The organism is Bartonella vaga (assembly GCF_037070895.1).
Taxonomy (GTDB): Bacteria; Pseudomonadota; Alphaproteobacteria; order Rhizobiales; family Rhizobiaceae; genus Bartonella.
Map to the genome: position 1 here is coordinate 1 of NZ_JAYMZK010000002.1, position 57671 is coordinate 57671.

Annotated in this window: 59 protein-coding genes and 1 pseudogene (1 of these 60 running past the window's edge); 38 read left to right on the top strand and 22 right to left on the bottom strand. The window is 36.8% G+C overall.

The features are described 5' to 3' along the window. The first annotated feature begins 495 nt into the window (after positions 1-495). Positions 496-1851: an L-cystine transporter gene (locus WCP76_RS01915; RefSeq protein WP_336294014.1), complete on the top strand. Its 1356-nt coding sequence runs from the start codon at positions 496-498 to the stop codon at positions 1849-1851. Between the two features lie 12 nt (positions 1852-1863). Here the strand turns inward: WCP76_RS01915 and WCP76_RS01920 are convergent, their stop codons facing one another. Beyond that, on the bottom strand, positions 1864-2742 hold the full coding sequence (locus WCP76_RS01920; protein WP_336294015.1) for a methyltransferase domain-containing protein: 879 nt from the start codon (positions 2740-2742) through the stop codon (positions 1864-1866). A gap of 295 nt (positions 2743-3037) precedes the next feature. Between WCP76_RS01920 and WCP76_RS01925 the strand changes: the two genes are divergently transcribed. From WCP76_RS01925 to virB11, 15 genes are all read left to right on the top strand, one after another. Then, positions 3038-3178, top strand: a complete 141-nt coding sequence (locus WCP76_RS01925; protein ID WP_336294016.1) for a hypothetical protein — start codon at positions 3038-3040, stop codon at positions 3176-3178. A gap of 614 nt (positions 3179-3792) precedes the next feature. Further along, entirely contained in the window at positions 3793-4098 is a 306-nt protein-coding gene (locus tag WCP76_RS01930) for a hypothetical protein (RefSeq protein WP_336294017.1), read from the top strand. 37 nt (positions 4099-4135) lie between these two features. Further along, positions 4136-4429, top strand: coding sequence for a hypothetical protein (locus tag WCP76_RS01935; protein ID WP_336294018.1), 294 nt, complete (start codon positions 4136-4138; stop codon positions 4427-4429). Positions 4430-4463: 34 nt separating this feature from the next. Next, positions 4464-4604 (top strand): hypothetical protein, encoded by a 141-nt coding sequence (locus WCP76_RS01940; RefSeq protein WP_336294019.1) that lies wholly within the window; start codon positions 4464-4466, stop codon positions 4602-4604. 154 nt (positions 4605-4758) lie between these two features. Next, complete coding sequence (locus WCP76_RS01945; RefSeq protein WP_336294020.1) at positions 4759-5106, top strand: TrbC/VirB2 family protein; 348 nt, start codon at positions 4759-4761, stop codon at positions 5104-5106. A 27-nt stretch (positions 5107-5133) separates the two neighbouring features. Beyond that, a complete protein-coding gene (locus tag WCP76_RS01950) occupies positions 5134-5457 on the top strand; it encodes a VirB3 family type IV secretion system protein (protein ID WP_336294021.1) in 324 nt (107 codons plus the stop codon). After that, complete coding sequence (locus tag WCP76_RS01955) at positions 5457-7814, top strand: VirB4 family type IV secretion/conjugal transfer ATPase (protein ID WP_336294022.1); 2358 nt, start codon at positions 5457-5459, stop codon at positions 7812-7814. The genes WCP76_RS01950 and WCP76_RS01955 overlap by 1 nt, the downstream gene beginning before the upstream one ends. Continuing rightward, positions 7814-8542: a TrbJ/VirB5 family protein gene (locus WCP76_RS01960; protein ID WP_336294023.1), complete on the top strand. Its 729-nt coding sequence runs from the start codon at positions 7814-7816 to the stop codon at positions 8540-8542. The genes WCP76_RS01955 and WCP76_RS01960 overlap by 1 nt, the downstream gene beginning before the upstream one ends. A gap of 27 nt (positions 8543-8569) precedes the next feature. Continuing rightward, entirely contained in the window at positions 8570-9037 is a 468-nt protein-coding gene (locus WCP76_RS01965) for an EexN family lipoprotein (RefSeq protein ID WP_336294024.1), read from the top strand. A gap of 10 nt (positions 9038-9047) precedes the next feature. After that, positions 9048-9995 carry a TrbL/VirB6 family protein gene (locus WCP76_RS01970; protein WP_336294025.1) on the top strand — a complete coding sequence of 316 codons (948 nt, stop codon included), beginning with the start codon at positions 9048-9050 and terminating at the stop codon, positions 9993-9995. A gap of 30 nt (positions 9996-10025) precedes the next feature. After that, the gene (locus tag WCP76_RS01975; RefSeq protein WP_336294179.1) at positions 10026-10319 is read left to right on the top strand and encodes a type IV secretion protein VblB7; all 294 of its coding nucleotides are present in this window, start codon (positions 10026-10028) and stop codon (positions 10317-10319) included. Beyond that, a complete protein-coding gene (locus WCP76_RS01980) occupies positions 10316-10987 on the top strand; it encodes a VirB8 family type IV secretion system protein (protein WP_336294026.1) in 672 nt (223 codons plus the stop codon). The genes WCP76_RS01975 and WCP76_RS01980 overlap by 4 nt, the downstream gene beginning before the upstream one ends. 2 nt (positions 10988-10989) lie before the next feature. Then, a complete protein-coding gene (gene virB9 / locus WCP76_RS01985) occupies positions 10990-11847 on the top strand; it encodes a P-type conjugative transfer protein VirB9 (protein WP_336294027.1) in 858 nt (285 codons plus the stop codon). A gap of 24 nt (positions 11848-11871) precedes the next feature. Further along, positions 11872-13011, top strand: coding sequence for a type IV secretion system protein VirB10 (virB10, locus tag WCP76_RS01990; protein WP_336294028.1), 1140 nt, complete (start codon positions 11872-11874; stop codon positions 13009-13011). Positions 13012-13029: 18 nt separating this feature from the next. Continuing rightward, the gene (gene virB11, locus WCP76_RS01995) at positions 13030-14082 is read left to right on the top strand and encodes a P-type DNA transfer ATPase VirB11 (protein WP_336294029.1); all 1053 of its coding nucleotides are present in this window, start codon (positions 13030-13032) and stop codon (positions 14080-14082) included. 13 nt (positions 14083-14095) lie between these two features. Here the strand turns inward: virB11 and WCP76_RS02000 are convergent, their stop codons facing one another. The 5 genes from WCP76_RS02000 to repC form a co-directional block, all read right to left on the bottom strand. Beyond that, positions 14096-14365 carry a type II toxin-antitoxin system YafQ family toxin gene (locus WCP76_RS02000; RefSeq protein WP_442894701.1) on the bottom strand — a complete coding sequence of 90 codons (270 nt, stop codon included), beginning with the start codon at positions 14363-14365 and terminating at the stop codon, positions 14096-14098. Between the two features lie 2 nt (positions 14366-14367). After that, complete coding sequence (locus tag WCP76_RS02005; RefSeq protein WP_336294031.1) at positions 14368-14640, bottom strand: type II toxin-antitoxin system RelB/DinJ family antitoxin; 273 nt, start codon at positions 14638-14640, stop codon at positions 14368-14370. 73 nt (positions 14641-14713) lie between these two features. Further along, entirely contained in the window at positions 14714-15613 is a 900-nt protein-coding gene (locus WCP76_RS02010) for a hypothetical protein (RefSeq protein ID WP_336294032.1), read from the bottom strand. Further along, entirely contained in the window at positions 15510-17168 is a 1659-nt protein-coding gene (locus WCP76_RS02015; protein WP_336294033.1) for an AAA family ATPase, read from the bottom strand. The genes WCP76_RS02010 and WCP76_RS02015 overlap by 104 nt, the downstream gene beginning before the upstream one ends. Before the next feature lie 235 nt (positions 17169-17403). Then, positions 17404-17640 (bottom strand): replication initiation protein RepC, encoded by a 237-nt coding sequence (gene repC / locus WCP76_RS02020; RefSeq protein WP_336294034.1) that lies wholly within the window; start codon positions 17638-17640, stop codon positions 17404-17406. A 193-nt stretch (positions 17641-17833) separates the two neighbouring features. On the opposite strand from repC, the gene WCP76_RS02025 reads away from it, so the two are divergent. Beyond that, a complete protein-coding gene (locus tag WCP76_RS02025; RefSeq protein WP_442894702.1) occupies positions 17834-18553 on the top strand; it encodes a ComF family protein in 720 nt (239 codons plus the stop codon). A gap of 48 nt (positions 18554-18601) precedes the next feature. Then, positions 18602-18859, top strand: coding sequence for a glutaredoxin 3 (gene grxC, locus WCP76_RS02030; protein ID WP_336294035.1), 258 nt, complete (start codon positions 18602-18604; stop codon positions 18857-18859). A gap of 17 nt (positions 18860-18876) precedes the next feature. Here the strand turns inward: grxC and ubiG are convergent, their stop codons facing one another. Continuing rightward, positions 18877-19623, bottom strand: coding sequence for a bifunctional 2-polyprenyl-6-hydroxyphenol methylase/3-demethylubiquinol 3-O-methyltransferase UbiG (ubiG, locus tag WCP76_RS02035; RefSeq protein ID WP_336294036.1), 747 nt, complete (start codon positions 19621-19623; stop codon positions 18877-18879). Between the two features lie 193 nt (positions 19624-19816). On the opposite strand from ubiG, the gene WCP76_RS02040 reads away from it, so the two are divergent. Next, positions 19817-21073: an aspartate kinase gene (locus WCP76_RS02040; RefSeq protein WP_336294037.1), complete on the top strand. Its 1257-nt coding sequence runs from the start codon at positions 19817-19819 to the stop codon at positions 21071-21073. 712 nt (positions 21074-21785) lie between these two features. On the opposite strand, the gene nhaA is transcribed toward WCP76_RS02040, so the two are convergent. Next, the gene (nhaA, locus tag WCP76_RS02045; protein ID WP_336294038.1) at positions 21786-23138 is read right to left on the bottom strand and encodes a Na+/H+ antiporter NhaA; all 1353 of its coding nucleotides are present in this window, start codon (positions 23136-23138) and stop codon (positions 21786-21788) included. A 158-nt stretch (positions 23139-23296) separates the two neighbouring features. Next, positions 23297-24979, bottom strand: a complete 1683-nt coding sequence (locus tag WCP76_RS02050; protein WP_336294180.1) for an aq_1923 C-terminal domain — start codon at positions 24977-24979, stop codon at positions 23297-23299. 381 nt (positions 24980-25360) lie between these two features. Here WCP76_RS02050 and WCP76_RS02055 point away from each other — a divergent pair, with 381 nt between their 5' ends. The 8 genes from WCP76_RS02055 to WCP76_RS02090 all read left to right on the top strand — a co-directional run bounded on the left by WCP76_RS02055 (position 25361) and on the right by WCP76_RS02090 (position 33021). After that, positions 25361-27133, top strand: a complete 1773-nt coding sequence (locus tag WCP76_RS02055) for an SLC13 family permease (RefSeq protein ID WP_336294039.1) — start codon at positions 25361-25363, stop codon at positions 27131-27133. A 506-nt stretch (positions 27134-27639) separates the two neighbouring features. Further along, on the top strand, positions 27640-28311 hold the full coding sequence (locus tag WCP76_RS02060; protein WP_336294040.1) for a tetratricopeptide repeat protein: 672 nt from the start codon (positions 27640-27642) through the stop codon (positions 28309-28311). A 4-nt stretch (positions 28312-28315) separates the two neighbouring features. Then, positions 28316-29740 carry a ribosome biogenesis GTPase Der gene (gene der, locus WCP76_RS02065; RefSeq protein ID WP_336294041.1) on the top strand — a complete coding sequence of 475 codons (1425 nt, stop codon included), beginning with the start codon at positions 28316-28318 and terminating at the stop codon, positions 29738-29740. A 597-nt stretch (positions 29741-30337) separates the two neighbouring features. Beyond that, on the top strand, positions 30338-30757 hold the full coding sequence (locus tag WCP76_RS02070) for an AtpZ/AtpI family protein (RefSeq protein ID WP_336294042.1): 420 nt from the start codon (positions 30338-30340) through the stop codon (positions 30755-30757). A 7-nt stretch (positions 30758-30764) separates the two neighbouring features. Beyond that, positions 30765-31523 carry a F0F1 ATP synthase subunit A gene (locus tag WCP76_RS02075; RefSeq protein ID WP_336294043.1) on the top strand — a complete coding sequence of 253 codons (759 nt, stop codon included), beginning with the start codon at positions 30765-30767 and terminating at the stop codon, positions 31521-31523. Between the two features lie 54 nt (positions 31524-31577). Continuing rightward, positions 31578-31808 (top strand): F0F1 ATP synthase subunit C, encoded by a 231-nt coding sequence (locus tag WCP76_RS02080; protein ID WP_004860748.1) that lies wholly within the window; start codon positions 31578-31580, stop codon positions 31806-31808. A gap of 137 nt (positions 31809-31945) precedes the next feature. Continuing rightward, positions 31946-32515 (top strand): F0F1 ATP synthase subunit B, encoded by a 570-nt coding sequence (locus tag WCP76_RS02085; RefSeq protein WP_336294044.1) that lies wholly within the window; start codon positions 31946-31948, stop codon positions 32513-32515. A gap of 11 nt (positions 32516-32526) precedes the next feature. Then, on the top strand, positions 32527-33021 hold the full coding sequence (locus tag WCP76_RS02090) for a F0F1 ATP synthase subunit B (protein WP_336294045.1): 495 nt from the start codon (positions 32527-32529) through the stop codon (positions 33019-33021). Between the two features lie 405 nt (positions 33022-33426). Here WCP76_RS02090 and glyS read toward each other — a convergent pair whose 3' ends face one another. From glyS to WCP76_RS02110, 4 genes are all read right to left on the bottom strand, one after another. Then, a complete protein-coding gene (glyS, locus tag WCP76_RS02095) occupies positions 33427-35649 on the bottom strand; it encodes a glycine--tRNA ligase subunit beta (protein WP_336294046.1) in 2223 nt (740 codons plus the stop codon). Further along, positions 35649-36593 carry a glycine--tRNA ligase subunit alpha gene (locus tag WCP76_RS02100; protein ID WP_336294047.1) on the bottom strand — a complete coding sequence of 315 codons (945 nt, stop codon included), beginning with the start codon at positions 36591-36593 and terminating at the stop codon, positions 35649-35651. Before WCP76_RS02100 ends, glyS begins: the two co-directional genes overlap by 1 nt. A gap of 105 nt (positions 36594-36698) precedes the next feature. Next, positions 36699-38393, bottom strand: coding sequence for a tetratricopeptide repeat protein (locus WCP76_RS02105; RefSeq protein ID WP_336294048.1), 1695 nt, complete (start codon positions 38391-38393; stop codon positions 36699-36701). A 96-nt stretch (positions 38394-38489) separates the two neighbouring features. Further along, on the bottom strand, positions 38490-39566 hold the full coding sequence (locus WCP76_RS02110) for a polyprenyl synthetase family protein (protein WP_336294181.1): 1077 nt from the start codon (positions 39564-39566) through the stop codon (positions 38490-38492). 179 nt (positions 39567-39745) lie between these two features. Between WCP76_RS02110 and WCP76_RS02115 the strand changes: the two genes are divergently transcribed. The 4 genes from WCP76_RS02115 (at position 39746) to rnhB (ending at position 43661) form a co-directional block, all read left to right on the top strand. Further along, on the top strand, positions 39746-40537 hold the full coding sequence (locus tag WCP76_RS02115) for a tRNA1(Val) (adenine(37)-N6)-methyltransferase (RefSeq protein WP_336294049.1): 792 nt from the start codon (positions 39746-39748) through the stop codon (positions 40535-40537). A 181-nt stretch (positions 40538-40718) separates the two neighbouring features. Then, a complete protein-coding gene (locus tag WCP76_RS02120; protein WP_336294050.1) occupies positions 40719-41570 on the top strand; it encodes a S49 family peptidase in 852 nt (283 codons plus the stop codon). Between the two features lie 256 nt (positions 41571-41826). Then, positions 41827-42735 carry a 4-(cytidine 5'-diphospho)-2-C-methyl-D-erythritol kinase gene (locus WCP76_RS02125; protein ID WP_336294051.1) on the top strand — a complete coding sequence of 303 codons (909 nt, stop codon included), beginning with the start codon at positions 41827-41829 and terminating at the stop codon, positions 42733-42735. Between the two features lie 290 nt (positions 42736-43025). Beyond that, positions 43026-43661, top strand: coding sequence for a ribonuclease HII (rnhB, locus tag WCP76_RS02130; RefSeq protein ID WP_336294052.1), 636 nt, complete (start codon positions 43026-43028; stop codon positions 43659-43661). A 49-nt stretch (positions 43662-43710) separates the two neighbouring features. Here the strand turns inward: rnhB and WCP76_RS02135 are convergent, their stop codons facing one another. The 5 genes and pseudogenes from WCP76_RS02135 to WCP76_RS02155 all read right to left on the bottom strand — a co-directional run. Beyond that, positions 43711-44754, bottom strand: coding sequence for a tyrosine-type recombinase/integrase (locus WCP76_RS02135; protein WP_336294053.1), 1044 nt, complete (start codon positions 44752-44754; stop codon positions 43711-43713). Between the two features lie 8 nt (positions 44755-44762). Then, complete coding sequence (locus WCP76_RS02140; RefSeq protein WP_336294054.1) at positions 44763-44981, bottom strand: hypothetical protein; 219 nt, start codon at positions 44979-44981, stop codon at positions 44763-44765. A 115-nt stretch (positions 44982-45096) separates the two neighbouring features. Continuing rightward, a complete protein-coding gene (locus WCP76_RS02145) occupies positions 45097-45720 on the bottom strand; it encodes a lambda exonuclease family protein (protein WP_336294055.1) in 624 nt (207 codons plus the stop codon). Between the two features lies 1 nt (position 45721). Next, complete coding sequence (bet, locus tag WCP76_RS02150; RefSeq protein WP_336294056.1) at positions 45722-46531, bottom strand: phage recombination protein Bet; 810 nt, start codon at positions 46529-46531, stop codon at positions 45722-45724. Positions 46532-46641: 110 nt separating this feature from the next. Continuing rightward, positions 46642-47073, bottom strand: a pseudogene (locus tag WCP76_RS02155) (phage antirepressor KilAC domain-containing protein); the annotation flags it as partial. Between WCP76_RS02155 and WCP76_RS02160 the strand changes: the two are divergent. Both WCP76_RS02160 and WCP76_RS02165 read left to right on the top strand, forming a co-directional pair. After that, complete coding sequence (locus WCP76_RS02160) at positions 47049-47312, top strand: hypothetical protein (RefSeq protein WP_336294057.1); 264 nt, start codon at positions 47049-47051, stop codon at positions 47310-47312. The pseudogene WCP76_RS02155 and the gene WCP76_RS02160 overlap by 25 nt on opposite strands. A gap of 69 nt (positions 47313-47381) precedes the next feature. Then, positions 47382-48233, top strand: a complete 852-nt coding sequence (locus WCP76_RS02165) for a DNA adenine methylase (RefSeq protein ID WP_336294058.1) — start codon at positions 47382-47384, stop codon at positions 48231-48233. Positions 48234-48772: 539 nt separating this feature from the next. Here WCP76_RS02165 and WCP76_RS02170 read toward each other — a convergent pair. The 4 genes from WCP76_RS02170 to WCP76_RS02185 form a co-directional block, all read right to left on the bottom strand. After that, positions 48773-49546: a DUF1499 domain-containing protein gene (locus tag WCP76_RS02170; protein ID WP_336294059.1), complete on the bottom strand. Its 774-nt coding sequence runs from the start codon at positions 49544-49546 to the stop codon at positions 48773-48775. A gap of 545 nt (positions 49547-50091) precedes the next feature. Continuing rightward, a complete protein-coding gene (locus WCP76_RS02175) occupies positions 50092-50631 on the bottom strand; it encodes a DUF1254 domain-containing protein (protein WP_336294060.1) in 540 nt (179 codons plus the stop codon). Beyond that, entirely contained in the window at positions 50624-51220 is a 597-nt protein-coding gene (locus tag WCP76_RS02180) for a DUF1214 domain-containing protein (protein ID WP_336294061.1), read from the bottom strand. Before WCP76_RS02180 ends, WCP76_RS02175 begins: the two co-directional genes overlap by 8 nt. 17 nt (positions 51221-51237) lie before the next feature. Next, entirely contained in the window at positions 51238-53388 is a 2151-nt protein-coding gene (locus WCP76_RS02185; RefSeq protein WP_336294062.1) for a transglycosylase domain-containing protein, read from the bottom strand. 313 nt (positions 53389-53701) lie between these two features. Here WCP76_RS02185 and WCP76_RS02190 point away from each other — a divergent pair, with 313 nt between their 5' ends. The 5 genes from WCP76_RS02190 to ccmE form a co-directional block, all read left to right on the top strand. Then, positions 53702-53938: a hypothetical protein gene (locus WCP76_RS02190; RefSeq protein WP_336294063.1), complete on the top strand. Its 237-nt coding sequence runs from the start codon at positions 53702-53704 to the stop codon at positions 53936-53938. An 18-nt stretch (positions 53939-53956) separates the two neighbouring features. Then, a complete protein-coding gene (locus tag WCP76_RS02195) occupies positions 53957-54625 on the top strand; it encodes a response regulator transcription factor (RefSeq protein ID WP_336294064.1) in 669 nt (222 codons plus the stop codon). Beyond that, the gene (locus WCP76_RS02200) at positions 54622-56040 is read left to right on the top strand and encodes an ATP-binding protein (RefSeq protein ID WP_336294065.1); all 1419 of its coding nucleotides are present in this window, start codon (positions 54622-54624) and stop codon (positions 56038-56040) included. The genes WCP76_RS02195 and WCP76_RS02200 overlap by 4 nt, the downstream gene beginning before the upstream one ends. Positions 56041-56336: 296 nt before the next feature. Beyond that, the gene (locus WCP76_RS02205; protein WP_336294066.1) at positions 56337-57074 is read left to right on the top strand and encodes a tetratricopeptide repeat protein; all 738 of its coding nucleotides are present in this window, start codon (positions 56337-56339) and stop codon (positions 57072-57074) included. 188 nt (positions 57075-57262) lie between these two features. Next, positions 57263-57671 carry the 5' portion of a cytochrome c maturation protein CcmE gene (gene ccmE / locus WCP76_RS02210; protein ID WP_336294067.1) on the top strand. The gene runs 71 nt beyond the window's last position, so only the first 409 of its 480 coding nucleotides appear in the window; it begins with the start codon at positions 57263-57265; the stop codon falls past the right edge of the window.

Here is a 57671-nt window from a genome sequence, read left to right on the forward strand (position 1 = left end):
ATATTATATGTGTTATTTTTATTGGTAATGTGTTTCAAATTGCATTGAATGATACGATACAATACGTATCGTATTGTATTTCAATATGATATTATAAATTCTAAAATTTTTATATTTGTGCGTTTTGTTATCCAGAAGGAATACTTTTATGATGGCGTAAAATTTATAACGTACGTTTCAGACAATAAACATGATACCAGCAAGGGAAGAGAAAAAATCTATAAAGGCTTAATAAATGGAGATGTATTTAAAAGGTGGTCATAAAATCCTGTTGAGAATAGAAATTTATGGATAATATAAAATAAATTCATTTGAATTTTTTATTTTTTTTAAACGATTATTGGTGGGCAAAAATTTTTCTTTAAATCCATAAATTAAAAATAATGAATTTGTAAAAGTATAAAAAGCTTTATATCTTACCTTGTGGATATTGTGCAGTGAATTTGATCTATGCATGTTATTCAATATCAAGCATCACAATAGTGGATATAAACAATGGCATTTAAGTTTTTTATCAATTTATTTCTTTTCGGTATTTTTTTATTATTGCTTGCTAAAAGTAAGGGGATGAAATGGAGTCTCTCAGTACGTGTTATGTTGGGGCTGGTCATTGGTTTAATTTTTGGAAGTGTTTTACAGGTTATTTATGTAGAGGATGAAATCACTTTGTTGAAATCTGTTGAATGGTTCAACATTGTTGGTAATGGTTACATCTTATTCTTACAAATGATTATTATGCCATTGGTTTTTATCTCTATCGTTTCAGCAGTTGCTAATTTGCACTCTGTTTATGCTATTGGAAAAATGAGTGTAATGACAATTTCAGTGTTGCTCTTTACAACCGCACTTTCAGCGTTGATTGGCGTTTTTGTGGTTAACTTCTTTGGGTTAACAGCGAGTGGTTTAGTACATGAAGGGCAGAATGTTTCTTTTGCTCTTAATTCTCAAGTTCTTCAATTTAGGGATATAAGTCTTCCACAGATGATTTTATCTTTTATTCCTGAAAATCCATTTGCTGAGTTAAGCGGAGCCAAGCCTACATCGATTATTAGTGTTGTTATTTTTTCAGCCTTTTTAGGAGCTGCTGTTATTCTTTTAAAAAAAGATGATCCAGATAAAGGAGAAAAGGTTTTATTATTTATTCAGGTTGCACAATCTTGGGTTATGCGCTTAGTTCGTATTGTGATTTTTTTGACACCCTACGGTGTTTTTGCACTTATGACGAAGGTAGGAGCAACTTCGCATATTGCGGATATTGTAAATTTGTTGATTTTTATTGTCGCTTCCTATGTAGGTATTATCCTTATGTTTGGAGTTCATGGTGTGCTTCTTGGTGTCTCTGGGATTAATCCATTTCGTTTTTTCAAAAAGGTTCTTCCAGTTTTGACATTTGCTTTTAGTAGTCGTTCAAGTGCTGCAAGTATTCCTTTAAATATTGAGGCGCAGACCCAGTGGATTGGTGTACCGCAATCAATTGCAAGTTTTGCTGCCTCTTTTGGAGCAACAATTGGACAAAATGGTTGTGCAGGTCTTTATCCAGCGATGCTTGCGACTATGATAGCACCAACTGTAGGTATTAATCCCCTCGATCCTACTTGGATTGCTACTCTTGTTAGTGTTGTAACATTGAGCTCTGTAGGCGTGGCTGGTGTTGGTGGTGGTGCTATTTTTGCTGCATTGATTGTATTGCCAATTATGGGGCTTCCGGTTTCTTTAGTTGCTGTACTTATTTCTATTGAACCTCTTATTGATATGGGGCGTACAGCTCTCAACGTAAGTGACTCAATGTTGGCTGGGACAATAACCAGTCAGATATTACGAGAAACAGACAAAAGTATTTTTGAACAATAATTTTTTATGAGTCTATGTTTTTTTTGATTGCAAAACATCTGCAAGAGATATTTGTGCTGAGCCCGGTTGTATAGGTTTTTGCTGATTGGGATGAGGAGCCCAACCAGATAGCCAGATGAAAGAAAAATGTGCACGAATACGTCCATCAGGATCGCTGAATCGTTGTGCATAGATTTCAGCTGCTCGGATAAAAAAGCGTTTGGATACAGGGCGTCGTGAGCGATTGATGAGCGCGTTTTGCATTCCCATAGCTTTAAGGTCACGCATAAGATCAAACATTGTATTGTAGCGGATAGTAATATTTTCAGTATCCGCTACAGGTAAAGCAAAACCAGCACGTTGTAAAAGGGCACCCACATCACGAATGTCAGCAAAAGGATATATTCTAGGGCTTGTTCCGCCATAGATTTCAATTTCAGCTTCTAGTAAGCATTCTCGTAATTCTGCTAGCGTGCCTGCTCCGACCATAGCAGCTAGAAATAAGCCATCAGGTTTAAGGATATTTTTTATCTGATTAAAAACACCAGGGGTATCATTAGTTAACTGTAATGAAAGGAGTGAAACGATAAGGTCACAATAGTGTTGGGGAAAATCAAGAAATTCTCTATGACGTAAGTGAAATTTTTTGTCATGGCTTTGATAAAGCATGTTAGTTTCAGCGCGTTCTATGGAATGGACTTTGCTAGATTTTAATAAAGCCTGCGCCGCAAGATCTGTATGGCTATGCAAATCTAGAGCTAATGTGAAGAGACGATCAACAGTGCTGAGACGTTTATGGAGATCTTCGGCCACGTAGGATAGTAAAAAGTCACATTTCTCTGTTGCTTTTTGGAAAGCACGTTTGCGGAATTGTTCAATGCGATCATGATCAAAAATGAAATGATGTGACATATTATTTAGTACTTTCAATTTGTAATATGGCCTATTTTGAGAAGGTTTATTTTTATGTAAGCTCTGTAAAGTTTATTATGCGAAAGAAAAGTAGATTTATAAACGGTGAAGGTTGTGATAGAAATGTAGTTTTTTTTGTTACAATTACAAAAACAGTTAAGGGTTGTATGTTCTATATGTATTTCGTTTTTTGTGATTTGACACCAAAAAGCTTCTGATAATGTAAAAGCGTTCGTTGCAGAGGTTATTACAAAGCTAAAATTAATCCAAACAGAAAGGAAATGATATAATAGAAATGGAAAGAAAACCATTGGATTTTGCTGATCTTGACGATTTTAAACCACGAAAAGCAAGATCTCCTATAAAAGCTACTGAGCGCAAAGAAATAGATAGGGCAGTGGCTTTTCCAAGTCGTGAGCAGTTAGATGAGGCATAGATCAATATCAAGGCTAGCATAGCTACCATTAATCATTTTCGTGCTATGGCTAAGCAAGATCGTTATCGCCACGGCGAATTTTTAGAAATTCCGATGGATGTTTATGCACAGAGAGTAGAGCACTCTTAAATAACGCTTATTATTTCGTTATTTTGAATGGGTGTTTTTCTTCTGGTCATAGCTGTTTGGAAAATAGAGAATTTTCTAACGTCATCTACATTATATTAACGTATAATATAGTACCGTATCTTAAGATATAGTATTATATCATACTATACTATACTATATAATATTATTATGCTTTGCATAGCTTTCTAATCAGCCGGAATTACCGGGGAAAATCATATAATGAGCGAATTCTTGTGTTCGAACTTTAAGGGTTTTCAGATCCCTTTTGGTCGTTGCGTATACGATCAAAACACAGGCTAGACAGTAAGGTAATTTGGGAAGATAAGCAACTTTATTTTTCAGCTGCATTATAAACTATCTCAAAAATGATTTACGATACTTCAAAATAACATTATTAGATGGTATAATAACCAACTAATCAGCAGACTTCTTTGTTTCAGTTGTTAAATTAATATATGAACACACATTGCAAAAAGGAGTTTTCCATGAAAAAAGAATTACCAAAAAGCTATATGACTGACGCGGAACGTGAGGAATTGCGTGCAGGGGGATTATCGCAAAATAGTATCTACCTTGCCGAATCAGAAGCAGCAGATCAAGCAAATGATGATGAAGCATCATGGGCGTGGTTAGCAATGGCTGAACTTCCAGCTCACACACTATTAGGTCTTAAAAAACGGTGTGGCGCTCAATTTATCCGCGATATGGGATTTCCTACTAAAGATGCTGATGAAGCATATGGATCAGATTGGCTAGATAGAGATGTTATTATAGGAGGGTATCATTTCTAAGGAATTAGAAAAGATTCTAGCACGACAAAATGGATACATGCGAGATATTCAAAAATCAGCAGCATTTAAAAGATTATATAACGTGCAAAATAATTTATACAATTACCTTCGTAAAGTCGGCAAAAATGGTGATTTATCATCACTTCTTGATATAGAACATCACATAATCGAGGATGATTTACTTAGATACGCTAATAGCCCAGAAATGACGAGTAGCCTTAAAACGGCACTAACAGAAATTGATGTAATTAAAGAGCACACAAAAATAGTTGCTGATCCTGTACAATATCAATCGATAAACAAAGATCATAGCTTGCCAAAAAAACCGTAAAAAGGGCTTACCTTATGATGAAGCACGACAAGCAATGGCATCTCATTACACGCGACTAACCAATCTAAATAAAGCGCGTTTAACAACACCTGAAAAGTCAATCATTGATGCACGAAAAGAGAATATGAAGACTATGCGAAAGCTATACGAAAAAATGCAAGCTAAAGCTATTTGATGTCTCTTTAACAACGATAATTATTCAAAGTTAAAGCAAACTACTTGTGGAACATTCTACATTATTTAAAAATATTGTGGAAATACACTAGAAAAAAAAATTTTTTTATTATAAAGGATGCTCAAAGAAAATTGATAGAGGGGAGGGATTTTTCGTGTCAAAAATTTATCATCAATCTGCATATAATAGCTCTTTACAAAAATTTATTTTTTCAGAAACACATAAAAAATGGTTAATCACACTCTTTATGTTGTTTCTTTCGTTCATCGCGTTAAATGATCCAGCATTTGCACAAGGTTTCGGAAAAGTTGAAAGCTCTCTTCAGAAAATAGTATCTGCTTTAACAGGACCTATTGCAAAATCTATTGCAACAATTTCTGTTGTCGGTGTTGGTATTGCTTGGATTGCTGGTTACATTGAGATGCGTAAAGCCTTCTTTGTTTGTGTTGGCGTTGGCATTGTCTTTGGTGCACCACAAATTGTTACAACGCTTACCTCTTAGATTTGCTCATTCTTGAATTTTAAAATCATGGAAAAACATGATAAGCCAACAGAAGATATATTGTTTCTTGCATGTACACGCCCTGCAATGATTGCTGGTGTCCCTGTAGAAGCTATGGGATTAAACGTTATGGCAACCCTTATAACGTTTATTCTCACAAGCAATATTTTTCTTATCTCTCTCGGTCCGGCCGCACATTTTATCATTAAAGAAGTTCTTAAAAACGACCATAATAAAATTCGTGTCTTTCTTGCATGGCAAAAAACACGCATCTTTGCCAAAAATTCTCGTATATGGGGCGGTGCAAGCCTCTCTCCATTACGGTTAATTCGTAATTATGAGGAACTTTAATGCAAAAAAGTGTCTACAAACGTGAAAAACAACCCGAAGAGATTATACCTTATGTACGCCATGTAAGTAAGCAAATCATTGCACTAAATTCACGAGCGCTTATGGCCACTATTGCACTTGAGGGAATTAACTTTGAAACTGCTGATATTGCAGATTTGAATATCTTCCATGAACAATTAAATAATCTGCTTAAAAACATTGCTGATGAACGCATAGCAATTTACAGTCATATTATCAGAAAGCGTGAAACAATTTATCCAGATGGCACTTTTAGATCAGAATTTGCGCAGCAGTTAGATGATAAATACCGTGAAAGAATGGTCTCTCAGGAGCTGTATCGTAACGATCTCTATCTTTCAGTATTGTGGAACCCCCACGTCGATACAACTGACAAATTGGTTGATTTTTTTAAACGTTTGGGAAAAGCAAAAAAAACAGGAACAGAGGTTGACAAAGAGTCCATCCATAAACTTGAAGAGATTGCCAATGGTCTTGTGCAAAGTTTAGAACGATACGGTGCGAGAATACTGAGTATTTATGAGCATGAAGAGAATATTTTTTCTGAACAAAGCGAATTTATTCATCAATTGGTTGGTGGTCGTCGTGAACGTATCCCACTTACATGGGACACAATAGCGTCTACTGTTTATTCTGATCGTCTTATTTTCGGAAAAGAAACCATAGAAATACGCTACGAGGCAGGACAAAAATTTGCAGGGATGTTCGGTTGGAAAGAGTATCCTGCAAAAACTCAAGTCGGCATGACAGATGGTCTGCTTACCCTCCCATTCGAATTTATTTTGACGCAATCTTTTATTTTCAAAAGCAAAAACGCTGCAAAGCAGATTATGGGACGCAAACAAAACCAAATGATCAATGCCGGAGATCGTGCCGGATCACAAATTGATGAACTTGACGATGCGCTTGATGATTTAGAGTCAAACCGTTTTGTTTTAGGGGAACATCATTTATCATTAGCGGTTTTTGCTGATACCACAAAAGAGCTTGCGGATAATCTTGCTAAAGCTCGTTCTCACCTCACAAATGGTGGTGCTGTTATTACACGTGAAGATCTTGGACTTACAGCGGCATGGTGGGCGCAACTCCCCGGAAATTATGCCTATCGTACACGCTCTGGAGCTATTACAAGCCGTAACTATGCGGCACTTTCCCCCTTTCATTCATTCCCTTTAGGAAAAGTAGATGGTAATGTGTGGGGACCCGCAGTAGCCCTCATGAAAACATCTTCTGGTTCACCTTATTATTTTAATTTTCATTTTGGCGATTTAGGTAACACTTTTGTTTGTGGCCCATCTGGTTCTGGTAAAACCGTTATTGTCAATTTTCTTTTAGCTCAACTCCAAAAACATGACCCCAACATGGTTTTTTTTGATAAAGATCGTGGAGCAGAACTCTTTGTAAGAGCAGGTGGCGGGACATATATGCCACTTAAAAATGGAAAACCAACAGGTATAGCACCGCTTAAAGGCTTAGATTATAACAATCCAGCAGATAAAGTATTCTTACGGCAATGGATTACCAAACTCGTTTCCACTGAGGGACAAACAATTAGTGAAACAGAAAGACAAGACATAGCTGCTGCCGTTGAACAACTCGCCTTATTGCCTAAGGAACAACGGACAATCTCCGCCTTACAAATGTTTTTTGATATCACTCAACAAGAAGGGATAGCCGGACGTTTGGAAAGATGGTGCCAAGGCAACGCATTAGGGTGGGTTTTTGACAATCCAGAGGATAACATTGGCATTGATGCAAAATTTATCGGTTATGATATGACTGATTTTTTGGACAACGACGAAATTCGTCCTCCATTAATGATGTATCTCTTTCATAGGATACTTTCTCTCATTGACGGACGTCGTATTATCATTGTCATTGACGAATTCTGGAAAGCACTCGAAGATGACTCTTTTAAAGCCTTTGCACAAGATAGGCTCAAAACAATCCGTAAACAGAATGGTTTGATGTTGTTCGCTACACAGTCACCTAGAGATGCACTCAACTCGACAATTGCACACACCATTATAGAACAATGCCCAACACAGATTTATTTTCCCAACCAAAAAGGAAACTATTCTGATTATGTGGAAGGTTTTAAATTATCAGACAGAGAATTTAATCTTATCCAAACAGAATTGACCAGAGAGTCACGACGTTTTCTTATCAAGCAAGGACAAAGTTCTGTTGTCGCAGAACTCAATTTACGTGGATTTGATAACGAAATAGCCATTTTAAGCGGCACAACTAAGAATATTGAATTGCTAGAGACCATCATGAAGGAAGTTGGGGAAACTCCAGAAAAATGGTTACCCCTTTTTCAAGAAAGGCTAGGATAATGAAAAAAATCTTATTAGCAACAGCCCTTTGTGCAATTTCTTTGGGATTGGAAACAAGTGCCTTTGCAATAATGCCGACATTTGATGCTGCTGCAGTTGGAAAAATGATAGATCAATTAAAGCAAGGGAAACAGCAGCTTGACCAATTAAAGGGGCAAATAAATGAAATGAAAAAATTATATGACTCCTTAAATGGCGCTGTTGACTTATCTGCTCTGCAAGAACTTCTTAACAGACAAGGCAATAATACCGCTTTACCTTCTGATTTTAGTCATCTTGAGCAATCGATAGGGAGCTCCGGTGTGGGTAGTAGTGGGAGCAGTGGAAAGACTGCAAAATGGGAAGAAAAACTCCTCTATAAAGAACCTGCAAGCGGTGCAGGCTCAAAAGCGGCCGTTGATGCTTTTTACCAGCAAGAAGTTCAAAAAACACAACAGCGCAATGTTGGACAAGCCGCTCTCGGTCAGAGTGTTTACGAAGAGACGAATGAGACCGTAGAAGCAATTCAAAAAATTGTCGAAAAACTCCAAAACGCTCAGACTGCTGCCGATGTTCAAAGTGCTCAAGCACAATTAGCCGCTACACAAACTTTGTTACAAGCCAAAGCCATACAAATGCAAGCCGTTGCTATGATTCAAAAAGCACAAGCTGAAGCTGAAAAGATTCGTACGAGACAAGAATTTAATGCGCGATACAAAAATTATGCGAGTCAACTGCTAGGTAAATAAAGCACAAAACAAAAAAAGGGAAAAATCATGAATAAAACCACCATAATAACTTTGCTTCTTTGCACCGGAATTATCGCTGCTGGATGCGAAAAAACCTATAGCGTAGCAAACTTTAAAAAAGATGAACAATTACGTGAAGAATGGCTTATCAGATGTGGATGGACAGGAGATTCAAAAAACTGTGAAAATGTCCGAGTGGCACAACATCAAATTGATGTAGAGCGCAGAAAACAAGCGCAAGAGAAACGTCGTAAAGAAGAAGAAGAATGGCGTAGAACAGCAGGAGAAAGACGTAAAAAAGCCGAAGAAGAAAGAGTCAGACGAGCAGCTGAACAAAAAGCTAAAGAAGAAAAATGGAAAAGAGAGGCTGAGATACAAGCACAAGAAGCAGACAAAAGATGGAAGGAAATAGCGCAAGAAATGATCGAAAAAACCGAAAAAATACAAGCAGAAACCTTTGGTAGAAAATATAATCCCAAAAACGTAACTCAGTAAATGTAGAAAAATGCTCGAAAATATAGATTTTTTTGCTAAAACTGAAGCCGCTTTAATGCAGCCTCTTACAGAGGTAATGACTAACACCATTAAATATCTTGCAAACGGTTTGTCTACTCCCCTTTTTTTATCTTGCACGATCTACGTAATTGTTCTGGGGTACAATACGATCTACGGTCGTTCTTCTACACCAATGTGGGAATTTATGGCAACAACTGTAAAGCTTGCCATCATTACAACATTAACAACACACGCTCCTGACTACAATGCTTGGGTTACACATATATTTTTCGAGGATTTGCCGAATGCCATTTCAAACCTCACACAAGGGTTATCATCAGACAAAAATGTATGGGATAATATGATAAACCATGCGCGTGCACATGTTTTTGAGACAGCAAATAAACACACCGGATGGACTGAAATTGGCACATTTATTGTGAGCTGGGTAGCTGGTTTTGTTTGCATATTTATTATTGGTTTTTTTTGCACGATCGGTTTCATCGTTTCAATGTTATCGAAATTTGGTCTATTTCTTGTTCTCTCGTTAGGACCACTCTTCATAGGCCTTTATCTGTTTTCGACAACCAGACGCTTCACAGAAGCTTGGTTAGGGCAATTAGTAAACTTTGTTATTTTGCAAATATTAGTGGTTTTGCTTGGTGGGGTGTATGTGAAGATAGCAGTGAATATCCTTTCAGCAAATATCGAAGATATCATCCTTACAGTGACCCAATTCCTCACTATTGGCATTGGGGGGATTTATCTCTTTACCCATTTACCGGCAATTGCTTCAGCTTTAGCAGCAGGGGGAGCATCCCTTACAGGAGCAACGCATTTAGCACATCATGCAAGCAAACCGGTTGTAAGAACCGTTGCGGCGACAGGTGGTGCTGCTAGTCGTGCAGGCATGCGGGGTGCTAGTAAGCTAATATCAAAAATACGAGGAATGTTCTAAGAACAAGAAATGAAAAAGTGGGTACAAAAAATGCGGGTCTTAAAAAAAATTGGAATAATACTGTCCTTCATCTTGCTTAGTGGCTGCGCGTCTTCTCAAAATACATTGAAGTCATTACCACGATGCGATGGATATTCTAAGCGACCATTAAACAGATCAATGTGGAATTGGAGAGGAAAAACACCAGCCTCTACACCAATAATCATCGGGAAGACAACAGACATAACCTCATCAACCAAAAAGGATCAATTAAACACGCTTCTTGCGAAGAATTTAACGCCAAAAGAAATTGAATCATACAAAAATTGCGGGGAAAATGTATGAAAGCAAAAGACTTAGAGCAATATATTGCTGAAGCACGCCTTTTTGATCAAGATCGTATGATGAGAGCGCACCGGATCACCCGTGTTTCGCTTCTCATTGCCGGTATAGCCGTTATCGTTGCTGTCATGTCTTCCTTAGCGGTTATAACACTCGTTCCCCTCAAAACCGTTGAGCCCTTTGTTATCAGAGTGGACAATTCAACAGGAATTGTTGAAGTCGTCGAAGCCTTAAAAGAGGGACCAACAAATGTTGATGAAGCTATTACGCGTTATTTTGCGGCAAAATATGTTCGTGCTCGTGAGGGATTTACAGTAGAAGAGGTACAAAATAATTTCCAAACCGTTTCTCTTTTATCATCCTCTGAAGAGCAAGAAAGATTTGCCCAATGGTATAGTGCTAGAAATCCGCAAAGCCCACAAATTCTCTACGAACATGCGACTGTTACGACATTTATAAAATCAATCTCATTTATTAGTCAAAACGTTGCACAAGTGCGATATTACAAAACCATTCGTGATAATAACACCAATAAAGAATTTATCTCGCATTGGGTTGCAACGCTTACTTTTGAATATATCAACGCCCCAATCTCTATACAAAACCGCTTAGTAAATCCTCTTGGTTTTATGGTTAGTGAATATAGAACCGATCCAGAAGTGGTAAACTAACAATGAAAAAAACCATATTGTCTCTCTTTTTCAGTACAATTATCGCTCTTTCTCTTTACAATTTTAGCTATGCCAGTGTTTTTCCTACAAAAGCCCCAAGTGATAATCGAATTCGCTTTGTGAATTATGAGCCTTATAATGTAACAAAAGTTATTGGCTCTATAAGATCATCGGTACAAATAGAATTTTCTGCCAATGAAGAAATTGCACATGTTGCTATTGGAAATAGCATCGCATGGGAAGTTGCCCCAGCTGGAAATATTCTTTTCCTTAAACCACGAGAGGTACAACCGACAACAAATCTCCAAGTCGTAACTACACGGCAGGATGGTTCAAAACGATCCTATCAATTTGAATTATTGACTCAAGATGACGAACTTTCCCCTGAAAAAGAAACATATTTCCTTGTGAAATTCCGCTATCCTCAAGAGGAAATTGAACAAAGAAGACTTGAAGCACTTTTAAAATACAACAAAAAACAAACACAATACATTGATGGTATTTTTAATGCCTATGAACAATATGGACCACGCAATTGGGCCTACTCTGCTCAAGGATCCATAGTGCTTGAACCATCATCTATTTATGACAATGGAAAAACAACAACATTGACATTTCTAGGAAACCAAGAAATTCCTGCTATTTACGTTGTAAATAATGATGGCACAGAATCCCTCATTCCTAAAACAGTGAGAGGAAATATGGTCATTGTGCATACTATTGCTCCTCGATTTATTCTAAGATCTGGAAAAAATGTTTTATGTATTTTTAATGAAGCCTATCAACTAAGAGGCATTAATCCAGAAACAGGAACAACCTCACCATCTGTTGAACGAAAAGTCGTTACAAATCTTCAATAAGGATTAATTAAGGGGAATAATCTTATGAGTGATAAGAATGACGAGAGCATCATTGATGATCGCAGCATAATTCACGATGGTCAAAGGAATATATCAAATTCAAACAAAGCGAAAATAATTGTAAGCATAATCTTTTTAGGATTCGGTTTCTATATACTTTTGAATATTTTCTCATCCTCAGAAAAACAAAAAGACACAGAAAAAAAACCTGAAAAAGTAACAAAAATTTTTAAAAATTCCTTTACACCCTTAGAATTACCATCCCCTAAACCACAAGCTAAAATTGGTCAAATCACATTACCAAAACCAACAAAAACGGCTAAAATAGTTAAAGATGACCCCTTACTGAAGGCTGCACAACGCGCTCCAGTCATAGCTTTTTCTAAGAATTATAGCTCTCCTTCAAAAAAAACAATGAGAGAAGACTATAATGCTATAAGCAAAAGCCATAATAATGATCCTCAAAGCTTTCCCTCACTTTTAAAGCCGACTAAAATAGCAGGAACAAACGCTAGCTTAATGGGAAATAGAAACTTTATTATTGCAATGGGAACATCAATCCCATGTATCTTAGAGACGGCATTAAAGAGCGATCAACCAGGTTTTGCAAGCTGTATTATTAATCGTGATATCCTCTCTGATAATGGGCGCGTTGTTTTGCTTGATAAAGGGACGCAAATTGTTGGTGAATACAAAGGGGGCTTAAAAAAAGGTCAATCGAGACTCTTTGTCCTTTGGACAAGAGCAAAAACACCAAATGGGATCATTATCACCCTTGCATCACCAGCAACAGATAGTTTAGGAAGAGCCGGATTCGATGGACAGGTTAACACACATTGGTGGGAGCGGTTTAGCTCTGCATTGTTGCTCACCGTTATTGATAGTACCACAGAAAGTTTAATAAATGAAATCAAGAGTAATCCCAATGCAATGGGTTTCAACACTTCTGACGGTAACAGACTTGGAAAAGATATGGCAAGCATTGCTCTTGAAAATCAAATCAACATCCCCCCTACCTTAGAAAAATACCAAGGGGAACTCGTCAACATTTTTGTAGCAAGAGATTTGGACTTTTCATCAGTTTATACACTAGAAGCTAGAACAAGAAAAAAAAGCTCTTTCCATCGTTCTATTCCAGAAGCTTTCATCATTCATTCTAACTAAAATGCAATAAAAATAATTATGGCTACAGAAAAAAATTCAGAACGAGCCTCTATTGTTTTAACGAAGCTAAAGATATTAGAGGATTATCTAAATGACAAAAATTTGTTTGAAATTGTTATCAATCGCCCGCAAGAAGTTCTTGTTGAAAGCAGCGATGGCTGGAAAAGTCATAGCATTGAAAGCTTAACATACAACGAATTAGAAGGAATTGCAAAAGTTGTCGCAGCTTATACGAAGCAAAAAATTGATAAAGAAAATCCTATCCTGTCAGCAACGCTTCCAAACAATGAACGCATACAAATTGTCATACCTCCAGCAACTGCACCCAATACAATCAGTATAACAATTCGTAAACCTTCATCACGAAACCTTTCTCTTGAAAATTTACAGGAAAACAATCTATTTTCCATTACCCAAAACGTTAGTTTTACACCTATCAAACAAATGATGGGACAGAGCGATGAGCTTTCTGACATTGAGAAAGAATTAACAAATCTTTTTATGGCAAAAGATTTTAGTAATTTTTTAGAGAGAGCTGTTGTCACACAACAAAATATTCTAATATCTGGGAAAACAGGATCTGGAAAAACAACGCTCTCCAAAGCCTTAATTGCAAAAATTCCTGAATATGAACGAATTTTAACCATCGAAGATACACCAGAACTTGTTGTTCCTCATTCAAACAAAGTGCAACTTTTTTATTCGAAAGACAATCAAGGGCTCTCAAAAGCTGGTGCTAAAGAATTACTCGAATCTGGATTACGTATGCGACCAGATAGAATACTTTTGCAAGAATTGCGTGATGGTACAGCTTTCTATTATATCCGTAATGTCAATTCTGGTCATCCTGGATCAATAACAACTGTCCATGCTTCATCTACTTTAGCAGCTTTTGAACAAATGACACTTCTTGTAAAAGAGAGTGACGGTGGAAATAGCTTAGAACGTGAAGATATTCGCGGCTTACTGATTTCTATGATTGATGTCATCATTCAATGTAAACGTATCGAAGGAAAATTTCGTGTAACAGAAATTTATTATGACCCTTTTAAACGACGAAATGCTTTTTAAAAAAGTGATAAAATTAATCAAATAAATCCGAATGCGTTCCTGTTCTATCAAAATGAACATATTTATCACTAACGATATAAATTAATAACCAGTTTGGTTCTATATGAAGATCACGACGCGGTTTCCAATTTCCTTGTAATGCATGATCTTTTAATACAGCTGGTAATTGCTTTTTATTTATCAGAAGTTGCATAACCTCCGTTAATTTTCGTATATCTTTCCCACGCTTTTTCACTTTTTTTAAATCTTTTTTAAACTTGCCAGAATAGCTAACTGAACGCACAATCAAATATCCAATTGTGTAAACAGATCATCAACGTCTTTTGCAAAAAAAACATCCTCTCCTCTGTCAGTTTTTTCAAAAGTTTCAAGAGTTTCTGCATTAGGAACAGACATATCAAATGGTAGCCTTTTTTCATGAACAACTTTAGTTAAAGAAATCCGTATAAAATCAGATACTGTAAGCCCTAAAGTTGCCAATATTTCATGAGCTTCTTTTTTTAAAGTTCTGTCTATGCGCGCACGCACGACATCTTTTGAATCTACCGCTATCTTCATAAGTAAACCTCCTTTAATTTCTTTTTATTATATAGCTCAATTGGGCTACAAAGGCAAAATTTTATAACTTCCTTTACCGTGTGACATCTTTTGACTTTTTCCGCGAAATTGCATTGTTTTGTTCTTGTATATGTTTCTGTTGCAGAAATTGAACAGCTGCTTGAAGTTCATTGATAAGCCTTTTATCCTGAGACTGTTTTGACGGTATTGCTTTTGACAAGTTAAATGCATACTTATGAATGGCATCTTGCCCAAAACGCTTATCTAAAGCGTTTTGGAGATTCAAGAATTCTTTATTAATATTATCGGGTATCTTTGGATAACTCTCACGACCAGCTTTAACGTTTTTCATATAAGCTACAGCAGCTTGAGAAAGAGAAGGTATCGCAACTTTCATTCTTTCGCGATCGCGTGTAAGGCTGTCTATACGTTGCTTATAGGCATTTTCGTAAAAGGATTGAAGTTCTCTAATTTTAGAGACTGCAAGAGACACATTATGAAGCGCTTTTTTGCGCTCTTTTCCTGCTAATGTTATTCGATCTATTAAACGACCTGATCCACGCAATTCACCAGCTCTATCAGGAGCTTTATATAAAATATCAGGCAATTGATCGACTTTCCCCGCTAAAATTGTTTGTTCAATTTTGAGTGCTGCAGCTTGAGGATCCTTATAGATAGATTTCAAGTAACCATTTAATTGTCTAAAAGTATCAATATAAGATTTTTCATTCCTAAGAGTGCTTAAAGCTTCCTGTTCTATAGAAGTAACATTTTTATAAGATGCAAGGTAAGGGACTTGTTCTGTTCCTTGTGAAGCTACAGTTAAAACACTTTGCGATTGCTCAACCTTAAACTCTTCTTTTTCAAGTTTACTGAAAGCAGCTTTTGCTCTCTGCCAAAGCTTGTCGATTTTTTCTTTCTTTTCTTGCAGCCATTTTTTGTTTTTTTTCAATGTAAGAAGAAATTCGCTCACTGATACTCTGTGAAACACAAATCCCTCTATTTTCTTTAAATTGAGCAATATAATCCCGATAATCAGGAGATTCAGCAAAATCAAGTGTTATTGTTTTAACACCAGATCTAGAAAAAGATGCTACCAGCTTCTCATAGGTACTTTTAGGATCAAATTTCTTAATCTCACTACTAAGAGAAGGATCGCCGCGCTCTATTAAATCAACACTAAAAATGTTTCTTTTGACTTCCTTATTATTAATAATAACGGTCTCTTTTTCCTGAAGTAGAGAGATCTTATCTCCAAGCTCAATCCGAGATCCATCTATCGCATCAGGAAGCTTGACACCATAAAAACGCTCAATTCCGCGCGATGTTGCTGTATCAGCATAAGGTGTTTTAGTCTTCGCGTTTTCAGTAAAACAACTATATCCTGTTTCAACAAGTTTACCAGTAAGGACGCCCTTAATTCGCCGGTGTTCCTGTAATCGAACATTTTTAAAATCTTCCTCTGCGACATAAAGATGCGATTGATCCCTATGTCGAGATATAGCAACATAGGAGAGATGTTGATCCATAGACGGAGAAGCTAACACAAAAACATTATCAACGGTCACATCTTGGCTTTTATGAATAGTGGCCGCATACCCGGGATCAATATTTTGATAAGTTTGAGGAGAGAAAACAACTTCTTTACCCGAGTCAAGACGCACTTTTAAAAGCGGTTTCCCTTTTTCATTCCGCGTTGATAAAACAGTCCCCAATTGACCGTTTTTAACTTTTTGCTTTCCCAATTTTAGTGTATGTTTTTCTTCAAATTGGGCGTTTTCTAGAAAAATAATCCGGTCATTAACAGCAAATTCCCGTTGCCCTCTCAGAGTATCAAAATTTATTACACTTGCTATATCTTCTGATTTAAGGAAATAAGCAGCTTTAAGGGCTGTTCGAATTTCTTCGTTTATTTTTTTAACAGCTGCATTCGTATGAGCAAGAACAAGAAATTCATCACCTTTTAAAGATTTTCCATCTTCAAGAACTTTGCTTTCTACGGTTCTTCTCCTATCCATCCAATCTTTAACTAGAGTTTTTATCGCTTGCTCATGGGTTTTGGTCTCGTGAATGAATCCTCTCTCTTTGTAACTCTTTAAAGTTTCAGACACTTGACCACGTGCAAAATGGCGGGACGCCTCCTGACCCCATTCTTCTTTTTGTCTTCTTATTCCAGACAGTTCAACATAACCAACATGATCAATAACCGTACGAAACGTTGCACCAGCCTCAATCGGTTGCAATTGCATATGATCTCCGACAAGAACAATTTTAGCACCTGCCTTTTCAACTTTTTGAATAAAATGAGAAAGTTGTTTTGAAGAAACCATACCAGTTTCATCAATGACAAAAACATCTCCAACACGTAATTTGTCTTTTTTGTTTTTCCATGCCAATTCCCAAGACGTAAGAGTTTGGCTTTTTATTCCCGAAGACTTCTCAAGTCCCTCTGCCGCGTTACCTGCAAGCGCTGCACCAAAAACGCGCTTACCAGAATTTTTCCAAGCGATATGAGTCGCTTCAAGCAAAGTTTATTTTCCAACACCACCTTTTGTAGAGCAAAATACTATTGTCGGCATACATAAAAATTCTTACTTATGTTGCATATATGCTATACTTATACACAACATACACTTAACATATGCTTAGCATACGTAAATTATATAAACAACATACGTAATATGTATGCTATACATATATTATACGTATAATACATGTATAATGATATTAAAAACGTAATAAAATAATAATTAGCTCAAGTTTCTACAAAAAAGGAATCAATCGCCAATATTTTTCAAGAATAATACCAATAGCCAGTGCAGCTTTTTTAAGTCCCATGACGTTTTTTGCTTGTTCAATAGCATGAGAGGAAATGTGCATCACTTTGGACAAGTGTTCCATAGAACCTATTAAATCCCTTTCAGATTGTAACCCATGTTTAATGAACATAGCGGTATTAGGTAGTGCTTTAGATAAAAGATTCGGATTAATTTGAGGCAATGTAGTATCTTTGGAAAATGAGGTTGTTTTAGCTTTGCTTTCACTCTTTTTTTCATAAGCTATATAGATTTAAAGATGCAAAAGAAGTTTTCTGGTATAAGGAAATTATAAAACCCTAAGTTGATAATGTTATGCTTTTAAGAAATGGCTTTAAGCAGAGGGGGATCTATTGAGAAAATTCATTGAATGTTTGATGAAAGTTCTATATCCGTCAATTTGTCTTGGATGTAAGGAAAGAGTTTCTGCTTACGGAACGATTTGTTCTGAGTGTTGGAAAGGTCTTCAATTTATTACCAAACCTTATTGTCCTGTTATGGGGATTCCTTTTGTTTGTGATATGGGTGATGGTTTTCTCAGTGGTGAAGCTATTCAAAGTACTTCTCCTTTTTCACGTGTTCGTTCTGCCGTTGTACATAAGGGGATTGCACGAATTTTAGTGACGCAGTTAAAATACGGAGATCGTACAGAATTGGCATCTTTTATGGCTAATTGGATGATTTTTGCTGGATACGAGATTATTGATGATTGTGATGTTATTATTCCTATACCATTGCATTTTCGTCGTTTTTGGAGGAGATATTATAATCAATCCGCGGAGCTTGCTCGTTACATTGCAGCATCACAAAAAAAACTTTTAAAACCTGGTTGGCTTGTTCGTTGTCGACATACGCGTCCACAGGTTAGCCTCTCTTCAGGAGCACGAAAGCTTAATGTACAGAATGCTTTCAAGGTTTCTCATAAAGTTAAAAAATATTTAAAGGGATGTTCTGTTTTGCTAATTGATGATGTTTTTACAACGGGTGCAACCGTTACTGAGGCTGCTGCAGCCTTAAAAAATGCAGGTGCGTGGCAAGTTGATGTATTAACATTTTCGCGTGTACTCAAAGAGGATTCTATATTTCCTAATGCTTGAGAAAAATTTAAAGATGACACTATTTTTTTAATATTGGAGAACAACACTATGAAAGAGATAACACTTTATACACGTCCTAATTGTCCTTACTGTACGAAAGTACGTAATTTGCTTGATAAAAAGGGTGTGAAATATACAGACATTGATGCATCAACTTCTCGTTTCCAGGAAATGGTACAGCGAGCGAATGGACGCAATACATTCCCACAAATTTTTATAGGTAACTATCATGTCGGTGGCTGCGATGATCTTTATGCTTTAGAAGCTGATGGGAAGCTAAATTCTTTGTTGAAAGATATACAATAATTGCTGCAGATTATATTTTATCCAGGCCGTTTTGCAAGAAGTAGATAATTGACATCCATGTTTGTTGAGCGGTTCCAACTGTTGTTTAAAGGATTATAGGTAATACCTATTTCATCAATGACAGTTATAGCGTTTTTTGATAGAAGATTTTTAAGTTCCTGAGGTTTTAGAAATTTTTTATAGTCATGAGTTCCTTTCGGAAGCCAGCGTAAAATATATTCAGCTCCTATAATAGCCAGTCCCCATGATTTCCATGTGCGATTTAATGTTGAGACAAACATTAGTCCTTTTGGTTTAAGCATTTTTGCTGTCGCCGCTATGAAGAGGTTAACATCAGCCACATGTTCAATAACTTCCATGTTTAATATGATGTCAAATTTTTCTCCTTCATTGGCTAGTGCTTCTGCAGTAGTGGTCCGGTAATCAATTGAAAGGCCATTTTGGATTGCGTGGATTTTTGCAATTTCAATATTAGTTTGCGTTGCATCGGCTCCTACAACCGTAGCGCCGAGGCGTGCTATTGGTTCGCATAATAAGCCTCCTCCACAGCCAATATCGAGAATTTTCAAATTTTTGAAGGGCATCAGTGAAATAGGGTTACGGTTAAATTCTAAACAGATTTTTTCTCTGATGTAAGCGAGACGTGTTGGATTGAGTTGATGAAGGGGGCGAAACTTTCCTTGAGGATTCCACCATTCGGCAGCAATACGTGAAAAGCGGTCAATTTCACTCTTGTCAATTGTGGTATGCGTTTCATTTATCATGTCGCTCTCCTTTTATTTTTAATGATAGAGTCAGCTAAGCTTTGTCTAAAATCAATAAAAATTAATATACACATAACTCGACTTGCACAAATGATAGATATTCTATATGTGAAAAAGTTGTTTGTTGGTACGATGGAAAGGCCTTATTTTCACTATCGTTTAATAGAAAAAACTAAAGGTAAGAGTATTATTCATGACGCGGATTGTTATGAAATTTGGTGGAACATCTGTAGCAAACATTGAATGCATTAATAATGTTGCACGGCATATAAAAAGAGAAGTAAATGCAGGCAATGAAGTTGCGGTTGTGGTATCTGCAATGGCTGGGAAAACTAATGAACTTGTTCAGTGGACGTACGATGCTTCACAGGCACATAGAGATGCTTACGAATGTGATGTGGTTCTTGCTTCTGGTGAGCAGGTAACAGCAGGTTTGTTGGCTCTTACGCTTCAAGCAATGGGAGTAAATGCTCGTTCATGGCTTGGTTGGCAAATTCCTATTCGTACAGATAGTGTGCATGGTAGTGCACGTATTGCAGATATTGATGGATCTTTTTTAATACAATGTTTTCAAGAGGGACAGGTGGCCGTTATTGCTGGTTTTCAAGGATTAACCCCGGATAATCGGATTTCTACCTTAGGGCGTGGAGGATCAGATACGAGCGCTGTTGCTATAGCGGCAGCTATACAAGCTGATCGCTGTGATATTTATACAGATGTAGACGGTGTTTATACAACGGATCCACGCGTAGAACCTAAGGCGCGTCGTTTATCAAAAGTTGCTTTTGAAGAAATGCTGGAAATGGCTTCTCTTGGAGCAAAAGTTTTACAGGTTCGTTCTGTTGAATTAGCAATGGTTCATAAAGTTCGTACCTTCGTGCGCTCAAGTTTTGAGGATCCTGACGCGTTAGGCATGGATGATTTAATGAATTCTTCTGGAACACTTATTTGCGATGAGGATGAAATCGTGGAACAACAGAATGTTACTGGTATTGCTTTTGCTAAGGATGAAGCGCAAATTTCACTCCGTCGGCTTGCAGATCGCCCAGGGATCTCTGCAGCAATTTTTGGCCCATTGGCTGAAGAGCACATTAATGTCGATATGATTGTGCAAAATATTTCTGAGGATGGTTCGAAAACTGATATGACTTTTACTGTCCCATCAACAGACGTAGATAAGGCCGTTGCAATTCTCGGTAAAAATCGTAAAGAGATTGGGTTTGATGTTATCCAATTTGACAGCGATCTTGCCAAGGTATCTGTTATTGGTGTTGGAATGCGCAGCCATGCAGGGGTTGCTGCTACCGCATTTAAGGCTTTAGCTGAAAAAGGCATTAATATTCAAGCAATTACTACTTCAGAAATTAAAATTTCTATTTTGATTGATAGCGCTTATACTGAACTTGCAGTCAGGACATTACATGCTGTTTATGGACTTGATCAAGGTTAAACATTTTTAAATTCTAAAAAGATTTTCAAATAATATAATGCATTTATATATGTAGGGAAGCAGAGAACTCTCTACATAAGCGTTTTGCAAGAAAAAAGAGAAGTGTCTACTCGTTCAAATGCGACGTGTTAATTAAGAAATCTTTGTGAATGTAGAGAAAATGCTGGGCTACCCTATAAAGCGTGATAAATTTCATTCTTTCAAATTATTCACGCGATTACGTAAAATAGAGTTGATGAAATATCTTCCATTTATATTTTGCATCTTCTCAACTAATCGTTTGGAGTTTTGTGTTTATCCTGTGGATTTAATTTTATTCTTTTCATTAGGATGAATAAAAAATCTCAAGTAAGGTTTTATGTAGCAATTTCTGATAGAGAAATATTTTTGTTTAAGGAATATACCAAAGCATTTTTTTCCTTTATATATTGATTTTATAGCTCTTGATTTATTTTTCTTGTTTATCTTGAATATGAGCTTATTTACCTCAAAAGAGTTTCTCAGAATTCTTAATGAAGCAAATTGTATGTGGTTTGTTATAGAAGTCACAATTCGCGAAATTATAGTGACAATGAATCTACGTACTTGAAATTTCCATATACGATTTTGGTACAGATACGTGCAATGAACAATTTGTATTTCATCTCTCGTTTATTGAGAAAGAGACAGAATACATTAGAATATTTTTCTTATTTGTTCCTATCATGTTAGCTTATTGAGAACTATGAGAAATGTTTTTACTGCGTTTTATGTAAATGATTCCGTATCCAAGGCCAACAAGAGCGGATAAACCAGATCCACAAAGCACTCCAATTTTTGCAGAATCAAGCAGAACAATATCTTTAAAAGCAAGCATTGAAACAAAAATAGACATTGTAAAGCCAATTCCTGCTAAAAATCCAATTAGCAAAATACCTGTCCATGTTATATGAGACGGTAAGCGGCATATTCCTGATTTTACGGCAAGATAACTGGCAGTGATAATACCAAAAGGTTTACCGACAAAGAGACCAATAACAACACCGAACACAACTAAGAACGATTCATTAGAAGAAAGGTCAAAGTTTGCAAAACTAACACCAGCATTTGCAAAGGCAAAAATTGGCATCACACCGTATGCGACCCATGGATGCAATACTTTCTGAACACGTATTACTGGTGCAACCATATCACGTTGCCCTTTGCGCATTTTTTTCAATGCAGTTGAAATATGGTGCAGATCTGTTTTTGTATTTTTTTCTTGAAGAATTTGCATTGCATTGCTTATCATGGTGAGTGGTGCAACAAGGGTACGAGTAGGGAATACTGGAGTCATCATGCCTAAAATAACGCCGGCAAGTGAAGGGTGAGCTCCTGTCATCATTAAGCCCCACCAGATAATTGCACCAGGTAAAACATAAAACCATGCTGATGCGATTCCAATCCATTGAAAAAATAATACTAATACAATACCCGTCGCTGCAATAGCTAAACCACTAGGATCAATGTTCGTTGAGTAGAAGAAAGCTATGATGAGAACGGCGATAATATCATCAATAATGGCTAAGGATAAGAGGATGATATGAAGGTTAGCTGAAACTTTTTTCCCAAGAAGTGCAAGAATACCGAGAGCAAAGGCAATATCTGTGGCCGTTGGAACAGCCCAACCATGTGTATGTCCACTATTTAAGTTAAAGCTAAAATAAATAATTGCAGGAAAACAGACTCCACCTATTGCCGCAACAATTGGCAAAATTGCTTGTTTAAAATCAGCAAGAGCACCTTCATGAATTTCTCTTCGAATTTCCATTCCCGCAACAAGAAAGAAAACAGTCATGAGAACATCATTAACCCAGAAATGTAAATCCCATGAGAGAGTGAAATGACCAAAGTTAAAGCCAAAAGGTGTATGCCAGAAGGATTCATAGAGAGAAGCATATTCAGAATTTGAAAAAATGAGTGCGGTAGCAGCAGCAAATAAAAGAACGATACCACTGAGAGCTTCAATATGAAGAAAACGCTCAAGAGCAGAAAATGCTCGATTTGTGACAAGAGAAGCACGATTTGGTAAACGATTTGAAGACATAAGCAACTCCAGGTATCAACAATTCTGCTAATATGTATTTACTATTATACATAGTACGCTGTTGTTTATACAGAAAAAAGAAAACTGAAGCTTTTAACTGATAAAGAGTACTATGTATATAAGACTACCATGCGTAAAACTGAATATGTTTTTTAATTCTATTTTTCATGATCGATAGTGAGGTGTATTTTGCTCAAAACTGTAGATAAATCCTTTTGCTTGAGCGATTTAAGATCAGCTATTTTTAAACTTTTATTATTTTTTGCTTTTATTTTGACAGTAAACGTTTGAGGATTTTTAGAAAGGTTACTAATAGCTTCTACAATATTTTTAGCTTTATCAGGACTTTTTAGAACTACTGTGAGGATTTGCGTCGTTACCAGATAGAAAACATCGTACAGTTCCTTTTTGAGATCATATTTTTCATCATTAAGATTCTCTGTCAAAAAAGAAAAAATTTTATCAATGAAGCCAGCAGCTAGCATATAATGTATATTGATTTCATTGATACCAATGTCTTGAGAGGCAGCGATCATTATGTCTTTCTGACCAGTGAAAAGCTTTTCACCAACATCAGTAATTTTAGCTGATATTTCTCCAGAACCAACATCTTTTACATTTAAAGATATTGTGTTAAGAAAGAGCGTACGTTCTTTTTCATCATAGGAAATGTCAAGATTTCCTGAAATATCCAAGCTTTCAAAGTTCATTTTTTTGAGTGGATTTAGACTTTTTTCTTTTATTTTGTTAGGTGAAATCGAAAGGTTATCGAGAGAAAGAAGAATTTTTTTCGGTATCGGTTGTTTCCACATGCTTGGTTTGAATTGGAGTGATTCAAGTGTCGCTTTTAATTGTGGTATATCAACAGTGACATTATCAACTTTTGCATCAACAGAGGTAGTGGCGAGGAATGTGTTCAGTAAGATATCATTTTGGGCTGTTTTTTTAGCAATCTGATTATTTGTGTTTCTTGCATTAAGATAGGCTTTGATCAACTTTTTAGGTGATTGTTTGAATGGCTTCATCTGTAGACCAGATGTCTTAAATTGGCCGAGAGAGAAAGACGCACTTTTTTCTGTTTCTTTAAAAATATCAACCATTACATTATTCAAAGAAACGGGACCAGTGACAGTTTTTCCTTGATCGAAGCTGTTGTTTTCCTTGCAAAAGATAGAATAGGCGTAATTGATGTCAATATTCTGTGCTTTTATTGCATCACTTTTAGTGACCAGATACATCTGCTTGTTGCCATTTTCAACTGCCGTTGTAAAGTTCATATTTTTGATACTAACAGAACGAATATAGCCATTTTTTAGATTAGAAAGCTGAAAATTCTTTACTTTAATTTTCTGGGTTGATTTGTTTTCGATAGAAAGTGATATGTCCGGAGCAAAAATTGAGGCAAGTTTAATGCGCATAATTAATTGCAAAAGATGTGGTGTGATCGCAGTGTCCTTTTCTTTTAAGGAAACGCTTTTAAGAGAGATTTTTGGAATTTGTACATGAATATTGTTATGTTTTAAATCAACATTATAAAGCGTAAAAGTACCAGGAATAAAATAAATGGGAGGACGGGCAGAAATGGCACCAATTTTAAGTGATGTGCCAGCGGGGACTGGTAATGTAACATGCGTTAAATTAACTTTTCCCATGATGCTTACTTTGGATGTCTCTGCTATTATAGCACGACGAGTTAGTTCTCGCTTTACAAAATCATCAAGATAGGGTTTTGCCATATAAAAAGCACCGACAACGAAAATTAACAGAATAGCAGCAAACCCAATGATATATGTTAGCCAGTGTTTTAGATTATATCGATATTTCTTATTAAGATCGGTCATCATCTTTTCTTTTACTTTCCTATGTCATGCTATAATCAGAGTAGAGCTAAATTTCTTTAAGCAAGCAATACGGACTAAGATGTAGCCTATTTCCGTTTTAGTAATTATCTACTTTTACTCTCTTAATTCTGTAGAGGCATGCTAATTTTTTTGCAATAAATTTTTATCAACGGTCATCCATTTTCTATATTTTCAGAATCCTATGAAACAGCATTTAGTAATAGGCAGAGTGAAGTATATTTTGATGGTCATTGTTATCATTTTTAAATCATTATAAAGTGTGCTCATGTTTGCTTTTATCTTGCTGCTGTTTATATGAACAGTTAAAACATAAAACATGTGTTGTTGTTCATTGTAATCTAATGGGGAGAGATGGGTATCATGACAGAAAATCAAATAATGGCCTTTTCTATTATTGGTCTCATGATGATTTTTTTTATTTGGGATCGATTTCGTTATGATCTTGTCGCTATTTGTACATTATTGATTGCATGTGCTGTTGGGCTTGTTAGCCCAAAGGAGGCTTTTAGCGGTTTTAGCAATGATATTGTTATTATTGTAGGGAGTGTATTTGTTGTCAGTGCGGCTGTATCGCGTTCTGGTATAATGGAATTTATTGTTCAACGAATATGGCCAGATGTGAAATCAGTGCGCCTTCAATTGGCTTTTTTGGTTATTTCTGTAGTGTTTTTATCAATGTTTGTTAAAAATATTGGTGCTTTGGCCATCATGCTTCCTATTGCTTTCCAATTTGCTCGCCGTTCTCAAGTTTCACCTTCTGTATTTTTGATGCCAATGGCATTTGGTTCTTTGTTGGGCGGTCTTATGACACAGATAGGAACTTCTCCAAATGTTGTCGTTTCAGCTATGCAAGAACGTTTAACCGGAACTCCTTTTACAATGTTTGATTTTACGCCAGTCGGTGCAGTTATTGCTACTGTTGGTGTATTATATTTGATCTTTTTTTCTTGGTGCTTACCTGTGCGTATGCGTTCAGGTGTATCGTTTGATGATGTTATTGATATTCGTAATTATGTTGCAGAAGTGCATATTTCAGCCAATTCACCGATCGTGGGAAAAACTATTGTTGATCTCGTTAAGCCATCGAGTGGTGATGTGATGGTGCTTCAAGTTATCAGAAATAAAATATCTATTCCGCCATTTCCAGATTTTGTTTTGTCTGAAAATGATATTGTGTTGCTGGAGGGGTCGCATACAGGGTTAGATAGTGTAATGAACTTTTCTCGTTTAGAATTTTCTTCTGGTCGGATTGTTTCTACAGGTGATAAGGACAGTGAGATTGATATCGTTGAGGTAGTAATTACGCATAATTCGCCTCTTATTGGCATAAGTGCAAAAGAGTTTTCATTATTTGATCGCTATGATGTAAATCTGCTCGCCTTAAGTCGTCAGCATGAAAGAGTGCGTGGAAGGCTTGGTGATATTGTTTTTCATCTTGGAGATGTGATTGTTTTGCAGGGGCAAGATATGGTTATTCCAAATTTGTTAAGGGAATTGAAATGTTTACCTTTAGCAAAACGTAATATTGTGTTTGGTAATTTACGACATGGTCTCATATCTTTAGCTATTTTATTTACAGCGATCATTTTTACGGCTTTTCATATCGTTCCAGTTGCATTTTCTTTTTTTTCTGCTGCTGCAGCAATGGTTATCTTTCGAGTTTTACCAGCGCGTGACTTATATCAAGCATTAGATGGCCAAATATTAGTCTTATTAGCAACGCTTATTCCAGTGAGCGAAGCGCTAGAGAAGACAGGATGTACGGATCTCATAGGTCAATGGTTAAGCCAGTTGGCGGTATTTTTTCCACCATCTGGTGCATTAGCACTTATGTTGGTTACAGCTATGTTTGTAACGCCATTTTTAAATAATGCAGCGACTGTTATGGTGGTAGCGCCCATTGCATCAAGTTTTGCTCATTCTCTTCATTATAAACCTGAGGCTTTTTTGATGGCTGTTGCAATTGGTGCAGGGTGTGAATTTCTCACACCCATTGGACATCAAAGCAATATGTTTGTGATGGCACCAGGAGGATATCGTTTTAGCGATTACCCACGCCTTGGTGCTCCTTTGGCAGTATTGATAGTCATTGTTGCGGTCCCAGTACTCATGTGGATTTGGCCATTACAATAGAATGTTTTTAGAAACCGCAAAGATCGATTACAAAAAGCTGTGAAGTGGATAAAGATAAGTTGAAGGTATTTAAACTCATAGAAATTAAACAATATCTCTTTATTAAAGTTTTTTAAATTAATTTTTTTTGATTATAATTCTTCAATTTAGAGTTTTGAAAAATATAATACAATTTTTAAAAATGTTTTTACAAGCAGTTACTGTAAATATAACAGGGGGGAGACATCTAACAATTCTTGATATTTGAGGCAAACAAAAGATGGGAATATTAATGAAGTGATAACTTTATCTAAAAAGTCTCAAGTGATATAAAAATTGTAGTATGCATTAAAAGGGTGGCACGTCGTTTTCGATTGAGACAGATTTCATAAATCTAAGTAATTTGGGTGCGTATTAATTTAAACTAATAAGCTAGAAATTTAAGGTTTTTAATTAATTTGGGCTACCATATTTTTTCATTATATGCGTAAAAGCACAGAAAGTAAATTTTTTTCAAGGTATAATACATGTCGTACGATAGTTTTATTGCTGAACTTAATGCAGAATTTCGTCAAGAAAAGGCTCTTGCTTTTTGGAGACGTTACGGTTTTTTAATTATTGGAACTGTTGTTTTTTTTATATTAATGATAGTTGCTTATCAAATTTATCATTATAAGCAAACACAGCAAGCTGCTCAGGTTGGTGATGCATTTATAAAAAGTCTGGACTTTGGAGACAAAGGCCATTTTGATGAGGCAATAAAGCAATTAGAAACTGTTAAAGTCTCTAATTTTGGTGGGTATCCATTTCTTGCTCGTCTACGTGAAGCTTCTTTGCTCATGGAAAAAGGTAATGCTATCAAATCAGTAGAAGTCTTTGATTCAGTTGCAAATGATGAAAAAGCACCACAAATTTTACGGAAAGTTGCAAAAATTAGAGCAGCATATATTTTGCTTGATACAGGAACCTTTGATGATGTTAAAAAGCGCGTTAAAGATATGGCAAATGATCTTGATCCTATGCGCATGTCTGCACGAGAGACCTTGGGTTTAGCTGCATATAAAGCCGAAAAGATGGATGACGCCGTTTATTATTTTCAGAAAATTTCTGAAGAAAATGCTCTAGAATTAAAGGTAACAGATCGGGCTCGAATTATGCTTGAGCTTATACAAGCTGAAGGCAAAGCGAACAAGGAATAAATTTATGAGCCTTACCATTGCTATAGTCGGTTGTCCCAATGTTGGGAAGTCAACACTTTTTAATCGCTTGATTGGACAAAAATTGGCTTTGGTTGATGATAAACCAGGCGTTACACGTGATAGGCGGATTCATGCAGCGAAACTTCAGGATTTGCGCTTTTATGTGATTGATACGGCTGGGCTGGAAGAAGCGGGGGATCATACACTTGAGGGGCGTATGCGTTTTCAGACAAAAGCCGCAATTGATGAAGCGGATCTTATTTTATTTGTCTTTGATGCGAGGAGTGGAATAACTACAAGTGATTTAAGTTTTTCCTCATTGGTTCGTAGGTCAGGGAAACCGATTGTGCTTGTTGCCAATAAGTCTGAGACAAAAGCAGCTATAGGAGGAGCGTATGAAGCGTGGTCATTAGGTTTTGGTGAGCCTTGTGCAATATCTGCTGAGCATGGTTTGGGTCTCACAGACCTTCGTGATGCAATTCTGCATGCCGTTGGTAGAGACCGCGCTTTGGGGAGTCGAATCGAAGAAGAGTATATTGCTACCAAGCCTGCATCTGTTGGTGACGATATGAATGATTTTAAGGAAGAGTTTGTTTACGATGAAAATAAATCTATTCGAATTGCAATTGCGGGTCGTCCAAATACAGGTAAATCAACCCTTATCAACACTATATTGGGGCAAAATCGGCTGTTAACAGGTCCCGAAGCGGGGCTTACACGTGATTCGATTTCTGTCGACTGGGCATGGCGTGGCCGTCACATCAAACTTTTTGATACTGCAGGTTTACGTCGAAAATCAAAAATTCAAGAGAAGTTAGAAAAACTTTCCGTTGCGGATACTTTACGTGCAATTCGGTTTGCAGAAGTGGTTGTGATTGTTTTTGATGCAACTGCATCTTTTGAAAAGCAAGATTTACAAATTGCGAATCTTGTGATTCGTGAGGGACGGGTTCCGATTATTGCTTTTAATAAGTGGGATCTTGTTGAAAATAATCAGATAACATTGGTTGATTTGCATGAAAAATGTACTCGCCTTCTTCCTCAGGTTCGCGGTTTAAGGGCTGTTCCTTTATCGGGTCAGTATGGCAAAGGGATTGATAATCTTATGGAAAATATCACGATGATGCATCGTGTGTGGAATCGCCGCGTTACCACGGGAAAATTGAATCGATGGCTTGAATCTGTCATTGCACATCACCCCCCACCTACAGTTTCGGGGCGCCGGCTTAAGATTAAATACATAACACAGGTTAAGACGCGTCCTCCTGGATTTGTGATTTCTTGTTCGCGACCAGATGTAATGCCTGAATCGTATTTGCGTTACCTTGCCAATGGATTACGTGATACGTTTGATATACCTGGTGTGCCTATTCGACTATCATTGCGCGGATCTGATAATCCTTTTGTAGCACATTCGAGAAAGAAATAATTATGGGGCTGCTTTGTGTAAAGGAGGTTTTTAGTCTTTGTTCTGTAAGAGATACTTTTTAGCAAAAATTCTAATTTTGCGTTGATCTATTCAAATCAAAAATTAAAATATTTGTGCACTTTGCTCACATTTTAATATAAGAAGAAAAATTCGGAAGTTGATTATGGTTGTACGCAAAGGTTTCGTTTTTATATTTGCGTATTCCTATTGTATGATATGTATTAAATTACAGACTTGTGTTGCGCATTAAAAGTGAAGTAAGCTTCATTAATGTTATTTTTATTTACTAATTATGGGGGAGAATATACAACATTTGATTGATTTTAGAGACTATCTTTTCAAGATATTTTTAGAGTTGCAACATGAGGATAAGTGCTGTTTTTTTAATTGAAGCAATAAGGCATTGTCTGCAGGGTTGGATGATTATTTTTAACTGCATTAGGAGCTGGGGTTCATACAATTGGAAGACACATTATTTATTGCGATAAATTGTGATAGATTTCTTTTAGTATCTTGACGAATAAATTTAGGAACAATATGATATTTGAGCTTTTCTAAGACACATTTTTACTTTGTTTTTTGACTAAGGAGCCGGTTATGGCAAAGGGCGGTGAATCCGTTGTGCCACTGAAAGAAGGAAAAAGACGAGAAGGCTGTTTTCATTCAGAGGATTTAGAATGCCGTAGTAAAAACTTAGATAGAGCTTTGATGCGTAAGAAAGCATTAAAGAGCTTGGAGTGTAGGGATGACAGAGTAGAGCCGCGAGGAGGAGTAGCTCGTGCGATTAAGCTTTCCAGTGAGTTTTTGGCAAGTATTATCGTTGGTGTTGTTTTGGGGTTTGGGTTTGATAAGTTAGCAGGTTCATTACCATGGGGATTGGTGTTTTTCATTTTTCTTGGGTTTGCTGCTGGTGTATTAAATATTCTTCGGTCTGTGGGGTATGTTGCTTCCAGTCGATTAAGGAAAAAAGGCGTATTGTGCCAAGATAAAGGGACCGATAAAGGGTTCGATAAGTGAGGTTGAAGTGACATCGCATGCTCCAGATCCTATCCATCAGTTCGAGGTTTCGCGACTGATTAAGATTTCCATAGGAAATATGGATTTGTCGTTTACAAATGTATCATTGTTTATAGTCGCTACAGTTGTTTTAACTTCTCTATTTCTCTTTATTTCATCATCAAGCCGTGGGTTAATTCCAACACGGATTCAGTCTCTTTCAGAAATGGCCTATGAGTTTGTAGCATCAACTTTGCGAGAATCATCTGGTGTGCAGGGAATGCAATTTTTCCCTTTAGTTTTTTCTTTGTTTACTTTCATTTTAGTTGCTAACTTTATTGGTCTTTTTCCCTATTTTTATACGATTACTTCTCAAATTATGATCACGTTTTCATTGGCTATGCTTGTGATTTTGACGGTGATTGGTTATGGTTTTTATAAGCATGGGGTTAGTTTTTTAAAACTTTTCGTTCCTGATGGTGTGCCCGTTGTAGTTTTACCCTTAGTTACGATGATTGAGGTTATTTCTTTTCTCTCTCGTCCTATTAGTCTTTCTCTTCGTCTTTTTGCTAATATGCTTGCTGGCCATATTACCCTCAAAGTCTTTTCTGGTTTTATTGTCTCAATGATTGGGGCAGGAGTTGTAGGCGTTGCTGGTTCGATTTTGCCATTTATCATGACTGTAGCGATTACTGCTCTTGAATTTTTGGTTGCATTTCTTCAAGCCTATGTTTTTACGGTTTTAACTTGTATGTATCTTAATGATGCTGTTCACCCAGGACATTAATAAAATTGACATTTTTTCATTGAATGGTGCAATTTCGCTTTAAAGGAGAATAATATGGAATTAGTACTTGCAGCAAAGTATATTGGCGCTGGTCTTGCTTGTTTTGGCATGGCAGGGACGGCTTTGGGCCTTGGAAATATTTTTGGCAGCTATCTTTCTGGTGCATTACGCAATCCATCAGCAGCAGATAGCCAGTTTGGTCGTCTAGTTTTTGGTTTTGCTGTGACAGAAGCTTTGGGTATTTTTTCATTACTCATTGCTTTATTGCTTCTTTTTGGGGTTTAATCCCTTTCATAAGGGTATGCTTGTTTTCTAGATAAGAGATGGGAATACCCTTTTGTTTTCTAATGAAAAAAGTTAGTCAGTTTTATTAGTTGTTATGACAGGGTTCTTTGAATAAATTGTGTGAAGGATGAAAGAGGATGTTTGTTTCCAGTGCTTATGCACAGACCAGTGAAACGTCGATAGGGCATGTCAAAGATGTTGTGGCAGAGCATGCAGTTCGTGTGTTTCCACCTTTTGATTTTGTCCATTTTGGTTCGCACTTTTTTTGGTTGGCAATTTCTTTTGGTTTTTTTTATCTTTTTATCTCTCGTGTGATCGTACCGCGTATTGGCGGTGTTATTGAAACACGTCGAGACCGAATTGCATCTGATTTGGATCAGGCCTTACGTATGAAGCAGGAGGCAGATACTGTAGTTGAAACTTACGAGCGGAGATTGGCAGAAGCTCGTTTACAGGCTCATGTTATAGCGCAAAGAGCCAGTGAAGAGTTAAAAGAAAAGATTGAGCTTGAGCGAAAGGAAGTTGAAGAAAGCTTAGGAAAAAAGCTAGCAGATGCTGAGAAACAGATAACAAAAATTCGCGATAAAGCTATGCAGAATGTTGGTTCTATTGCTGAAGAAGTGGCTCTTGAAATCGTAAAAAAATTGATTGATGTTAATGTCAACAAAGAGGCTGTTCGTTCAGTTACTAAAGTTGCTGATTACTGAGGAATAAAAGGATGTCTGATACTTTTTGGGCCTTTGTTGGGTTGGTTGTTTTCTTAGGGCTCTTGGTCTATTTCAAAATTCCGCAGATGGCTGTGCGTCATCTTGATGCCCGAGCAAAACGTATTAAAGATGAGCTTGATGAAGCTCTTCGTCTTCGCGAAGAAGCTCAGGAAGTGTTGGTTGAATATCAGCGCAAACATGCAGAAGCCGAGAAGGATGCACAAGAGATTATTGCGGCAGCTAAGCATGAAGTTGCTGCTGTTATTGCCGAGGCTCGTACAAAGGTAGAAGAATATGTAAAGAATCGTAACAAATCAGCAGAGCAAAAAATTTCTCAAGCAGAAATTGATGCGGTACGTATGGTTTCTTCGTCCGCTATTGAATTTGCTATTTCCGCTGCACGTGCGCTTATCGCAAAGGAATTAGATTCTAATAAAGCTAATGAACTCATTAAGGATTCTCTTGATGGAGAATCTCTTACTGAGATAAAAAAATATTTCCATTAATGGTAATTTTGGATACCGAAAGAGCTGGTTCTTTAGCATAAAAGTTCTTTTTCAAGATTAGTAACTTTATCTATTTTACTTTGTATTACACTACTAATTTATACAATTAGTTTAGATAGATGTTTGTAATAGCTCTCGAGCTTATCTTTTGGAGCAATTTGTAAAAAGCATCACGCAAGATCTATTATAAATCAATGCGACGATGCTTGGATAATTTGCTAAACTTTTTTATAGACTTTTACAAAGTATCATTTATGTATACCATAAATTCCACAAATGCTTAAAATTATCTCAAGATTTGTGCCGCAATTTTCTTATAATATTTTAGAATGTTCAATGACAAAGGCACTGAATAATAGAAGAGCTCTATCTTCACCACTTTTTCAATTTGTAAGGTATTAGGTTTTAGACCACAAGTTTTGAGAAGTCTGCCATCGCTTCTGTCATGGTATGAATACGTTTAAGAAGAGCGAGACGGTTCGTGCGAATATCAGGGTTTTTATTGTTCACTAGCACTTTTTCAAAAAAGATGTCTATAAATTTTCCGAGTGGAGCTAGCGTATTAAGTGTAAGTGATAAATTTTTTGCATTGATGTTATCATGAATCTTTCTTTCTATCTCAATGGTTTCTTGATAAAGATTCTTTTCTTCTGTTTCAATAAAGAGTCCAGGATTAATTTCGTTTGTTATTAGGGCGCCTTTTGAAGATTCATTTTCAAGAATGTTTGCAGTGCGTTTTAGAGCGGCTAAAAAACTACTTCCATCACTTGTATTTATAAAGGCGATAAGTGCCTCAACGTGACGCGCGACTAACAAAAAATCATCAGCATCTTTGTTTAATATTGCTTCAATAGCATCATAACGAGCACCTTCCTCTTTTAGATAGATTTTTAAACGTTCATGAAAAAAAAGTAGTAAGTCTGATAAAATATGCTCTGTTTTGTCTAGAAATAGATTCTGTGATTGTGTATCTTCAATTTGAAATATCTCACATTGACTTTTTTGTTGTGAAAAAATATTTGCTGCTAGATTAAACAGTGGCATAAGATTAATTTTCCAATCACGCAAAAGCACGAGTCTGATAATTCCCAGCGCGGCTCGTCTTAATGCGTATGGATCTTTTGAGCTGGTTGGTTTTTCATTAATCAGCCAAAAACAGACGAGCATATCAATTTTATCTGCAAGCGCAATTGTTATAGCGATAGGCTCTTGTGGAATACGATCTGTTGGTCCTAGGGGTTTATAGTGGTCTTCAATTGCTTCAGCTACGCGAGGATCTTCTCCTTGCAGGAGCGCATATTTTCGTCCCATTAGTCCTTGTAGTTCAGGAAATTCTCCAACAACTTCTGTTTGCAAATCTGCTTTTGCAAGCATCGCTGCGCGTTTAACTAATAGCGGATCTGCTTGTACCAAAGGAGCAATTTTTTGTGCTAGGGCAGCGATACGTTTTACCCTTGCGCCTTGCGTACCTAATTTTGCATGGAAAGTCACATTTAAATAATCAAGTTGAGCCATTCTTTGATCGAGAGGTTTTTTTAAATCAAGATCAAATTTTTTTACAGAAGATTGTAAATATTTAATATTGGGCAAATCATGTTGATCTGTTTCCCAAAAATAGAGTGCATCGGAAAGACGAGCGCAGACAACTTTACTATTTCCTTTAGAAATTTCTTTGCCTTCATCGCTCGCGAAGATATTAGAAACGAGAATAAAATGATGAGAAAGCTTTATCTTTTCTCCTTGTTTGCGTGTTACAAAACATTTTTGATTAGCTCGAATGGTCAAACGAATAATTTCTGGAGGAATATTCAGGAAAGATTTGTTGAAGTTTCCAAGAAGTACAACAGGCCACTCAACAAGTCCGGCGACTTCTTCTAAAAGAGCGTTATCTTGAACCAGTTCTAAACCGTTTGCAAAGCAAAGATTTTGAGCATCTGCCAAAATAATATTCTTTCGCCTTTCTGCGTCGAGAATGACTTTATGGGTTTCAAGTTTGGTGATATAATCATCAAAGCGGCGGACTTGGAGCGGCTTTCCGTCACTTAAAAAGCGGTGACCATAAGTTAGATTATTGCTCTTAAGAGAACCAATGGTAAATGGAACAACATGTGTTTCACCAATTTCTGGTCCAAAGACACAGAGAATGTTCTTCAAAGGCCGAATCCACCTTAGTGCTCTATTTTTTACTGAATCTTTTTCCCAGCGCATAGATTTTGGCCATGGAAAATTATGGATAATATTTGGTAAAATATCAGCAATAATTTCTTCTGCATTTCGGCCTTTTTTAATGATTTTAGCGATATAAAAATTTCCTTTTTTACGATCATGTGCAATATCTGCTTCAGAAATATCCCCCAATCCAGTTGAGCGTAGGAAACCATCAATCACATGCTGCGGCGATTTTATGCTGGGGCCTTTACGTTCTTCATAGATATCTTTTGAGCGTATAGAAAGTCCTCGTATGTCTAATGTTAGTCGACGGGGCGTCCAATATTCTCGAGCAGCTTTATAGGTTAAGCCTGCTTTCACTAGTTGATCTGTAACACATTTTCTTAAGTCTGCAGCAGCTTTTCGTTGCATGCGAGAAGGGATTTCTTCGCTGAAAAGTTCAAGAAGAAGATCGGACATTAGGCTTTTCCTTTAGTATATATTTGGCCAGCTTCTGTAAGTAAGAAAGATTCTCCACAGCGGCGTGCGAGATCACGAACACGAAGAATATAACTTTGTCGCTCAGTGACAGAAATAACGCCACGTGCCTGCAAGAGATTAAAAATGTGGCTGGCCTTAATACATTGGTCGTAAGCTGGGAAAACACACCGATGTAAGCTATTTTCTTTATTTGGTTTTCCAGCTTCAAGAAGTGCAATGCATTCACGTTCTATATCGGTAAAATGCTGTTGTAGCAATTTGGTATTAGCAAACTCGAAATTATAGTATGAATATTCCTGCTCTGCTTGTAAAAAAATATCTCCATAACTTATTTTGTTTTCACCATCCAAACCATTAAAGTTAAGATCATAGACGTTATCGACACCCTGTATATACATTGCTAGACGTTCAAGCCCGTAGGTAAGCTCTCCTGAAATTGGAGCGCACTCGATACCACAAACCTGTTGAAAATAAGTAAATTGAGAAATTTCCATTCCATCGCACCAGCACTCCCATCCAAGTCCCCAAGCACCAAGAGTTGGACTTTCCCAATCATCTTCAACAAAGCGAATATCATGAAGTTTTGTATCAAGACCAATGGCTTGTAGTGACTTTATATAAAGCTCTTGTAGATTTGGTGGTGAGGGTTTGATGAGAACTTGAAATTGATAATAGTGTTGTAAACGGTTTGGATTTTTACCATATCGTCCATCTGTTGGACGGCGAGATGGTTGAACGTATGCCACTTTCCAAGGACGAGGTCCTAATGAGCGCAGTGTTGTAGATGGATGAAAGGTTCCCGCCCCAACTTCCATATCGTAAGGTTGCAAAATTGCACACCCATAGTGAGCCCAATAATTTTGTAAAGTTAAGATAAGTCCCTGAAAAGAGCGCTTAGGATTAAGATGTTCAGGTAGTTTCACACTTTATACTCTTTGAATATTTAACTAATAAACAGTGACCAAAAGAACTTCAGTCTTTAATATTTGTTATTGTTTTTTCATAGGATTATGGTCAGGTATCATTATTTATTGCAAGCCAAATTTTAATTTTTTTCTGATTCTTTCTGAATTTTTTGCTTCTTCATCAATTGCATGATTCCACTGAAATATTGCTTCGCGTTTGCGTCCAACTTGCCAATAAGCATCGCCTAAATGATCATTTAATGTTGGATCTTCAGGCTGTAGTTTGACAGCATTTTCTAGTATTTGAACAGCTTTTTTATATTGTTTTAGTTTGTAATAAGCCCACCCTAGAGAATCTAGAATGTAACTATTTTGCGATTGTAACGCAGAGGCTTTTTGCAGCATATGAAGTGATTCTTCAAGTTTTTGATTGCGGTCAACAAGTGAATAACCAAGATAATTAAGAACTTGTGGTTGATTGGGAAAGAATTCGAGTGCTTTTCGCAGATTTATTTCAGCCTTTGGCCATTGATGTAAACGTTCGAAAGCAATACCACGTTGGTAAAAGAGTCTCCAATCATCTCGTTGAAAATTTTTTATCTGTGCAATAGCACGATCTAAAGTTCTGGCAGCTTCGACGAATTTATTGTCTTGCATATAAAACGCAGCTAGCGTTATCAAGATGGGGCGGTCATTTGGAAATTGCTTCCTTAACGACGTGAGCAATTTAATAGCTTCATTGTAATTATTGTTATTTGCAAGAAGAAATGCAAGTTGGAGTTGTCCATCTCTATAATAAGGGGATTGAGGCGGTAAGGCGTGGTAAAGTTTAATTGCTTGATTAGGATCACCCAATTGAGCAGAAATGTGCGCTAGATGAAGTAGTATTGCATCATTTTGAGGGTATAGGGCGAAAGATAGCTGTTTTAAAATACGTGCAATTCGTCCTGAGTTTTTGTAGTTTAAGGTTGTTCCAAAATTATACAAAACTTCACCTGCTCCTTGCTGAGGTGTTTTTATAAACCTTTCTAAAGAAGCTGTTTTTTTAATTTTTTCTCGAATTTTTTTAAGTACTTCTCGGCCTGACAATATTTGTTCGCCATGTGTAATAGTTTGAAGAGCTTGATTGTGCATATTATGACGCAGTTGGAAAGAAGTGTAGGCTATGATAATACGTTCATAGGTATTCGGGGCTATAAGAGTAGCTTGTTTGCTGTTTAGCGCTTGAATGAAATATTTTTTTGCCTCCCGTGTACGTCCCGCAAGGTCATTCATAAGTGCGAGGTGATAACGTATAAAAAGATCGTACCAGTCAGGTCCTTTAATCTTTTCAAGATCAGCGATTGCTTGAGATTTTTGTCCAGACCCAAATGTGATCCATGTACCTATTAATTCACTTATTGGATTGTTTGTAGCAGGAGGTGCTTTTAATTGTAAAAAAAGCTTGGCATTCTTGTAGTCTTTTTTGATGAGACTTTCTACTGATAACGTTAAGGAGACAAAGGGAGTTATAACACCTTGCTTTTTTAGTGTCTTGGCTTGCTGAACAGCTTCTTTGAAGTTTCCAACAGAAAGCATAGCTTCAAGAAGCTCTTTTTGTGTTTCAATATTATTAGGTTTATAATTAAGTGCTTGTTTAAAATAATTGATGGCAATATCTGTCTTATTTTCGTGATTTGCAACCCTTCCGGCTAAGTAGGCACCTGTAAATGAGTTTGTGTTTATAGCAGCGTTTATTTTGCTATAGGTGGTTAATGGCATCAGAATGGTACCCGCAACAAAAAGAGTAAAAAAGCGGGATACTGTTGCACTGCACATAGAACTAATCCTTTTCAAGATAATCAATAGAGATTGTATGGTTTATAGATCGTATCCTATTACTTTTTTGAAAAATGTTGAAGTTTTTACAAATAATCAGTTTACACGCGCAATACAAAAATTAACAGTCTCGATGAGGGCATTGTAGGTAGGGCTTTTGTTCATTGACGTAAGAGCGTTTATTGCACGCTGTCCATAAACGCGTGCTTGTTCTATTGTATCTATAAGACTATCGTATTTTTTTATTAAATCTTGCGCATGTGCAAAGGCTTCATCATTATTATTACTGTTTTCAAGAGCTTCTTTCCAGAATGTTTTTTCTACCGTATTACTCCGTGTGTATGCAAGGATAACCGGCATTGTGATTTTACCTTCTCGGAAATCGTCCCCTATATTTTTTCCCAAATTTTGAGAAGTTCCACCATAATCAAGAGCATCATCAATCAATTGGAAGGCGAGTCCTAAAAATGTTCCATATTCACGCAATGCGGAACGTTCTTTATCCGTATAGCCAGCAATAATGGGTCCGACTTCAGCAGCAGCGGAAAAAAGTGCAGCTGTTTTTGCGTTGATGATTTTAAGATAGTCTGAAGTACTGGTTTCTATATTATTTGCGGCAGAAAGTTGCATAACTTCTCCTTCAGCAATAATAGCAGCAGCATTAGCTAAGACAGAGAGAGCTTCTATAGAAGCAACATCGACCATCATTTTAAAAGCTTGTCCCAACAAAAAATCACCAACAAGTACGCTTGCTTGATTTCCCCAAATCATTCGTGCAGTAGATTTTCCGCGTCGTAAATTACTTTCATCAATCACGTCATCGTGTAACAAGGTTGCCGTATGCATAAATTCAACGGCTGTTGCAAGTTTTATATGCCCATCACCTTGATAACCAAACATATGAGCGGAAGCCAGTGTAATCATTGGGCGTAATCGTTTTCCTCCTGATGAAATAAGGTGGTTAGAAATTTCAGGGATCATTTCCACTTCTGATTTTGCCATAGAAAGGATAAATTGATTAACGCGCTCCATATCGCTTTTGGTAAGACTGATGAGGGATTGGAGAGACATTTGATTATTTCTTATTTGATCTGATTTTGTGCCAGCACTCAATGTGTTTACTCCTAGAGTATTGCAATGGACATATATGAATTTTATTTTGTCCGATAGCATAAAGGGGGTTTTGTTATGACACAAGCTTTTGATGCTGCTTTAAAATGGAAGTTTTGGATGATATTGGCAAGCGATGTTATTCTTATGAAAATATACAGGGAAATACTTGAAACAGTTTTGTTTAAACAGTGTTTGATAGTGAAAACGCGATTTATTAAAGATAAATATCAGGTTTCAAAATGGGTGAAATAACGAATCATAATGATGAAACAATTGATCAGTTTCATCGCGGGAAGTTTTATTTGGTTCAACCACGTAAACATGGTCATCGTTCTGGCATGGATGCTATGTTATTGGCCAGTTTGGTTCCCAATAATTTGAAGGGAAAGGTTGTTGATTTAGGTGCAGGTGCAGGTGCTGCAGGATTGGCTGTTGCTTCGCGTTGTCTGGAGGTCCACGTTACATTGGTTGAACGATCAGCTTTTATGGTGTATTACGCTCAAAAAACGCTGATGCTAAAACAAAATAAAAAACTTGCTGAGCGAATTTGTTTGCTAGAAGCAGATGTTACTTTCAAAGGAAAAAATCGTTTAAAAGTAGGATTGGAAGATAATTCTTTTGATTTTGCGATTATGAATCCACCTTTTAACAGTCCTGCAGATCGCAAAACACCTGATAAACAAAAGTCTGAGGCACATGTTATGCCTGAAGCGATGTTTGATAATTGGTTGCGGAGTGCAGCAGCAATTGTTAAGCCAAGTGGATACTTAGGATTAATTGCACGTCCACAATCGCTGACTGATATTTTGCACGCTTTAGAAGGGCGCTTTGGTGGTATCTGTGTAATTCCCGTCCATGCACGTGCGACAACGGCGGCAATTCGTATTTTGCTTTATGCAAAGCGGGGAAGTAGAGCGGCTTTATCAGTGTTACCGGCATTGGTTCTACATGAAGGTGATGGAAATGCCTTTTCACCACGGATTGATGCAATCAATAATGGATGTATAAGTTTGTGGGAACTTTTTAAATGATATCTTGTGTTTTCTGGTTTATTGCTTAAACTTAAATCAAAGCTTGTTTTTTAGGAAGACTTTAACTGTATATGCATTTTATTCATGGTTGTAGAACGGAGTTTGATCAGTATTTTTTAGATATTACATTGCTCTTCCTCCCTCTCTTTTGTCTTTGCTTAATTTATAAGGAGATTGTGTTTTGATAGACGTTATCAAAAATCTTATTCCACATCGTTTTTATTCTAATAAACTTGAAATCCCTGTAGTACGTCTTCATGGGGCGATTATGGATTCAACTACACCGCTAGCGCGTACGCTTTCATTAAGTAGGTGCGCAAATCTTTTAGATAAGGCTTTTGCGGATAAAACAGCACCGGCTGTCGCACTTCTCATCAATTCTCCTGGTGGCTCGCCTGTGCAATCACGTTTTATTTTCAAGCGTATCCGTGATTTGGCAGAGGAAAAAAAGAAAAAGGTTCTTGTATTTGTTGAGGATATAGCAGCATCAGGTGGTTATATGATTGCTTGTGCGGGGGATGAGATTTTTGCCGATCCTTCTTCGATTATTGGTTCTATCGGGGTTGTTTCAGCATCTTTTGGTTTTCCTGAGCTTTTGAAGAAAATTGGTGTTGAACGGCGTGTTTACTCGGCAGGAAAGAATAAGGTTACATTAGATCCATTTCAGCCGGAAAAGAAGTCAGATATTGAGCATTTGAAATCTCTACAACTTGAAGTTCATCAAACTTTTATTGATTTGGTTAAAGAGCGACGTGCAGCGAAGTTATCAAGTGATCCGGATATTTTTACAGGAATGTTTTGGAGCGGAAAGAAAGGTGTTGAGCTGGGCTTGATTGACGGATTGAATGATATAAATTCCGTTATTAAGGAGCGCTTTGGTCATGATACGAAACTTCGATTAATTTCGCCTCCAAAAAGCTTTTTAGGGCCTAAAATTCCTGCAGGAGTTGCTTCTCATGCGGTGTATACAGCAGTTGATAGTGCTTTTATAACACTACAGGAGCGGGCGCTTTGGCAGCGTTATGGTTTATGATTGGGAATATAATTTCGATAGATTCTCAATAAAGTTAATAACTTTGTCTAAAAACAGTTGTGAGAAGGAAAGAGTTGTAAATGATACGAATAATTTCATTCAGTTTATTGTGTATTATCGCCTTTCATATTTATTGTTTATGGATAAAACGATTACAGAGAGTTTTGCAGGGTATAGATCCTGCAAAATCTAAGCAAAATATAGGAAAAAGAGGCACATTGGTAAAAGATCCTTTTACAGGCGAATATTACGTCAGATGATATCGGATACACAAGCTTCTTTCAAAGGGTATTCTTATGTATTTACACCCATTAAGTTGAATTTAGCTTTACATGTTGTTGGGCAATGCGCTGGTGGTTATCATTTAATAGAAAGTTTAGTTTATTTTAGTCTTAGCGGCGATTGTTTAGGCTATGCACCTTTTGAAAGTGATCAGTTTGTTGTAACGGGTCCGTTTGCAAATAAGCTTGTTTCTGATTCAGATAATTTAGTTATTCGCGCGCGTGATTTTATGCATGATACCTTTCCTGAAAGTGCTAAATCGGCTTTTTTCAAACTTGTTAAAACGTTACCTATTTCTTCGGGCATTGGTGGTGGCTCAGGTAATGCGGCTGGCGTTATCAGCATATTACGTCAACAGTGGAATCTTAATTGCTCTTATGAAAAATTAGCAGAAATGAGCGTAGCTCTTGGCGCTGACGTGCCAATGTGTCTTTTTGCATTGGAGTATCAGCAGCCACTTTTTGTGAAAGGAATTGGCCAAGATATTGTGCGACTAAAAGAGGCTTGTCCTCTTGCAATAGTGTTGGTTAACCATGGCCAACAGATTGCAACGAAAGCTGTTTTTAAGGCTTTTGAGCAGCATGATCATTCTTCTTTGAAAATTGATCTAGAGGCTTTGAAGACTGTCGATTCACTGGTTGAAACTTTAAAAGAAACGCGGAATGATCTTTTTTTTACTGCATTAAAGATTGCACCTCAATTAGCTGAAGTATTATCTACATTAGATAAGTGTGGCTCTCTTTTTTCTCGTATGTCTGGGACAGGAGCCACTTGCTTTGGTATTTTTAAAGATCTGCAAGCGGCACAGCAGGCAGCTCTTTTGATAAAATCGATGCATCCAAATTGGTTTGTGAGACCTATAATGACCTTAGGAAAAGTTTGAGAGATAAACATTAAGGGACAAGATTTTATTCGGTCATGCTTCCTTGTATATACACAATCAAAGGGATTAATCCGTAGAGCAAATGTTTTTCTGTTTTTTAGATCAAATTAACGCGCGTTAGGATAATTTAGCAGAAGAATCTGATAGCCAGTGAAAAATACTCCGTAATTTTTTGTTTGTACTTTTGCAAGAGTTCCCTAAGATGTTTGGTGAGCTATTTTTCTTGTAGCTTTGCAGCAGGCAGACTATAAAATGGATGTTCGTTTCGTTGTATTTGTGATTTATAAAAGATGTTTGATTTACCGTTTCAGCCAAATTTTTCATGCGAATTGGATTTGCAGAAACAAGGCTTTTTTCATATAGTGGGTGTTGATGAAGTAGGGCGTGGGCCTCTCGCTGGACCTGTAGTAACAGCGGCAGTCATTTTAGATAAAGATTATATTCCTGATGGTCTAAATGATTCAAAAAAACTGTCTATCCTACAACGTAAAAAAGTGTACAATACAATTTTGCAAAGTGCATTAGCGATTTCAATTGCTAGTCTTTGTGCTCGTTCGATTGATCAATCTAATATTAGAAAAGCAACTTTAGAAGCAATGCGTCGCTGTATTACAGGGTTAGCAGTTCCAGCGCAGTATGCACTTATTGATGGACGCGATATACCTTCTCGGTTACCATGTCCGGCAACTGCTTTGATTAAAGGTGATCAACGTTCGGTTTCAATTGCAGCTGCATCCATTATTGCCAAAGTAACACGGGATAGGATGATGGAATGTGCAGGGCAAGTTTATAAAGGTTATGGTTTAGAGAAGCATGTAGGTTATGCAACTTTAGCTCATCGTAGGTCGCTTGATAAATATGGGCCAGTCGAGGGATTGCACCGTTACAGTTTTTCGCCCCTCAAAGAGCGAATAAAAGACAATTAAATCAATGAGTTATATTAATAATAAGGGATTTTCTTCTGTTTTTTTGTTTCTATCCCTCACTTTTTTGGAACTTTTTTATTGCTTCAAGGGAAAGTCTTCTGCGGTCAGCACTCTTAGTGTAAAGAGATGCCATTTTATCTTCAGTCCAGCCAAAAAGTGCTTTGAGTTGTGAGACTGTTGCACCTGAATTGGCAGCACGTGTTGCTGCTAATTTTCTTAACCCATGTGCTGATTTTTTAATGCCAGCTGCATTACAAGCATCTCTAAACAGATTGCCAAAGCTCTCCTTGATGAGGCTCTTACCTTCTTTACCACAAATGAATGTTTCATCTCCGATAGGACTAGTTTCAAGTGTTGTGGCTAATTCTGGTAAAATGGGAAGAAAGACATCTGTTTGAAATTTACTTTTTTCTGTCTTTAGATGAATGATATTATCTTTTACATCTTTCCAACCAATGCGTACTGCATCACCTCGTCTTAAACCTGTATACAGAAGCACATCAATCCAGACGCGTTCATGCGTGCCGATAGACCAGCGTTGATAATATTTTTCTATGTCTTCCTCTGTCCAAGCAGGAAAGCCATCTTTATTTTTCAAAGTTGGTCTCTTTACTCCTACGGTTGGGTTATTTTCTAAAAGACTTTGATCAATTGCCCATTTAAAAAGACCATTGAGTGCTTTCAGAAAGTTTCTAGCCATTGCTGGTGTTTCTTTGCGTCGTTCAACTCCTGCTGTAATGTGTGCTTTCTTGATTTCTCTGTATGGAATGTTTCCTATGGAGTCGCATACTTTCATCAAGATAAGTTCTTTTTGCTTTTTCGTAACTTTAGCTAGGCTGTGCCAATCGACGCTGTTAAAATATTGTTTGAGAAGCCATGCAAATGAACCTTCAATAAGCTTACCTGGTTTAGGTTTAGGCGGGATGATACCTTGCAATTCAGCAAGCGCTCTTTTGTAGCTGTCGATAAACTCTTGTGTTCCGTAAGTTCCATGTACTCTCCGTCGTGATCCATGACCGATACGCACATACCATACAATTTTTCCATGTTTGGTGACTTGTTTAACAAGATGAAGGGGACGTGGTTTAGACATGGGGAATTTTATAGCTTAGAAAGAAGAGCTTCATAATATTCATTCTTTGGCAAATCTAATAACTTGTCTGGATGGGTAGCTGTTTTAGGTGCTCCGATTCCTGTGTTAAGATAGATTAACAACTCGCCAGAGGGCTTGATTTCTACAACCTCTGCTCCTTGTTTTTTAGCTTCTCTTAGGGCACGAGCAATGGCTGGCTGTGTTATGGTGGGAGGGCGATGTGCCATATCTGTTCTCCTAATTTTAGATACAATTTATCTGTGGCGTGAAGCACGCATTTCCTGAAAAGTTGTTATGAAAGAGGGCGGGGGTGCCAGAGAGGGGAACTGCACCCCCATAGCGTTAAGCGGCTTTTATCGAGATTTGTTCCATGTCTTGTTCTATCTCTGCTAAAAACGCTTCGACGGCTTCATTGATCTGTTCGATTTGTCCTTCATCACGGTGTATGCGACATATTTTGAGACGTAAGTGGGCTGAGTGGCCAGTAAAGCGTGGATCGTAGCTCACAAAGTCACACCATTTTCGTCCTGTACAAGCCATTTGAAATTGCATTTGGGCAAGATATTCAGGCTTGATCTCATTATTGATAAAGAAGCGGATGTGGGTTGTTGATCTTGGGCATTTGACTTCGATTAATCCATACTCTCCAATGAGACCATCAGGGCTTGCCCCGGCCATTTCAATTGTTGGATGAGGCACAAAACCGCATCTTGTTACAGCGGCATCATAAATGAAGCTATATTCTTCGATTGTATCTTCTTCATGCTCAACACCCCATTGCATGTCGTCGCTTTCATAATAGGGGATTACCTCTCCTGTTAAGCGTTCTGTGATGAGTTTGATTTTGTAGTCGCCATATTTGCTTGTGGGCAGTCCTTTTGCTGTTTTATTGATAACGCTATAAATGTTTGAGGCGGTGATTTTCCCTAATCGTGCTTGAAACCATTGTGCTGTTCTTTGTTCCATCTCACACTGCCTCTGCTTGTTGTTGTTGCGTTGGCGCATATTCGATATCTTGGATATGAATATATTCGGCATCTTGTTCTTGTGATGGTAAGGGGTGTTGTGCTTCAGTTATTTTTAAGTGTTGTTTTTTCTTTAAACCTGCCAAGACAGTTTGTGCTTTTTCACAAGACAGATCGCTCAATCTTTCAACCTTTGCGAAAGCCAGCAGATTTGCTTCCTGAGTTTGTGTTTGATGCATTAATTCTTGGATTTGCAAAAGCATTTCACTCGAAATAAGTTGACTTTGTGTATTGTTGTTTGTGCCATTAATACGTGTAGCTTCGTCTTCTTCATAAATGCCAGAAAACCCAAAGGCATAGCGAGCACATTGTATGGTGGCTTTATGACGCAACATACGTGCAGGGTATTTTTGCCAGGTGTCTGTTTTTTGTTTGCACTCTGATAAGTATTCGGTGACCTCTATAGGGTCTTGAATGTCTTTTAAGCGGATTGCACATTTAATTGCAATCAGATTGCCGCTATTGTCGAGTTGGTCTTGGAAGGTCATGCCATCAAAATTTGGATTTGCTTTAATGATTTTAATCCATCCATCAATAGAGACAACAGGTATAATGCCTCCCCCTCTTTTGGGAAGTGCATAAATTTCTTTTGTCAGGGGATTGAGACCATAACTATTGGCGACAGAGATAAAGGCAGCAAACTCTTCGTCAGAAAAATTATAATTGATACAAGTTTTGATAATAGTTTTTCGAAATTCGTCATGGGAAAAACCATATTTGTTTGCCATAAGGGCTAAGGGTGAATTTGTCATTTAATATCCTTATTTGTACGCAACTCATCCGTGGCGTGAGTCACGCTTTTGTTTAAAATGATTGTTTTGGGTTGTTGCAAGTTTATCTTTTAAGACTGTAAATTCATTGATTAATGCAGATTTTGTTTTTGCAGTTCTTGAGAAAGGACGCCGATGCCTTTTGTTGTGATCTTCGTTGAAGGCAGGATTTTCTCTGTTCCATCAGGTCTTTGAATGGTAATAGTTGAACAATCCATGAAACCTCTCTTGATCTTGTCTTGATAAGGCAACAATGGAGAACCCGGAGCACGGCGATAAACCCAATCATTGCTTCGTAAATAATTAATGAAATCCTTTGGTCGTATCTCTAAGACTTTGGCTGCTTCTGTAAGATCAAACAAACCATCAGAACGCGTTAAGCTTTCTAGAGCTTGTGCTTTTGGTTTGAGCTCAGCAATGGTAGTATTTTTCTCTTCAATTTGACTTTGTAGATGTGTCAAAAAGCCAATCATCGCTTCAGGACTTGAATAGTCGATTTGTGGGGCAGCAACTTGCTTCTCCAATTCTTGCCAGCGATCAACTATTTTTGCTCGCTGATATTGTAAGTGATTGTGATAGAGAACTTTTGAATGCTCTCTCTGATATCAGAGAAAAGGCTAATGTGACTAAGCATTCTAAACGTGCAGTATCTCTTACTTATCTACAAGTTTACAATCATATGGAGGTTTTAAAACCATTATTAATGGTGGTAATTGATGCACTGCATGAAAAAGAAAATTGCAAAAATAATTCTATTATTTAAGAATTCTATAGCCTACAATAAATAGAATACAATAATTGAATCTTTTTAAAGGTTAAAAGGTTTAAGACAGTGATTCGTAGCATTTGTTCACCATTGAGGTATCCTGGTGGTAAAATCTCGCTTTATGAAAAAGTGAAGGAAATTTTCAAGAAGAATGGATTAGATGGGTGCTCCTACAGAGAGCCTTTTGCTGGTGGGTGTGGTCTTGCTCTTAAACTTCTCTTAAATAACGATGTTAAAGACATTTATATTAATGATGTTGATCCATTCATTTGGAGTTTTTGGCATTGTGTTCTGCATAAAACGGAAGAATTAATAGAAAAAATTAATACGACTCCCATTAATTTAAAAGAATGGTACGAGCAAAAAGAAATTTCTTCTGAAAATGAAGATGTTTTGAGTATTGGATTTGCTGCACTTTTCTTAAATCGCACAAATAGATCAGGAATTATTAAAAATGCTGGTCCGATTGGAGGAAAAAGTCAGAGTGGGAATTATAAAATAGATTGTCGGTTTAACAAAGAAAATATAATCAAACGCATTCGCTGTATCAGTGAACAGAGAGATAGGATACATTTAACAAGTCTAGATGCAAAAGAATTTTTACAACGTTATGGAACAGAAGAAAATAGAAATATCTTCCTTTATATAGACCCTCCATATTTTAAAAAAGGGAAGGAACTATATATGTCGTTTTATACCGTTGATGATCACAAAGATTTTAAAAATGTTCTTTCCCAATATGTGAATGTCCCTTGGTTAATCACTTATGATAATGTGGAAGAAATTAAATTATTGTATGATCAATATCCTAAGATAGAATTCAATATACGGTATTCTTTAAGCAATAAAAGGAAAGCTGTAGAATTGATGGTTTTCTCACCTAAGCTTAAGAACCTAATTGACTATGAATTTATATAGTTGATGATGAGTATGTTCATTTTTATTCAGCCGTAAAATTATTGGCATGCTTGGAAACTTTTATAGTTCTCCATAGCCATAAGAAAGCCAACGATTATATAACAGAAACCATACTGCAAGCACCAGAAAAGGGAAGGGGAAACAGTAAGGAATAGAGGCTCGGCTGGTTATCCAGCCAACGGGGATAGTTCGCGAACAACTCGTTCTATGCCAGAAAACATAACATTGCAGCCACTTTTTATCACTGAAGGTACTGAAAAGGCTGCTATCATAGATGGAAGAAGTTAATAAAGCACAATTTTTTCTGAAACATTAAAATCGATTCATCTTGTTATACCAGCTAACTGCTTACGTTTGTGGAAAAGGAATATTAGGCAAATTGGCTCTTGCTTTTAAATTTAGAATTCGCATGTCAGTATATTTAAGGAGTTAAAAGATGGTAAGCGATTTGTTAATTTTCGTACGTTGAATTTATTTTAAGAACAAGACTTATGTTATTCAATATAGCGTACAATATTTGTAAATTTTTAATCATCATCCTAAGAGAGAGGGAGTGAGGCTATTTCTGTATCAAGTGCATCCATAAAATTGATAATAAATGCAGCATTAGTACCAAAATCTCTTGACAAACCACGTGAAGCAGAACGCATATCAACAAAAGTTGTATTATTTTCATCTGTTAAACGTATGACAATGTCTGAAATAAAACCAAGGTAAAAAGTTTTTGCTATTGTTTCAATATAAATCTCATTTTTTTCACCCTTAAACTCTCGTTGAGCCACAACAGGCCAACTGTAAGAAGCTAAAACATTAAGAACTGAATCGCGAATACGATCAGGTGAGCCATCATAACGACGTCCAGACATTTCAGGCCATTGCGACATTTGTAGAGCTGTTTGCTCAATTAAAACACTCTTAAGTGGTAAGGCATTACTAGGACGTGCTGTGCGAAAAAAAACCGGTGGTCTTTGTGTATCAGTAGAAATATCATACAGAGCTGGAAAAGCAAACCAACACCTAAAAAATAACATTAACGGTGTGGCAGAAATCAATGAATAAACGATCCCCTTAAAGGCTTTCATTCCCCCTAGAGCGCCATATACCCACAAACTGTAAAGTGCTTTTATGGCAAGAAAAAGGGAAAAAATAACACAGCAAGTAGAAATTACTATTAAAATTATGAAATCGACAACGTTAATTACAGAAAAGCGCTGTAAAATTATTGAAAATAATAAAATAAAGAATGCCAATCCGCCAAAACGAGGAGACCATGTCGCCGCCCTTGACATTAATCGAACATATTTCTTTTGCATAAAGTTTTCTTTCCCTCAATTGTGAGCCATTAGCAAATTTTTTTCAAATTTCACATCTTACAAAAAGCTTTTGACCATATGATAAAAGTAAAGCAGTTATTTTTGAGGTCAAGGATGCTTGATGACACATAAATTTTCGGTAATTATTTTTGCCAATTAATTGAGGAAAATAGTTATTTTCTTCATAGTGTATCATGCAATTGGCAAGGTTTTATGTGAGTGGTTTGTAATCATATCGAAATAAGTTCAGACAGCAAACTTTACAATTTTTATAAGTATGTTTGTTCATCATTTGGGGTAAAAGAGGGATATTTCCTACTGAGGATAATATGATTGTGTATAGCAAAGATACCATTCTATTTTATATTATAGTCAATATTTTTATATACTTCTGTAGCAGATTTATGTCCTATGTTTAAAAGCTGGAATGAAAATTGTATTCTTATTCTGATAATTGGTTGATTGAGACTAATATAAACATTTTTATGGGCTTTTTTCGCTTCCGTGAAAAGAAAGCATTTGTGCATTGAGAGATCGTTGTGCTTTTATCCATTAAATACGCTGCAGGTTGCAGATGAAAAAAAAGCTTCGCTTTCTTTCTTTTTAAGTAAAGAAGGTGCAAAGACGCGTAAGATAGCAAAACCCTTATTTAAATTTTTAGCTACAAAAACTGAATTGGCATTGTTTTTAGTCTTTGACTGTTTGAGCTCTATTATTTGTATTGGTTTTCCAATGATGAGATCAAGTGTAGCATCAGGAGCTGTTCGGTCATTAAGGCTATAGAAAATAATTCCATCGTACGTGTAGGCTGCTAGTGACCAAAATTGTGTTGTCTTTAAAGCCTTTAAATGAACGGGGCCATTTTCGAGATCAAATCTGCAGACTTTTATAAGAAAGAAAGGATCAGTAGACTGTTGAATATAATTATTAGCATCCAAGTTAACGAATTGATAAGGGGCTCCCGATTTTTTTAGTCCTATCCATATATTGTCTTGTGTCCAATAGGGCGTTAAAAATAAAATACAAATATGCACAATAATAGCACCAATACCTACAAGAAGTCCGGTATGAATGAATCTAGCCACAGTTTTTTTGTCCTGATGAAATTTTTTCTACAGATGGCATCGTAAGCTTTTGCAATGCCGTTGCGGAGATGATTGAGGTATCGTATAAAGTGAGGATAAGTCCAAATTCCTTTTTACTGACTGTTGCAAGCCAATTACCAATTTGGGGCGTTGGTGAAATATTGATGTGGAATGAGCCATCGTTTTCATAGATAATATTATTGGTGTAGAGCTCGAAAGGTATTTTCTTTGATGAAGTATACGGTTTGAGAGATTTGTCAGCTGTATAAAGGGTAAAAAGGCGGGCTTCAGGAATATGGCCTTTGAGTAAATAATGGCAGTGGGGACGTAATAGATGTCCATCGTTATCTTTCCAAATTTGGAAAATAAGGCCTTCTGTACGCCCGAGTGAAATATCGCCTCTTTTGGCAGTGAGTGCACGAGTATAGGGATCAGCGTTTTCCGTGCCAACGTGAGGATAAGCGTTCCATTTTCCAATTGTGAATCGTCCAAATTTGGTAAAAGAATTGAGTACATAATCAACACTCAGTGTTCCACATAAAATAGAAAATACCAAGATGAAAAAGGATACAGTGATATTTGTAAACATTATAGAATATCTCGAATTTAAAGTGTTGAAGCTTTGGTAGTCTTCATTTTTAAAGAGATGAAATATGGATTTTTCAGATCTTTGTTAATCAGACGTACAATATTCAATGTTTCAGGGGAGGGCGTATAGGATATTTGGGATGCGAGCTCAGAGTTATTCTGTGAAAGGAATGCTTGTGATCGATAAGGGAAGAGAGAATTTTTAACACCATAGAGTTGTTTTGGCATGATATTTTGGTGTGCAGAGAGCATGATACGGTTCCATATCATGGCAGGAACACCACCACCAAAAGCACGATTCATCGATGAATAATTATCATTGCCCATCCATACAGCTCCAGTATAATTACCAGTAAATCCAACAAACCATGCATCGCGATAGGATTGTGATGTTCCAGTTTTTCCGGCAACAAGGGTCATGGGGAGAGCGGCTCGTTTTCCGGATCCTCGTGTTGTGACACCAACCATCATTTGGTTCATATAAGCGGCTGTTTGTTCACTGAGAACCCGATGTGATTTATTTCCGTTATGCTCATAGTTCCATACGACACGTCCATCGGTTGTCATGATTTTTGTGAAACCATGGCGGTTTCCAGCCATACCTCCATTGGCAAAGACATTAAAACCGGTTGCTTGATCCATTGGTGTCATATTGGATGTGCCCAGAACCATAGTTTTGTGTGATAAAATGTGTGCAGGAATCCCCATATTTTTTATCAGATCTATGATGGGTTGGGTATCGCGGTTGAGATATTTATAGGTAATGTAGACAGGCACTGTATTGATAGAAAAAGCTAAGGCAGTTGCTAAATCAACTTTACCGAGATAATGACCAGAGTTATTTCTTGGTGACCACCCTCCCCAATTGATAGGAGCATCTAAAACTATTGATGAGGGAGACAGACCATGTTCTATTGCGGTTGCGTAAACATAAGGTTTAAATGAAGAGCCAGGTTGTCGGCCGCCTTGAGTTGCTCTATTAAATTGGCTTTTACTGTAATTCAGTCCTCCAACAATTGCACGTACAGCGCCATTATTGTCAAGTATGACGGTGGCTGCTTGTGTTGCGCGATATTGTTGGCCGTATTGGTGTAGATGATAGGCGATTGATTCTTCTGCTGCTTTTTGAATATTCGGATCTAGAGTGGTTTGAATGATTAAAGTATGACTTGGAAGTTGGTTACGCATTTTTTTGACCTCGTTGAATACCCAATCAAGAAAATAATCAGGCTGGTCATTTTTTATCTTTGTAATAGCCTTAGCAGGGTGACGATGAGCATTGATAATTTGGCTCTTGGTCATGAAGCCGCTATTAACAAGATTAAAAAGCACCACATTGGCACGTGTTTGGGAAGCAAACAGGTGACTATGAGGAGCATACTTTGTTGGGGCTTTGAAAAGTCCCGCCAACATAGCAGATTCACTAAGGGATATATCGCGTATGTTTTTACCAAAATAAAATTTTGCTGCTGCTGCGATCCCAAAATTACTTCCCCCCATATAGGCGCGTTCAAGATAAAGCTGTAAAATTTGTTTTTTACTGAAGTTTGCTTCTAACCAAAGGGAAAGATAGGCTTCTTTAATTTTGCGTGTTATGGTTCTTTCACTTGTTAAAAACAAATTTTTAGCCAATTGTTGTGTAAGAGTTGAACCGCCTTGGACTACACTCTTGGCTTGCATATTTTGTGAGATTGCTCGTATGAGACCATACAAATCAATACCCCAGTGATCGAAAAAACGACGATCTTCTGTCGCGAGAACCGCTTTAATAACATAATCGGGTATTTCCTCGATGGGGACAGGCACAATTGGTAATGCACCACGGTGCCCTATGGGGTTACCATAGCGATCTAGAAAAAGAATGGAAAAATTTTTAGGTAAATACCAATCTTTTTTTGTTAATTCAAAAATGGAAATACCAACAATCGTAAAAAGAGTAAAACCAATTAATCCCAATGTTAGTGTTTCATCGAAAATTTCTACTATAAGGCGTTTCCATCCTCGGATATAAAAACATTGTGAGGTGACTTTTAATCTATTCCAGAAGAAACTGTTGGCAGAACGGATGCGGTAAAGTGCTGTGTCGAACAATGCATCTAATTCAATGAGTGCAGGACTATGAAATGACTTGTTATATTTTCCTTTCTTTTTTTTGAAAAAATAAATCATTTAAAGAGAACCTATGACAAAGTAATATAACCCCAAAAAAACTATAATAGTTATATGGAGCAAAAGTAATTTTTTGCTATATAATTAGCAGAGAAAGAGCTGAATTTGTGGTTATGGCAATTGCGTTATTATAGTTTATGTATTCAATTATTGTTATAAACTCTAAAAATATTTTATTTTGAAATTGCTAAATTTTGGGATATTGTTCATCTTACAAGGATGGTATGTTATTCACCATGTGATTTTTGAATAGATAAAAGCCATTATTCATTTTATGCTCAAAAGAACAGATAGAATAGGTTATGAAATATCTATGATGAAAAAAATTTTCTTATTCATTATGATAGCGGTTTTTTTTAGAGTGGATTCTATTCTGGCTGCTGATTGTACTAAAGTCGGTAGGAAGATTGCTACCCAGGAGGATGGGGTATTAGTACGTTCAAAATCAGTTGTTCAGGATGGAAAGGATATGTGTATGATTGTAGTTGTTGTGTCTGCTCGTGCTGGTGAGAAGCTGCGTCGTGTTGAGGTTTTTGCTCCCGCAGATTAGTGTTTAGTAGATATTTTAATGCGCATTTTAATTGTTGAAGATGATCAGAATCTCAACCATCAATTAGCAGAAGCTGTAAGAAGTGCGGGATATGTTTCAGATAGTGCTTTCGATGGTGAGGAGGCTTATTTTTTAGGAAGTACAGAATCTTATGATGCTGTGATACTTGATATAGGTTTGCCGCATATAGATGGTATTCGTGTTGTTGAGAAATGGCGGCAAGAAGGGCATTTTATGCCTGTATTAATGTTAACGGCACGGGATCGCTGGTCTGATAAAGTGCGTGGTATTGATGCAGGTGCTGACGATTATGTTGTTAAGCCATTTCATTTGGAGGAATTGATGGCGCGGTTGCGGGCATTAATTCGTCGTACTACGGGGCATGCAACAAGCACGTTACGCTGTGGTCGTGTTTTGTTGGATACTAAGACTTCTCGTGTTTTTATTGATGGTCAGCTGATTAAGTTAACGTCCTATGAATTCAGGCTTCTTTCGTATCTCATGCATCATTGTGATAGGGTAGTTTCAAGGACAGAACTTATCGAACACCTTTACGAACAGGACTTTGACAAGGATTCCAATACGGTTGAAGTTTTTATAGGTCGGTTACGTAAAAAGCTTTGTGTGGATTTGATTGAGACTGTTCGAGGAATGGGCTATCGTGTGAGAGCGCCAGGTGATCAATGAATTTTTTCAAGAACAACAGCCAACTTAGAAGGTTAATTTTTTTTGTTAGCAGATCTCTCAGTTTACGCGTTATGATCTTATCAACATTATGGGTTGTTATTTTGCTTTCCTCAATTTCTGCAGTTAGTATTTTATTTTATAGGCGTTCAAGTGAACAAAGTTTAGAGCGTATCCTTTCTGCTCAGCTTTACAGTCTTATTGCGACAGTAACAGTTTCACCAGAGGGAAATTTGAGTGGAAATGTTGGGATTGATGATATTCGTTATTCGGATCCAACAACGGGATGGTATTGGGAGGTTGTTGCTATATCTAATAATCTACAAGGCAGATTGACATCTCCGTCGTTAGGAGCAGGAAAAATATTTTCACCGAGCGATGTCGATATACCTTTTGATAATAAATTCTTTCGCTCTTATAGGATAGAGGGGAAAAATGGTCAAAAGTTACAAGTAATTGAGAGTGATGTTGTTCTGGATGATCAGAATCATATTGCACGTTTTCGCCTCACTGGAAATATAGATGAAGCACACGCACAAGTGCATGAATTTAAGCAGACTTTACAAATTTTCCTTTGGAGTTTTGGTATAGGTAGTGTCCTTATAAACATTGCTATTATTTTCTTTAGTTTTCAACCGTTGAAGCTTATTCGACGCGCATTGAATGATATTCGTGAGGGGAAGATTCATTACGTGAATACAGATTTGGTAAGTGAAGTTATGCCCTTAGTACAAGAAATGAATGCTCTCATCAATAACAACCAGCGCATTATTGAACGATTTCGCACACAGGTTGGTAATCTTGCTCATTCATTAAAGACACCTCTATCCGTGATTATGAATGAGGTTGATAAGATGTGTTGTGGAGAACAGACTGTTTTATTAAAAGAGCAAACGCAAATGATGCAGGCTCAAATAAATCATTATCTTCAGCGTGCACGGATTGCAGCACAATATGACAGTATCATTTATCATACATCTGTTCGCAGGGTAGTTTATCGTTTGGTGCGAGTTATGGAAAAACTTAACCCTGAAAAAGAGTTTCAATTTGTTATGGATATTGATGATATTATTTTTTCTGGTGAGAGGGAAGATTTAGAAGAAATTATAGGAAGTTTGGTTGAGAATGCTGCGCAGTGGTCCCGCACAAAAGTGCTAATCTCCTGTTGCTTAGAAGAACATGTTGAAGAAACAGAATATTTTAGCATCCTCGTAGAAGATGATGGTTCTGGTTTAACAGGAGACAAAATTAAGGAAGCTTTAAAAAGAGGTAAGCGCTTTGATGAAAGTAAGCCGGGGACAGGTTTAGGGTTAGCGATTGTTTCAGATCTTGCCAACGAATATGGTGGAAGTCTTTTTTTATCGCGTTCTGACTTGGGGGGGATGTGTGCAAAAGTTTTGCTACCAAGGCGAGGGTGATATATTCTTTCTTTACTTTGAGTATATGTATTGGAATTTGTAAGCGTGCAGTAGTGTTTAATAAAAATAGAGAGCAGTGGGATGTTGCAGAACTTTAAAAGGTATATCTTTTTATAGTAAAGTATAGAAATAAAGTTTTATTTTTATGCGCTTGATACGGACTACAAAATTAATGTACACTTTACTATGTTGTTTATAAGAAAATGGATTTTATGGTTTTACATCAATACATTCATAAATAAGTGAGGGAAGATAATTGGTGACATTTTCTGATCTGCCTGTTGGTATAAAATAATATGCTATTACTAGTTTTTGCAGCACTTTTTATTATTTTGGGGGCAAGTATTATTTTTCTTTTGCTAAACTTCAACTGTATAACAAAAAAAAAGTGGAAAACTCAAATTATTGAAAGTTATGGAAGTCATATGCATTCTGTTGAATCTGAGAAGATTTACACAGATTATAAAAACATGAAGCTTCTTAAAATTCTTAGTGTTTTGTTTGTTTTTCTTGTGACATGGGGCGTTTATTATTTTACAGGCAGCCCAACAGTGAAAAGTTATTTTTTTAGAGAATTAATGAATAAGAATCCAGAGGTGCTCAGTAAGTTTGAACAGCTTGTTCGTCTACAAGTACTTTTTTTTCGTTCCCCCCATGATGGAAAATTAGCGGATGCATTAGCATTAAAATACCTAGAGGAAGGTTATTTTCAAGATGCAGTGAACACCTATTTAGATGCAATTCGCTTGAATGGAGAGTCAGCTCCAAGACTTGTTGGATATGGCCTGGCATTAATTGGTTATGGGGGGGGGATGATTACGCAAGAAGCACAAAATGCTTTTCAAAAAGCAGTGGATTTAGCACCAGAAGATTTTTATCCTCGTTTATTGTTAGCTGAAGTGCTTCATAAGGTAGGAAAATCTGCGCAAGCAGTACAGTTTTTACAAAATTTTCTTGACATAATGCCCGAGGACTTTACAGGGCGATCACGTGTTGAAGCCATGATAGTTCAGTTACGTAATACATCTAATTAGGAATATTTAGAAAGTGATGATAGATAGTTTAAGGTTATTAAGTCAGAGAAAGTTTTAAAGAATGATCAAGATATTGCTAAGAAGTTGCATCTATATGCAAAATGTGCCAAGTCTTTTTAGAAGATAAGGTATGTGAATAATGAATGTTTATACACTAAATTTATAAACAAGAATTTCGTAGAAAGCCTATGAACAGTCGGCCTTTGGATAAGCATTATTCTTTAAAAATTATTTTAAAGCAGCGTAAAAAAAAACGGTTGCTGATAATTTTATTATATTGTTTGATTATAGCAGTTGCAGCAATTTTTATTATGTACGCAATGCGTAATACAGTAAGTTTTTTTCGAATGCCGTCTGAGATTACAGAAGAAGATATTTTAACGGGGCGTTCTTTACGCTTGGGGGGGGTCGTTGAAAAAGGGACTGTTGAATATTTTGGAGAAAGGGGAGTTACTTTTTTTGTAACTGATAATGCAAAACGCGAAAAGGTAATTTTCAATGGTATTTTACCGGATCTTTTTCGCGAGGGTCAAGGTATTATAGTGGAAGGACATTTTAATAAGCGGGGTTTTTTTATAGGTACGCGCATTTTAGCAA

What these genes read in the sequence shown, in the direction of transcription:
- WCP76_RS01920 (WP_336294015.1), bottom strand. Translation starts at nt 2,742, where the DNA reads ATGTCACATCATTTCATTTTTGATCATGATCGCATTGAACAATTCCGC.
- WCP76_RS02125 (WP_336294051.1), top strand. Translation starts at nt 41,827, where the DNA reads ATGATATCGGATACACAAGCTTCTTTCAAAGGGTATTCTTATGTATTT.
- WCP76_RS02040 (WP_336294037.1), top strand. Translation starts at nt 19,817, where the DNA reads ATGACGCGGATTGTTATGAAATTTGGTGGAACATCTGTAGCAAACATT.
- WCP76_RS01970 (WP_336294025.1), top strand. Translation starts at nt 9,048, where the DNA reads ATGCTCGAAAATATAGATTTTTTTGCTAAAACTGAAGCCGCTTTAATG.
- virB11 (WP_336294029.1), top strand. Translation starts at nt 13,030, where the DNA reads ATGGCTACAGAAAAAAATTCAGAACGAGCCTCTATTGTTTTAACGAAG.
- bet (WP_336294056.1), bottom strand. Translation starts at nt 46,531, where the DNA reads ATGACAAATTCACCCTTAGCCCTTATGGCAAACAAATATGGTTTTTCC.
- WCP76_RS02180 (WP_336294061.1), bottom strand. Translation starts at nt 51,220, where the DNA reads ATGTTTACAAATATCACTGTATCCTTTTTCATCTTGGTATTTTCTATT.
- WCP76_RS02170 (WP_336294059.1), bottom strand. Translation starts at nt 49,546, where the DNA reads ATGCAAAAGAAATATGTTCGATTAATGTCAAGGGCGGCGACATGGTCT.
- rnhB (WP_336294052.1), top strand. Translation starts at nt 43,026, where the DNA reads ATGTTTGATTTACCGTTTCAGCCAAATTTTTCATGCGAATTGGATTTG.
- WCP76_RS01930 (WP_336294017.1), top strand. Translation starts at nt 3,793, where the DNA reads ATGAAAAAAGAATTACCAAAAAGCTATATGACTGACGCGGAACGTGAG.
- WCP76_RS02190 (WP_336294063.1), top strand. Translation starts at nt 53,702, where the DNA reads ATGATGAAAAAAATTTTCTTATTCATTATGATAGCGGTTTTTTTTAGA.
- WCP76_RS02085 (WP_336294044.1), top strand. Translation starts at nt 31,946, where the DNA reads ATGTTTGTTTCCAGTGCTTATGCACAGACCAGTGAAACGTCGATAGGG.
- WCP76_RS01960 (WP_336294023.1), top strand. Translation starts at nt 7,814, where the DNA reads ATGAAAAAAATCTTATTAGCAACAGCCCTTTGTGCAATTTCTTTGGGA.
- WCP76_RS02105 (WP_336294048.1), bottom strand. Translation starts at nt 38,393, where the DNA reads ATGTGCAGTGCAACAGTATCCCGCTTTTTTACTCTTTTTGTTGCGGGT.
- virB9 (WP_336294027.1), top strand. Translation starts at nt 10,990, where the DNA reads ATGAAAAAAACCATATTGTCTCTCTTTTTCAGTACAATTATCGCTCTT.
- WCP76_RS01980 (WP_336294026.1), top strand. Translation starts at nt 10,316, where the DNA reads ATGAAAGCAAAAGACTTAGAGCAATATATTGCTGAAGCACGCCTTTTT.
- WCP76_RS02195 (WP_336294064.1), top strand. Translation starts at nt 53,957, where the DNA reads ATGCGCATTTTAATTGTTGAAGATGATCAGAATCTCAACCATCAATTA.
- WCP76_RS02110 (WP_336294181.1), bottom strand. Translation starts at nt 39,566, where the DNA reads ATGCTATCGGACAAAATAAAATTCATATATGTCCATTGCAATACTCTA.
- WCP76_RS02070 (WP_336294042.1), top strand. Translation starts at nt 30,338, where the DNA reads ATGGCAAAGGGCGGTGAATCCGTTGTGCCACTGAAAGAAGGAAAAAGA.
- der (WP_336294041.1), top strand. Translation starts at nt 28,316, where the DNA reads ATGAGCCTTACCATTGCTATAGTCGGTTGTCCCAATGTTGGGAAGTCA.
- WCP76_RS02185 (WP_336294062.1), bottom strand. Translation starts at nt 53,388, where the DNA reads ATGATTTATTTTTTCAAAAAAAAGAAAGGAAAATATAACAAGTCATTT.
- WCP76_RS01955 (WP_336294022.1), top strand. Translation starts at nt 5,457, where the DNA reads ATGCAAAAAAGTGTCTACAAACGTGAAAAACAACCCGAAGAGATTATA.
- WCP76_RS01925 (WP_336294016.1), top strand. Translation starts at nt 3,038, where the DNA reads ATGGAAAGAAAACCATTGGATTTTGCTGATCTTGACGATTTTAAACCA.
- virB10 (WP_336294028.1), top strand. Translation starts at nt 11,872, where the DNA reads ATGAGTGATAAGAATGACGAGAGCATCATTGATGATCGCAGCATAATT.
- WCP76_RS02145 (WP_336294055.1), bottom strand. Translation starts at nt 45,720, where the DNA reads ATGGAACAAAGAACAGCACAATGGTTTCAAGCACGATTAGGGAAAATC.
- glyS (WP_336294046.1), bottom strand. Translation starts at nt 35,649, where the DNA reads ATGTCCGATCTTCTTCTTGAACTTTTCAGCGAAGAAATCCCTTCTCGC.
- WCP76_RS02200 (WP_336294065.1), top strand. Translation starts at nt 54,622, where the DNA reads ATGAATTTTTTCAAGAACAACAGCCAACTTAGAAGGTTAATTTTTTTT.
- WCP76_RS01915 (WP_336294014.1), top strand. Translation starts at nt 496, where the DNA reads ATGGCATTTAAGTTTTTTATCAATTTATTTCTTTTCGGTATTTTTTTA.
- WCP76_RS02060 (WP_336294040.1), top strand. Translation starts at nt 27,640, where the DNA reads ATGTCGTACGATAGTTTTATTGCTGAACTTAATGCAGAATTTCGTCAA.
- WCP76_RS02050 (WP_336294180.1), bottom strand. Translation starts at nt 24,979, where the DNA reads ATGACCGATCTTAATAAGAAATATCGATATAATCTAAAACACTGGCTA.
- nhaA (WP_336294038.1), bottom strand. Translation starts at nt 23,138, where the DNA reads ATGTCTTCAAATCGTTTACCAAATCGTGCTTCTCTTGTCACAAATCGA.
- WCP76_RS02205 (WP_336294066.1), top strand. Translation starts at nt 56,337, where the DNA reads ATGCTATTACTAGTTTTTGCAGCACTTTTTATTATTTTGGGGGCAAGT.
- WCP76_RS02140 (WP_336294054.1), bottom strand. Translation starts at nt 44,981, where the DNA reads ATGGCACATCGCCCTCCCACCATAACACAGCCAGCCATTGCTCGTGCC.
- WCP76_RS01965 (WP_336294024.1), top strand. Translation starts at nt 8,570, where the DNA reads ATGAATAAAACCACCATAATAACTTTGCTTCTTTGCACCGGAATTATC.
- WCP76_RS02080 (WP_004860748.1), top strand. Translation starts at nt 31,578, where the DNA reads ATGGAATTAGTACTTGCAGCAAAGTATATTGGCGCTGGTCTTGCTTGT.
- WCP76_RS01935 (WP_336294018.1), top strand. Translation starts at nt 4,136, where the DNA reads ATGCGAGATATTCAAAAATCAGCAGCATTTAAAAGATTATATAACGTG.
- grxC (WP_336294035.1), top strand. Translation starts at nt 18,602, where the DNA reads ATGAAAGAGATAACACTTTATACACGTCCTAATTGTCCTTACTGTACG.
- WCP76_RS02025 (WP_442894702.1), top strand. Translation starts at nt 17,834, where the DNA reads ATGAAAGTTCTATATCCGTCAATTTGTCTTGGATGTAAGGAAAGAGTT.
- ubiG (WP_336294036.1), bottom strand. Translation starts at nt 19,623, where the DNA reads ATGATAAATGAAACGCATACCACAATTGACAAGAGTGAAATTGACCGC.
- WCP76_RS01950 (WP_336294021.1), top strand. Translation starts at nt 5,134, where the DNA reads ATGGAAAAACATGATAAGCCAACAGAAGATATATTGTTTCTTGCATGT.
- WCP76_RS01940 (WP_336294019.1), top strand. Translation starts at nt 4,464, where the DNA reads ATGGCATCTCATTACACGCGACTAACCAATCTAAATAAAGCGCGTTTA.
- WCP76_RS02115 (WP_336294049.1), top strand. Translation starts at nt 39,746, where the DNA reads ATGGGTGAAATAACGAATCATAATGATGAAACAATTGATCAGTTTCAT.
- WCP76_RS02135 (WP_336294053.1), bottom strand. Translation starts at nt 44,754, where the DNA reads ATGTCTAAACCACGTCCCCTTCATCTTGTTAAACAAGTCACCAAACAT.
- WCP76_RS02055 (WP_336294039.1), top strand. Translation starts at nt 25,361, where the DNA reads ATGACAGAAAATCAAATAATGGCCTTTTCTATTATTGGTCTCATGATG.
- WCP76_RS02090 (WP_336294045.1), top strand. Translation starts at nt 32,527, where the DNA reads ATGTCTGATACTTTTTGGGCCTTTGTTGGGTTGGTTGTTTTCTTAGGG.
- WCP76_RS01975 (WP_336294179.1), top strand. Translation starts at nt 10,026, where the DNA reads ATGCGGGTCTTAAAAAAAATTGGAATAATACTGTCCTTCATCTTGCTT.
- WCP76_RS02005 (WP_336294031.1), bottom strand. Translation starts at nt 14,640, where the DNA reads ATGAAGATAGCGGTAGATTCAAAAGATGTCGTGCGTGCGCGCATAGAC.